Here is a 56,886-nt window from a genome sequence, read left to right as displayed (position 1 = left end):
CCCCGATTTCGTCGTGCATGGCGACGATTGGCGGGAAGGCGTGCAGCGTCAGACGCGCCAGAAAGTGATCGAAGCCCTGTCCGAGTGGGGCGGCAAGTTGGTGGAAGTGGAATACACGCAGGGCATTTCTTCCACCGGGTTGAATTCCGCGCTGCGGGAAGTAGGTACTACGCCGGACATCCGCCTGAAATCGCTTCGTCGCATGCTGCACGCCAAGCCGCTTGTGCGGCTGCTGGATATCCACAACGGCCTCTCGGGACTGATCATCGAGAATGTCCGCATCCAGACCGAAGACGGAAAGGCGCGCGAGTTCGACGGCATGTGGGGGAGCAGCCTCACCGACTCCACGGCGAAGGGCAAGCCGGATATCGAGGCGGTCGACGTATCGGCGCGCATGACGACCCTGAACGAAGTGCTGGAGGTCACGACCAAGCCAATCGTCTATGACGGCGATACGGGCGGCAAGGTGGAGCACTTCACCTTCACCGTGCGCACGCTTGAAAGGCTGGGTGTTTCCGCGGTCATCATCGAGGACAAGACCGGCCTGAAGAAGAATTCGCTGCTCGGCAATGATGTTTCGCAGACCCAGGATTCGATCGAGAACTTCTGCCTCAAGATCAAGGAGGGCAAGCGCGCACAGGCGACCGACGACTTCATGATCATTGCCAGGATCGAGAGCCTGATCCTGGGGAAGGGCATCGACGATGCGGTGGAGCGGGCAAAGGCCTATCTGGCTGCCGGTGCGGACGGCATCATGATCCACAGCCGGGAGAAGTCGCCGGAGGAGGTCCTCGAGTTCTGCAGGCGCTACCGTGCGCTCGAGAACAGGAAGACACTGGTGGTCGTGCCGACCAGCTACAACTCGATCACCGAGGACGAACTGGCCGCGGCGGGCGTGAACATCGTCATCTATGCCAACCACCTGTTGCGTGCCGCCTATCCGGCAATGGTGAAGACAGCGACATCCATCCTGACGCACCAGCGTTCCGCCGAGGCCGATGCCGACCTTCTCCCCATCAAGGATGTGCTGAAGCTCATTCCCGGAACCACCTGACATGATCGAATCCAAGGTATTGCTGGACGCACTCCAGCTTCGGGGCATCGGCCTCTACACCGGCGTCCCGGATTCGCTGCTGAGCAGCTTTTGCGCTTACGTGGATGACCACGCGGAAGAAGGCCGGCACATCATCGCGGCCAACGAAGGCAATGCGGTCGCCATCGCCTGCGGCCATCATCTGGCGACCGGCCAGACCAGCCTCGTGTACCTGCAGAATTCGGGTCTTGGCAACATGGTCAATCCGCTTGCATCGCTGGCCGACCCCGAGGTGTATCGCATCCCGATGCTGCTGGTGATCGGCTGGCGGGGCGAGCCCGGCGTCCACGACGAACCGCAGCATGTGAAGCAGGGCAGGATCACGAAGGGGCAACTCGATCTCCTCGAGATCCCGTATGTCGAACTGGAAGCATCGTCGGACGTCGAGCAGGTGCTGCAGACTGCATTCGATGCAATCTCCCGCGAGGGCTCGCCTGCCGCGATCCTGGTTCACAAGGACGCATTCGCGCCTTACAAGACCCGACGCAAGCTGGATGCGCTTTCATCGATGAAGCGCGAGGAAGCGCTTGGGCACCTGCTCGACGTGATGCGGGCGGACGACCTCGTGGTGTCGACGACGGGCAAGACCTCGCGCGAACTCTATGAGCTGCGCTCGGCGCGTTCGGAGCCGCAAGGGGACTTCCTGACCGTTGGTGGCATGGGCCATACCGCGTCCATTGCACTTGGCGTTGCCAAGGGCGCAACTGGTCGTCGTGTCGTCTGCATTGATGGCGACGGGTCGGCGTTGATGCACATGGGAGCGATGGCCATCATCGGTCAGGAGAAGCCCGCGAACCTGATCCACGTCCTGCTCAACAACGGTGCGCATGAGTCGGTTGGTGGCCAGCCGACGGTCGGTGACCGGATTGATTTTGGCGGCATCGCCAGGGCCTGCGGCTATGAGGCCTACCACCTTGCCGCGAGCCCCGAGGACATTGCCCGCGAGTGGGCTGGCATGGCCGATGTGCAGGGTCCCGTCTTGCTGGAGGTTCGCATCACGATCGGTTCGCGGAGCGACTTGGGGCGTCCCACCAGCACTCCCGAGCAGAACAAGCAGTCCTTCATGGCCAAGGCATCACGAGTCGAGGAGTAGCCCAGGTGTCATGGCACCACTTCAATCCGGTCCAGATCGAGTTCGGGGTCGGCAGTTTTGAGCGACTCGCGGAGCTTGATGCGCTGGCTGCCGGCCGGGTCCTGCTGGTCACGACCGAAGGGTTCGTGCGCCGGGGACAGGCCAGCGAGATCGTCCGTGTCCTCGGTGCAGACCGGGTGGCAGTGTATGCGGGGGTAACGCCCAATCCGGAAATCGACGACCTGGATGCTGCTGTTCGCGAGTGGCGCCAGCACACGCCGGTGACGATTCTCGCCCTGGGTGGTGGCAGCGCGATCGATGCAGCGAAGGCGCTGGCGGTTGCGCTGCCAAGCGGCATGGATGATCCGCTGGACACGCTGTTGCGTCATGGGCAGGTGTTCAGCCGTAGCGCCACGTTACCCGTCGTTGCGATTCCCACCACGTCGGGCACGGGCTCCGAAGTCACTCCGTTCGCAACGGTCTGGGATGGGCGTGAGCACCGCAAACACTCCATTGCCGGCAACGACGTCTATCCGCGGGTCGCTGTCGTCGATCCGGAACTGACCCTGTCGCTGCCGCCGCAGGAAACGCTCTACACCGCGCTGGATGCAATTTCCCATGCGCTCGAGTCCCTGTGGAATCGCAACCGGACGCCCCTCTCCGAGGCGTTTTCGACGCGCGCCCTGACCGGGGCAGTGGTCGCGCTGCCTGCGGTCCTGGCACGTCCACACGATCTCCAGGCCCGGGCGCGCATGCAGCAGGCAAGCCTCCTTGCCGGCATGGCCATCAGCCAGACCAGGACTGCCATCGCGCACTCGATTTCGTATGCGCTGACCAGTCATTTCGGCGTGCCGCACGGACTAGCCTGCAGTTTTACCTTGCCGAACATCATTGCGAAGTATCTCGACGAACACGACGAGGATCCGGTGCTTGCATCGCTGATGCGCGACATCCGCCAGATGCTCCTTGGGCTGGAGCTGGATTCACGCCTGCAGCAGTATGCGAGCCCGGCGCAGATCGAAAGCCTCAAGGGCGAAATGCTCCAGCCCGGTCGTGCCGACAACTATGTCGGCCGGATCGACACCTTGGACGACCTCATCAGGCCCCAGGGCGGATAACCGGGGGCTTTGCAGGAACACCGCTCCATGGATCATGGAGCGAATCGTTTGTAGCTCCTTTCTCGTGGCTGCAGGCCATTGTCGATTCGGAGCTGAAGCGCGTCCACGGCTGCTTCCACATCGTGGAAGGGCAAGCCGTCGAGATCCACGGCGTCGTAATTCCACCACTGCGCGTGCAGCAGGCGGCCCACCAGTTCCTCATCGAAGCGCATGCGGATGAGCTTGGCAGGCACCCCGCCGACGATGGCGTAGGGCGGCACATCCTTGGTCACGATGGAGCCGGCGGCGCATATGGCGCCGTCCCCGATCGTGACCCCGCAGCGGATGACGACATTCGCCCCGATCCAGACATCGTTGCCGATGACGACCGGCGTCTGGGCGGGCAGGCGGGATTTGGCGGCGTCGGAGAGCGGTTCGGAGTACGCGGATCCGGGAAGCTGGAAGTATTTCTCCCGCCAGGTTGCGCTGTGGGGAAGCGGTGAGGTGGTCAACCAGTCCGTCGGGTGGTCGGTTTCCCCGATGATGACGTTCGGACCGATGGACGAATATCTTCCGATGGATTTCAACCGGCGCACTACGCCCGTCCTGAAGTAGGAATAAGCGCCAAAGTAGAACCCGCAACGAATCCTCAGGGCATCAGTAACTACCACCGGGTCTTCGTACCGGATCACGACATTCTTAGAGATCACTGCATTTCTTGATATTCTCGGCATGTTGAGTTCTTCTGAGTTGATGTTTCAGTACCCTCATTCAGAAACCTGCCGCCGTAACAATGTCGTGTACGGAGGTCTTGGCATTACGAGCTTTCTGTCGTCCGACTTCTTGATGCTGCCTTCAGTCATGGAAGGACGTGGGTCGTAGAAGTGCTGGGTAGCAGGCGGAATCATAAGTGTCGCAGGTATGATGTCCCAAACTTGGGATGGGGCATTGGCCTTGTCCTCCTCCGGGGTGAGACCTGATTCAAGGAGATGCCTGATTGGCCATCATGGTAGTCGGAGGCGCCGGTTACATCGGTTCCCACATGGTAAAAATGCTGGCGCGCGACGGGCACGAGGTCGTGGTTGTGGATGACCTGAGTGGTGGGCACCGCGAAAGCGTTGGTGGAGCGCGCTTGCTGGTCGGAGATATCGGCGACTCGACATTCATCGAACATGCGATCGGCATGGAGAAGCCTGATGCGATCATGCACTTCGCCAGCTTCATCCAGGTGGGCGAATCGGTCGCCGATCCAGCCAAGTACTACCGCAACAATGTCACCGCAACGCAGGTGCTGTTGGATGGCATGCATCGCCATGGCGTGGACAAGTTCATCTTCTCTTCCACGGCGGCCATCTTCGGCGAGCCGGAGTATGTGCCGATCGACGAGGCCCATCCGAAGCTGCCGATCAATCCCTATGGACGCAGCAAGTGGATGGTCGAGCAGATGCTGGAAGATTTCGACACAGCTTACGGGCTGAAGTCGATTGCATTACGGTACTTCAATGCAGCCGGAGCGGATCCTGACGGCCTACTCGGTGAATGCCACGAGCCGGAAACCCACCTGATCCCGTTGATCCTGCAGGTCGCCTCGGGCCGTCGCTCCCACATCACTGTGTATGGCAACGACTACGACACCCCGGATGGCACCTGCATCCGTGACTACATTCATGTCGAGGATTTGTGTAGCGCGCATCTGCTTGCGCTCAGGCAGCTGCTGTCCGGCGCCGGAAGTGCGCGTTACAACCTCGGCAACGGGAATGGCTTTTCGGTGAGCGAGGTAATCGAAGCTGTGCGCCGCGTGACCGGGCACGCCATCCCTGTCCAGGTGGCCGAGCGCCGGGCGGGCGATCCGCCGGATTTGGTTGCCGACGCGTCGCATGCGCGCGACCGGCTGGGCTGGAATCCGCAATTTGCGGATCTGGATAGGATCATCCGGCACGCTTGGCAGTGGGAGCGCAAGCGGATGGGGCTGGCTTTCGCCTGACCCCGGACACCTGGCTGTCGAAAGGCTTGATACTGGCGAGATGGCATTCAGCTTCAATGCGATGCCGGGCGCAGCCCTTCTGTAGAATGGCTGGCCCCAACTACGCCCATCGTGGACTTTTCATGAAGACCAGATTGACTGCACTCCTTGCTGTTTGCCTGGTAGCCGGCTGCGGCCAGAACGCTGCACCAGAAGCTGTTTCGCAGGACGCCCAGCCGCAGGTGCAGGCGGAGCAACCATGCACGCAAACCAGCTTCTATTCGCCGTTGCCAAGCGAACTGCAGGTGCAATTCCCGTTCCACTTGCGCAGCGACCGGATCTTCACGAACAAGAAAGGCACCGTGCGTCGACGTGTAACGCTGGAAACGTTGAACGGAACAGCCCAGGAAGCCTTCGAAAGCGCGAGCCAGTCATTGGTTGCGGCCGGCTACAAGGCCAAGGGCAAGCTGAAAGGCTCGCCGGACAAGAAGCAGGCCCAGTCCTTTGCCCGCAAAGGTCAGCCGTCGATCGCGCTGGTATCCAGTGTAGACGTGGGCTCCAAGCCCGCAAATCCCGATGCAATCGGTCTGGTTTACTTCGAATGGACGCCACAGGGCGCGAAAGCCAGCGCGCCTGTCGTAGCCCAATAAGGCCGCTCGCGCTGGGCGGCGTCCAGCGGCTCGGTGCGTAGCTCTTGTTCAGGAGGCTGGCTCTGGCTGGTGCGGCTGGATAGGCCGGTTTCCCGAGGATTTCGCTGAAGAATCGTCGGATATGCCCGGATCAATTCGAGCGATCGCGCGCCCGGCCGACGCCGAGGAAGGCGTCACCATGCCGCGGCCGGACTTCGTTCTTGTGGCGGGCACGGAAATTCAATGCGTCGAGGGGCACGCCACTTGCCAAGGCGTGCAGGGTTGCATTGCCGGCTGACTCGTTCTGGTCGGGAATCAGCAGCGATCCCGACCTGCGATAGTCGTCGATGACATTCTGGAGAATTTCCGGTGCGTGGAAAATGCAGTTGGCCGGCATGTCCAGCCACTGCTGCATCCTTCCTTCCTCGATGGCGACGACCAGCTGGATTTCTCCGGGCCAGAACCGGCGGGTCTTGTCCACCGCGCGGATGGCGAGCTCGAATCGTTCGGGCGATGCCACGTGCCCCAGATGGATAAGGGCGCTGTAGCCGTACAGGTCAGGCATGCGCGGACAGGCGGATTGGCTTGGATGGCTTCGCATGTGCTGGAGCATGATTGCCTCGGTGTATTTCGCGATACCGATGCTGGACTTCGAAGATGATTCTTTCGTGGCGTCACGATGACGGTTGCATGACGACGGACACCCGGAAGTAACCGGTCTGCCAACGGTTCGTCCCAGGCGACGAGCCAAATGGTCATGAAATGGAAATCGCGGGGTAATAACTTTGCGGGCACCGGTGCACGCGCCGACCCGAACCGTGATACAGCCATGACAGACCGCGTCCTCTCCAGCTGGCAATCGCCGGCGCTGAGGCTTCCCATTCCGATGGTGCTCGGCGAGCCGCTGCATCCGGTGATCGCCCGCAGCCAGCAGGAAGCATGGGGCCGGGCATCCTGGCCCGAGCGGGACCTGCGCATCGTCGCCATTGACGATGCGTTGGTAACCCACAACGGGCTGGTTTTCCGCGGTGATGGGTCGGTCGTGGAGGCAACGGCGAAGAAGTTCTCGCGCGAGGCGATTGCCGGTGCGGCGGAACGCCACGCAAGCGATCGCGATGCCGCGCCGTTCCTGGACATGGAAGGCGTGCTCTGCATGCGCCCCGGCGGCACCTGCTACGGCCATGTGCTTGCCGAGATCATGCCCAGCGCCTGGCTGGTGCGGAAGCTGTTGCCCGGCAGGCAGGCAGCGTTGTTGATCTGGTCACCTCCAGCCCTGGTCGGCCTGTATGGGGCGATTGCCGCGGCGATCAGCGCTGAGAACATGCCGTTGGTGAACTGCACGCGCCCTGTGCGGGTGCGCCGGCTGTTGGTCATCGACGGTTTCGCCGAAACCGATGTTTACCTGTCGCCGCGGGTACGCGAGTTTGCAGACGAGATCATCGGAATGCTTGGCGTACGCGAGCTGGTTGCGACGCGACGGCTGTTCCTGCCGCGCCGGGAACAGCAGGGGCGCTGCGTGCGCAACATGGTCGAAGTCTCGGCTTGCCTGCACCGCCACGGATTCGAAACCGTCTATCCGGACGAGCTGCCATGGCCTGAACAGGTTGCACTGTTCAGGCAGGCGTCCCATGTGGTCGGCATCCAGGGGTCGGCGTTGACTACGACGATGTTCAGCCGGCCCGGCACGTCGGTGCTGTCGCTGGCGCCGACGCGCATGTTCGACACTTTCTTCTGGCGGATCGCCGGCTGCTGCGGGCTTTCCTACCAGGAACTGCGTTGCGTGGCCCATGAAGGCATGCGCTCGCGCGATACGGGGCGGCTGCTGGACCAGGACATCGAAGTCGACGTGGCGTTGCTGGAAGCCTGGCTGTGCGGCCTGGACGACGAATCGGGCATGCGTGTCGCGGGCTGAGTCACGAAACGGTAACCGCCGGGACATATGTTCGTGCAGGAGCGGCGTGTTTCGCGCCGGGATCGAGTGCGCGACTGATGTCATCTCCCATCGACAAGCAACCTTCCAGCAATCCAGTGCCGCGTCCGCTGCAGCGTCTCTGGCGCATGCGTCGCCCCGGGCAGGCACCGCGGGCGGCGCGCGAAGACCATTCGATCGGAATCATCGACGGGCTCGATGGCATCCGGCTCAAGGGCTGGTACATAGGGCGAACAGCGGATGTCGAGGACAACCGGTTCGAGTTGCTGCTCGATGGCGTGTCGCTCGGCACGCTCGATGCCACCGATCCGAGACCTGACGTGCTGGCTGCCGAAGGGCAGCTCGATTGCGGCTTCGTGCACGATATCCGCCCCTTGCTGCAGACGATGCCGTCTGGTGCAGACGGGCTCGTGGATGGCCGCCCGCATCGACTCACGATGCGAAGCGCAACGGGCAAGCTCGTGCATGAAGTGCTTGTTGCGACCAAGCCACCGATGCGTGGTCATTTCGATCGGCTCGAGGCCGACCGGCTGTCCGGGTGGGCGGTCGACGATCTGGCGCCGGGGCGCCCCGTCGAACTCGATGTCCTCCTCGATGGGCGTCATTGGCTCTCCATGCGGACCTCGGAACTGCGCAAGGACCTGTTGGCCAAGGGCATTGACGGCGATGTCGCGGGTTTCAGCCTGTCGTGGCCGGGCGGCCTGCTGCCCGCCGACACGCAGGTGGAAATCAGGAGCGTGGCCTCCGGCGAGATGCTTGGAAACGGCATCAGGACGACGGTTGCCGGTCGTGCGGCGCCGTTGCAGTCCACTTACCTGGACCAGTATCGCGAAAACCGCATCCGGCCGGTCACGGTCGTCGTGCCGATCCATGACGCCTTCGAGGCGGTGGCCGAATGCGTGGCATCGCTGGAACGGCACCTGGCGCGAGATGCCGATGTGCTGCTGTTCGACGATGCCAGCACCGACCTTCGCATCGATGCGCTGCTGAGACAGTACGAAGGAAAGACCGCATTCCGGGTGCACCGCAACCCGCGCAATCTCGGTTATACGCGCTCGGTCAATCTCGGCATCTCGCTATGCCCGGGGCGCGATGTCGTGTTGTTGAACAGCGACACCGTAGTGACCGACCGCTGGCTCGACAGCCTGCGCTACGCCGCCTATGCGCGCAGCCGCGTCGCCACCGTTACTGCGCTTTCCGACAATGCAGGCGCATTCTCCGTGCCGGAGATCGGGCAGGCCAATCCGCTGCCGCCGCACCTGGAGGTCGAGGGCTGGGCGCGCGCGGCGCGAAATGCGAGTCCGGGCCGCTTGCCGGAAGTGCCTACGGGCAATGGTTTCTGCATGTACATGCGCAGGGATGCGCTGGAGGCGATCGGCGCTTTCGACGAAGCCAAGTTCCCGCGTGGCTATGGCGAGGAGAACGATTTTTGCATGCGTGCTCTCCATGCTGGCTGGCGCAACCTTGTATGCGACAAGGCCTACGTCGCACACAAGCGTTCGCAGAGTTTCCGTGAAGAGAAACAGGCGCTGATAGCATCGGGCCGGCGACAACTCGATGCCGACTTCCCCGAGTACGGCATGCTGACGCAGCGGTTCCGTGACGCCGAGTTCGCCTACCTGCGCCACCGCGTTCGTGGTGCGCTGCTCGCCGAGGATGTGCGGGCCGCATTGCCGCGGATGCTGTACGTCATCTCGACCCAGACCGGCGGCACGCCGCAGACCAACCTCGACCTGATGCGCGCCATGGAAGGGCACTACCAGTGCTTCCTGCTGAGGTGCGATGCGCACAGCCTCCATCTGCATGCATTGCGTGACGGCCAGCTCGTGGAGCTGGAACACCGGTTGCTGTCGCAACCGATCGAGCCGGTCACGCACCGATCCGACGAATACGACGCAATCGTGCTCGACATCCTGTATCGCCATTCGATCTCGTTGCTGCACGTCCGGCACGTGGCCTGGCATGGCCTGGGACTGGCATCGGTGGCGAAGTCGATCGGCGTGCCGGTGGTGTACTCGCTGCACGACTTCTATTCGTTGTGCCCGTCTCTGAACCTGCTCGACGAGAACCTGCGCTACTGCGGTGGAACCTGCAGCCAGGGCGCAGGGACCTGCCAGATTGGCCTGTGGAAGCCCGGGCAGTTGCCGGTGCTGAAGCATGCCTTCGTCGGACGCTGGCGAGAGATGTTCGACGCCTTCATGGACGACTGTGACCAGCTGGTCACGACAGCCACGTCGGCCGCCGACGTGATTGCCGCCGCGTTCCCGAAACAGGCCGGGAAGCTGGTGGTGATCCCGCATGGTCGTGATTTCGAGGAATTGGGGGCCGGTGCGCGCTGTCCGGGACGGGGCGCGAAGGTCCGGGTGCTGGTTCCGGGCAACATCTCGCCGGCGAAGGGTGCGACCTTGCTGAAGGAGATTTCCGAACTCGAAGGCAGCGATCGTTTCGAGTTCCATTTCCTCGGCAATGTCTGGCCCGGGCTGGACGGGATCGGCATCCGCCACGGCAACTACAAGCGAGAGGATTTCGCGAAGAAGGTGGCGGCGATCGCTCCGCATTTCGGTGTCGTGCTGTCGATCTGGCCGGAGACCTGGTGCCATACGCTGACCGAGATGTGGGCCTGCGGCATCCCGGTGATAGGCGTTGACGTTGGCGCCGTGGGCGAACGGATCAAGGCCAGCGGCGCCGGCTGGCTGTTGCGCCAGGAGCCCACGCCACGCGCTGCGCTGGATTGCATGCTGGCAGCGGTCGAGGACGCTGCCGGCTTCCAGCAGCGCGTGCGCGCCGTGCATGCGTGGCAGGCCGGCGAAGCGATCAGCAACGATACGACATCGATGGCGGCCGGTTATTGCCGGGTCTATTCCCGCCTGCTCGACATCGGGCAGGCAGGGGCCGGCAAGAGGATCGGCTTGCTGGTCAAGGGCAGCGCACAACATCCGCCGACGGCACATATCCGGGTGCTGCGTCCATTCGCCGCCGCCGCCGCCGGGACCGGGCACGAGTTGCGCACGGTCGACGCCGGCTGGTTGCTGGCTGGCGGCATCGACCGGCTCGATGGCCTCGTCATCCAGCGCGATGCAGTGCCCGCAATGTCGATGGGGGCGTTGCTCGACCAGTTGGAGGCGCGGCGCATGCCCTTCATCTACGAGATCGACGACCTGCTGTGGGACCTTCCGGACGACCACGGCGACCATGACATCGACATGGCACAGCAAGGCGCGATCGTATCTGCAATCCGCGCGGCCAACCTCGTGCTCACCAGTACACCCGGCATGCGTGCAAGGCTCGAACGCTACAACCGCAACGTGCAGGTTGCGCCGAACGCGCTGGATCCGGCGCTGTGGCTCGCGCCGATCGCAGATGCGCGCAAGCGCCAGATCCTCGCGTCCCTCGGGCTCGAGGCCGATGTCCCGAGGATCCTGTACATGGGCAGTCGTTCCCATGCCACCGACCTTGCGATGATCGCGCCTGCGATCGAGACATTCCTGGCCGCGCATCCCGCGTTCGAAGTGATCCAGGTCGGCGGCGGCAGCCTGCTACCGGGTGCGCGCGAGCTCAAGGTGCCGCGCGAATACTCGACCTATCCGCGGTTCGTGGCCTGGTTCAGGACGGTGGCGGAAAGTGCTGCCTTCGCGCTGGCGCCGTTGCGGGATACGCCGTTCAACGCGGTCAAGTCGGACGTCAAGTTCCTCGATTACGGACTCGCTCGGCTGCCGGCCATCTACAGCGCGGCCGGGCCATATGGACGCACGCTGGAGAACGGTGTGCACGGCCTGCTGGTGGAGAACACCCCCGAGGCTTGGACGGCGGCCATGTCGACGCTGGCGTCCGACGACGCGCTGGCGCTGCGGATCCGGCAACAAGCCCATGAACTGGCCGCTTCCCGGACCTTGGCAGGCGCGGGCAGGGAACCGTGGTCGCAGGCGCTGGCATCGATCCTTGGTGCCGGGGCCATGCCAGGGGCCGAGATCCGGCGGTCCGCGGCGTGAACCGGACAGGTCACTGACAGCGGCCAGCGGCTAAGCTATCGGCTGTTTGGCAAGCATTCGTGCAGGTTGCGCGGGCGCGGCCATGAAGAGCCGGAGATTCTTGATGTCAGACCTGTCTGCCGCACACGGCGGGGGCGTTGCGAGTTGGAAAGTCGCACCGGTAACGGGCGCCGCGGCGCGTCAGGTGGGGCTGGTGCCCGATGCCAATCTCAGCCGCATCGGAGATGGCGCATCCGCCGAATGGAAATCGAGCGGCGAGCGCGAGTGTTTCACCCTGGCCCTTGCCGGGTCGGAAGGCGGTCTCCCCGCCGGCTGGTACTGGCTTGACGGACGATTGTTACCGTCCGAAAAGATGGCCGCGACTGCCTGCCTTTACCCGACCTACGCAGAAGGCGCGGACGGCGACGCCCAGATCCCCCTGCCGGATCCTGATGATGACAACCGCATCGGCGCACTGGTGCTGTTCAAGTACGACGTGACCGGGCTCCGCTTCTGCCCGGCGCAGGCACCTTCGCGCTTCCGGGTCGAAGACTTCAGCCTGCGCCGTGTGCCGCGCGGGGCGGCGTTGTGGCGGATGCTCGGCCCGACCGCACGCACGCCAGGCGGCCTGGCGCGGCGGATTGTCCGGTTCGTCATGAGTGCGCTGCGCGGCGGCGTTTCGCAGGCGACCGACATGCTTTACCGCGATTACCGTCGTCGCCTGTTGCCCGAAGACCTCGGCGACTACGCCAGCTGGGTCGCACGGTACGACACGCTCACCACCGAACGCATGGAGGAGTTGCGTGTGCGCGCCGAGCGGCTGGGACCGACGGCGCCGCTGCTCTCGATCCTGCTGCCGGTCTACCAGACGCCGGAACGCTGGTTGCGCAGGTGCATCGAGAGCGTCATCGCGCAGGCCTATCCGCGCTGGCAGCTGTGCATCGTCGACGATGCCTCGCCGGATGCGCGGGTGATGGAGGTGCTGGAGGAATACTCGGACGAGGATGACCGCATCGAGGTCGTGAGGCGCGAGGTCAACGGGCACATCTCGGAAGCATCCAATAGCGCCCTGGCGATCGCGCGTGGCAGCCATGTCGCGTTGCTGGACCACGACGACGAACTGCGGCCGCATGCCCTGCTCGAGATGGCGGAAGCGATCGTCGCCGGCCCGGACATCGAACTGCTTTATTCCGATGAAGACAAGATCGACGCTGACGGGCGTCGCTTCGATCCCTACTTCAAGCCGGACTTCGACCCCGACCTCCTGCGTAGCCAGAATTACGTGTGCCATTTCACGGTCATCAAGGCCGACCTGGTGCGCGCCATTGGTGGCTTCCGCAAGGGTTTCGAAGGCAGCCAGGACCACGACCTGATCCTGCGTTGCACCGAGCGCCTGGCGCCCGGGCAGGTGAAGCACGTTCCGAAAGTCCTGTACCACTGGCGTGCGATCCCCGGATCGACGGCACTCACGCGCGATGCCAAGGATTACGCGTCATCGGCAGGCGCACGCGCAGTGGGCGAGCACCTCGAACGACGCCATCCGGGCGCCCGTGCCGAAGAACTGTCGCATGGCCACTATCGCGTGCATTGGTCGCTGCCGGCACAGGCGCCGAAGGTCAGCCTGGTGGTGCCGACGCGCGACAGGGTCGGGTTGCTGCGGATGTGCGTCGAAAGCATCCTCGGGCGGACCACGTATCCCGACTTCGAGATCGTGGTGGTGGACAACCAGTCGTCAGAGCCGGAGGCGCTGGCCTATCTGTCGCAGCTCGAGCATCGCGAGCGCGTGCGCGTGCTGCGCTACGACTCACCTTTCAACTATTCGGCGATCAACAACTGGGCGGCAAGGCAGTGCGACGGCGCCGTGATCGGCCTGGTCAACAACGACATCGAAGTGATTTCACCCGGCTGGCTCGAGGAGATGGTGTCGCAGGCGATGCGGCCCGAAGTCGGCGCGGTCGGCGCGATGCTGTACTACCCGAACGAAACCATCCAGCACGCTGGCGTGGTGCTGGGCGTGCATGGCGTCGCTGCGCACCTGTACGCGGGCATGCCGCGGGGCTATCCCGGCCACGGTGGGCGCGCACGCGTGGCGCAGTCGCTCTCTGCGGTGACGGGCGCGTGCCTGCTCGTGCGACGCGCCTCCTACGAACAGGTGGGCGGGCTCGACGAATCGCTCCAGGTGGCTTTCAACGACATCGACTTCTGCCTGCGCCTGCAGGCCGCTGGCTACCGCAACATCTGGACTCCATTCGCGGAGCTTTACCACCACGAGTCGGCGTCGCGCGGTAGCGAGGACACGGACGAGAAGAAGCAGCGCTTCGCTCGCGAAGTGGACTTGATGCAGCGGCGGTGGGGCAGCGAGCTTTCGTCCGACCCCGCATACAACCCCAACCTCTCGCTGGCGAGCCTGTGCTGCGAGTTGTCGAGCCCGCCCAGGGATGCGCCAGCACCGCACTGACCGCACGTTCATCACGTGCCGCTAAAATACGCGTCTGCCGCGCTGGCGGCGCTGCGGTATCCAGTTACCTAGATGAGGCCATGATGAAGAAGATTGCGCTGTTCATTGCCATTGCTGTTGCCGTTGCTGCCTGTGGCAAGCAGGAAGCGCCGCAGACGCCGACGAGCCCGGAATCCAGCCACAAGGCGCCGGCGGCGCAGGCGCCATCGCGGCAATCGCCGGTTCCAGCGCCTGAGGACAAACGCGGCGTCGCCGCGTTGGCCGCGGCGGGGGTCAAGTTCGACTTCCCGCACCAGGTGCTCTACGACATCCTCGACGTCAGCGGCAGCGGGACGCCTCGGCATCGTGTGCTCGTGGAAATCCAGGGCGGCGAGTTCGATCAGGTGGTCGAGCAGTTCGGCGAGTCCCTGGAAGCGCTCGGCTACCAGAAGGATTCCGGGAAGGAGACGGGGGGCCGCATCGACAGTGTCTATTCCGCCGAAGGCAAACCGACCTATTACCTGCTCATGCAGCCGGCGGGCATGGGTCCCAAGCTGATGGGGAAGGATTCCACTGGCTCGATCCACATCATGTGGAACATTCCATCGCGCAACTGACAGGCGAATGCCAGCTGCCTTCTCCCCATGGAGGCAGTGAAGATGCTCAGTAGGTTCCTTGGCGTTTCAATGCGAACAGCGCAACCCCGCTTCCCGGATCAGCCGGAAGTGGGGTGAGGCATTCGAGGTCGGCCGGCGGTACCGCCATCGTATACGCGACATGGGTGACCCCTAGGGCCTGCAGCATCCCGCCGCAAACGTTCAAGGTGATCGTGTATTGATCGCCACGCCTCCTGGTGAATCGCGGCGTTTTCGCGTGGGGATCCGATCCGATTCCGATCGTGGCGTATCGATTCCACGTGGCCTCATGCATGCCTTTGGGGTCGAGGATGTGGAAGTCCTGTCGGTTCGGCAGGAATTGCGTTCCCGCCAGGACCTTCAGGCCGTGTGCCTTGAGGCCCTGCGCAAGTGTCGGGTTTCCGACGACCGCCCATCTCACGTCGGGGCCGGCCCCAAGCCGGGCTGCGGTCTTCAGGATGGGCTTTTCGGAGATGGCCGAAATGCCGCTGACTAGCGGGTTGACTGTCAAGGTGGGGAGTGCAAACAGCGCCAGGCCGACAGCCAGGAGGGATGTCCTTCCCATGAGGATGCCGGCGCCGGCCAGTGTGCTGGCAACCGCACCTGCGAGCAGGAGCCGCCATGTGAAGAATCCCGCATCAACCTGGTGCAACCCCCAGCCAAATGCGCACACTCCCGTCAGGACCACCACCACCGCCATGCGACGGACATCCCGCGGGTAGGCCGGCTCACGTCCCTCCAGCATCTTCGCGAACAGGACGATGCAGGCGAGTATGGAGCCGACGCCAAATGCAAGCACGGCACGTTTCGGGGTCACGAGCGACCAGCCCGCGATCTGCATCATCCGTTCGATTGGGCCGGGCAACTTGAACAGTATCCACAGCCCGGTGAGCAACCAGGCGCATCCAATGGCGACCAGAAGCGCGTTGTCGCGGCGGAACAACCTCCCCAAGGGGATCGCCAGGACAGCCAGGGGCAAGAGCAATACGAAGCTGCTTGTCTCGGACGCATTCGAAGAAAACGGCGGGAAATGGAATTCATCGAAGCGAAATCCCTCGAAAAATCCGTAAAAGACCTTGGTAAACGGAATGCCGCCGCTTCCTGCGACGCGCTTTCCGGGATACACCGTGTGCAGCATCGCCTGGATGGAGTCCGCGGCAGTCGCCATGAACATCCAGACATACGCTACAACGACGACCGCTGCCAGCGCGATGGCTGCCGATCGAAAGCGCAGGCCATGGAGAGCTGCTCCGGTACCGCGTCGCTGGATCGCGTACCCGGCGAGGATCGCCACTGCGAGGTAGCCAAGGGGAACGATGAAAGGGGGGTACAGGTTGAGCACGAGATTCGCTGCGCTATACACAATCAACGCGCATCCCACGGCGACCATCCGCCGTCGGGTGGAAAACAAGGCGTAGATGGCGCCCACCACGCCGAGCGCGAACGCCGTCATGATCTCCGGCAGGTTGCTTGAGAACCACCACTGGGTGAACGACGAGGTGTAGATCCAGGCTGTACCCAGCAGTGATGCCGCAAGATTTCCGCGTGTCAGAAGCAGGCAGAGCCACAGGAACGACCAGAGGAGGGCAAATGTCTTGTAAGCCCACCACCAGGACACGCCTCTATCGACGCCGAGGAACTCGAAGCCAAGGAACTTCACTTGTGGAAGATCGATCGCACCGCTCACGGGCAAGGACGCAATCAGCGGCGAGCCTTCGGCGCCCACGTTCGGATTGTTCAGGGGACTGCCGTTGCGTACCTGGTTGAGTACCCAGGGGGCTTGCACGTTCCATTCGTCCGACCTGATCCGCTTGGCCGTTCCAAGGTCGATTGTCTGATGGACGGGCTGATACGGATATATGTTCTCCCACCAACCAAGCGATGACTGGTTCAGGCCGAGTGCCACGTAGAACAATCCGGCCAGCAGGATCGCCAGGAACGACGCCAGGATCCCGCCATCGATGCGCAGGATGTCATCGTCGCTGCAGGCCTCGCAGATCCTGCGGACAATGGCCGGGCAAGGTACCCGGACATGACGGCGGAACAGGGCGGATAGGCGTTCCAGGGCCAGCCAGCCAAGAAATGCCAGGCCTGCGGCCGCCACAAGCACCCCAAGCCGGTGGAGGAGTGACGTCTTGCCGATCGCCTCGGGCAGCCTGACTTCGAAGTAGGGATCCCGGCCGGTCGACTGGAAGCCCAGTGCGCCCGTGGTTTCCGGTCGGGGTTGGAGATGGTGCGTCACCCCAACTGCGTCCCTGAGTTGAGGGCCGCTGAACTGGAGCGCCTTGCTGCCGCTTCGTACTTCGACCGACCTGACCTCCACGGCGCCATTGCCGCTGCCCGGGTCGATCCGGATCCGCTCCATGCGCACAGATGGCAGCGGTATCTCATAGTTGTGCCAGCGACCGTCGGCCTGGAGGGGGAACGGCTTGCTGGACTTCTGCGAATACCGCTCCCCTGCATCCGCGTAGAAAATCTCGCCCTTCCCGACAGGCGTGGACCGCATTTCCAGCTGCAAGGAAACCTTTGCTTCGTCCAGGCCGCTTAAAAGTGCAGCCACGAGGACCAGGAGCGCGGCAAGCATCGCCCGAGTGGTTGGCGAGAACACCTCCCTGCGCCTCGCTGTGTCGGCCTGCCGGTGGCTCTCTGGCGCTCCATTCGCGCCACTGGCGGAAACGGTCATCTTTCTTCTCGGCAGGTGGAAGCCAGTCTGGGCCTGGTTTGCATTGCGGTCACGGCAACCTGGTGTCAAAGCTATTCGGAGAGGGCGCTCGGGGATGCGGCTCTCTGGGCATTTGAATGGGGCGTCGCGGCACCGAGGCGATATCGTAGCTGAGGAAAGCAAGAAGGAACTGGAGGCCGATGATCAATGGCAAGGCAGCGAGCATGACGCTGCCTGCCGTCGTTTCATATCCGCCCCGGGCGGACTGGATCCATTTCAGGGTTCCGAATGTTGCACCGCCCGACATCATCACCACGCCCACGACCAGCTCGAAAGACGCAATTGAAAGATCGCGCAGGAAGAAGTTGTAGAAGATGCGCTTCGTGAAGTTCCGGACGTGCTTGAGCAGGAAGTCGCCGACCACGCGCGAGACCTTCAGGTTACTGATCTCTTCTCCATAGCGGGCGTCCATTGGGACATCGACGACCACTGCGCGGAGCGTGTTGAGCCGGAACAGGATGTCGGATTCGAAAAAATAGCGCTGGCTGATCTTGTTCCGGGGCAGGCGTTTCGCGACGCTGGCATGAATGGCGGTGTATCCGTTTGTCGGATCAAAGATATCCCAGTACCCCGTTGACAACTTGGCCATGAAGGAGAGCACGGCATTGCCAAAGATCCGAAGCGGCGGCATCCGGTGGATGTTCGACAGGTCGAAGAAGCGATTTCCCTTGGTGTAATCCGCCGTGCCACGAAGAATCGGTGCGATGAATGACGGGATGAGAGCAGGATCCATCTGTCCGTCCCCGTCGATCTTGACGATGAGGTCGGCACTACACGCCATGGCTTCTTCATAGCCGCGTAGTACGGCGCCGCCGACGCCCAGGTTGCGATCATTGAAATGCACGCGGACCCGCGGGTCTCGGCAGTTGTCCTGCACGTGGGAACCGGTTTGCTCGGGACAGGCATCGTCCACGACATGGACCATGGATACCAGGTCCGGCATGGCGGACAGCACTTCCAGTATGTGGCTGCGGGCCCGGTAGCAGGGCACCACAACGTGAATCGTTTGAACTTCATTTTTGCTCATTGATTGCGCAACCATATAGAGTACTTTTCGCTTTTTCGGCCACGGCGTCATCTGCGTTGCTCTGTCCGCGAGAGCAGGTCTCAGAACGCTGGCGGTGGCAAGTGGTACACGCAGTGGACAAAGTTCGAACGGGCGATGGTGAGTGCGGGGTCGCCATGTGCATAGTAAAAGAATGCGGTCCACGGTACATCGGCGGGATGAGGCGTGGCGCCGCGCCAGGGTTGGTCAACGACGCGGCGAAGACGCGAATTGCCTCCCATCGCCAAGACGCTTGAATGCATGAGAAACGGTCAAAAAGCTGGGGAGTCTCAGGACACCGTTGCGCAGGATCGATGCCCAGGAAGAACCCAGATGGTATGCGGTCAAATCAGGCTCTCGGGGGGATGCCTGCTGGCCGCTAGCGTGTCGAACCACTTCCGTCGCCACGTCGATGCATAATGACACCCCCTCGCATGTTGTTTCGCAGGCTCCAGGCATGTCGCCAAGGCATATGCAAACCTTAGATTATTCAGCCCTAGAGAAACTGGCCGTGCTCCCTCCCGTGGATCGGGTCGAGTATGTGGTTGGGAAGGTTCGGGGGATGCGGGTAATGGACCTTGGTGCGTTGGATGAAACCGCATACAAGGCGAAGTCGAATACCCGCAACTGGCTGCACAAGGAAATGGCTGCGGTTGCTGCGCAGGTGGTCGGGATCGACAATTCTTCCCTGGTGCCAGCCGAGGGGCTCAATCTTTCTGAGAACAGCAGGATCTTCCTCGGCGATATCTACGAACTCGGAGCAGTGCTGGAGGCGCACGGCAACCCGGACGTGATTGTTGCAGGGGAGTTGATCGAACACCTTCCCGATACGCTTGCATTCCTGCGCAATCTCAAGCGGGACTGTTCGGCGGGCGATCCGCTGGTTGTCATCACAACTCCCAACGCATGCAGCATGCACAACGCCATTCTCGGGGTCTTTCGTCGCGAGTCGATGCACAAGGATCATTTGCAGATCTACTCGTACAAGACGCTGCACACCATCTTCGAGAGGGCTGGATTCCGCGAATGGACCATCCGGCCGTACCGCGCGAGGTTCACGGAGATGATCCAGGAATCCACCGGCATCAAGCGTTTCGTGGTCGTGTTGTTCGAGAAGTTCGTGAACTTCATGGAACGCCGGTTTCCGCTGCTGGGTTGCGGCTGGGTCTGCGAAATCAGGCTTTGATCGCCGCCACCACGGCATCTTGAATCCGGCCCGGGGGGGCGGTTCTAGGTGATGCCCGGGGACTGCCTTGCCATGGTCACAAGGATCACGCCCCCGGATATCATCAGCAGCCCAAGCCACTGCCCGCTCGACAGCCGCTCATTGAAGAAGTACCAGCTGGCGGCCGCCATCAGCAGGTAGAACGATGAGCCCGAGAGCGCGAATGCTACTGACAGTTTTTCCTTAGACAGCACGAATAGCCAGGCGACGTAACCCAGAACCTGCAGGCTGAGCGCGATCACCACGAGTGGTGATGTTGCTGCACCGAAGAGGAAGTCGACCATTCCGGTCTGCAGGAGCGGCTTGAGCCCGTCCACTGCTCGCTTGAGCACCAGTTGGCCGCAGATGGTGCACAAGGTCGTGAAGAGTACAAGCAGATAGACGTTCATGGTTTTCCGGGTGCGTCGTTGCTGCGATAGGCAATTCGGTAGCTGGCGAGGATTGCACGCGCGATGAACGAAGGCCACAGCGACTTGAGTATTGCTTCGTCCTCGGCAAGCCGAACGCCTGTCGAAATTGCAGTCGAAGTTTCACTTTCTGGGTGAACGCGGTGCTGCATCAACGATTGGCGTATGTAAACGAATGCACCAGGGGTCCTGGCCAACTCCAGCCAGGCAGCCCAATCCAGGTCGACCTTCAATTCCGTGTCAAATCGGAAGCTGTCCGATTTCATGGTTACCGCTGGACACGGAATCGCACATCCAAACCGTAGCGCGTTGATCTTGGAAAAACGCGACGCCGTGCGTGAGCGCCCGAGAAAGCCCAACTCCAGCAGGAACTTCTTGATGAGGAGCAGCAGGGATGCGGGCCTGGGACTGCTTCCCTCGATCTCTCCATAGCCGGAGAATGCTAGGACCGCGTCCGGGTTGCGCGACAGGGCCAGTCGTACCTCGCTGCCGAAGTCCGGGTAATAAATGTCATCCTGGTGCGCCAGCGTCACCCACTCGCCATGCGCCTGGGCGAGAGCGAAGTTCCAGTCGGCGCCGATTCCTCCACCCTGCTGCAAGTTGACGTGCACATGGATTCCATGGCGTCGCGCCAGGTCCGTGATGTGGCGATTCGGTGTCGAAGTCGTAACAAGGACACGGGATTTCGTCGATTGGGCTGCCAATGAATCAAGGCATTCAGCCAAGTGGGGCGACTCGCCGTACGCGGGGACGACAAAGCAGTGATTGGCTGGATCGAACATGTCTGAGGCTGCCCAAGGGACTCGGCTATTCAACACAGCTGTTGCCGCACGCTTCAACCGCCAATGCACGGCGTGGATTGCCTAGGCGATTGCCGCTTCCAGTTCCGGCAGCACCTTGAACAAATCGCCCACCAGTCCGATGTCCGCTACTTCGAAGATCGCTGCCTCGGCATCCTTGTTGATGGCCACGATCGTGCCGGCGTCCTTGATCCCGGTCAGGTGCTGGATCGCGCCGCTGATGCCGATGGCGACGTACAGGTCGGGGGCGATGATCTTGCCGGTCTGGCCGACCTGCAGTTCGTTGGGCACATAGCCGGCGTCGACCGCGGCGCGCGAGGCGCCGACGGCGGCGCCGAGCTTGTCGGCGAACTTGTAAATGATGTCGAAGTTTTCCTTGGAGCCGACGCCGCGGCCGCCGGACACCACGCGCCGGGCGCTCTGCAGGTCGGGGCGGTCGGACTTGCCGGCGGCCAGGCCGACGTAGCGGGTGTGCGTGGGCAGGGTCGCTTCGACGCTGGCGGTTTCCACCGGCGCGTTGCCGCCGTTCGCCGCTTCCGGCCACGACGCGGTGCGCACGGTGGCAACGACGGCGTGGTCTGTCGGCGCTTCCACAGTGATGATCGCGTTGCCGGCGTAGATCGGACGCTTGAACACGTGGCTGCCCTCGACAGCCATCACGTCCGAAACCTGGGCGGTGCCCAACAGCGCAGCGACGCACGGCATCAGGTCCTTGCCGAACGTCGTGCTGGGGCCGAAGACGTGGCTGTAGCCAGCGGCCAGCTTCGCGATCTGCGGCGCCTGAACCTGGGCAATGGCGTTGGCGTTGGCGGCATTGGTCACGGCGAGCACCTTCGCCACACCGGCGATCTGCGCGGCCTCGGCGGCAACGGCGGCCGGGTCGGCGGCCAGCACCACGATGTCGATGGCTTCGGGCGACAGCGCCTGCGCGGCGGACACGCACTTGGCGGTGGCGGCGTTGAGCTTGCCGTCCAGGTGTTCGGCGACGATCAGTACCTTGACCATTACAGCAACCCCTTCTGCTTGAGTGCGGCGACCAGTTCGGCCGCGTCCTTCACCATCACGCCGCGGCTGCGCTTGGGCGGCGGGGCGTAGTGGGTGGTCTTGAGCGTGTCGCCGGAGTCCACGCCGAGGTCGGCGAACGGAATGCTTTCCAGCGGCTTGCTCTTGGCCTTCATGATGTCGGGCAGCTTGATGAAGCGCGGTTCGTTCAGGCGCAGGTCGGTGGTGACCACGGCGGGCAGGTCGACTTCCAGCGTCTCCAGGCCGGCATCGACTTCACGGGTGACCGTGGCCTTGCCATCGGCAATTTCGAGCTTGCTGGCGAACGTGGCCTGCGGTCGGCCCCACAGCGTGGCGAGCATCTGCCCGGTCTGGCTGGCGTCGTCGTCGATGGCCTGCTTGCCGAGGATCACCAGGTCGGGCTGCTCTTTCTCCACCAGCTTGAGCAGGGTGCGGGCGGCGGTCAGCGGCTGGATCGGCCCATCCACCACGACGTGGATCGCGCGGTTGGCGCCCATCGCCAGGCCGTTGCGCAGGTGCGCCTGGGCGTCGGCCGGGGCGATCGTGGCGACAACCACTTCGGTGGCGATGCCCTTGTCGCGCAGCCGCAGGGCCTCTTCCAGCGCGATCTCGTCGAAGGGATTGGCCGACAGCTTGACGCCGTCGGTGACCACGCCGGAGCCGTCCGGCTTGACCTGGATGCGGACGTTGTAGTCCACCACGCGCTTGTAGGCGACGAGGATCTTCATCTGGCGGGAATCCTTGCGATGGGGAAGTGCGCCGAGACATCCGGCGCAAGACGGCAATTTTAGCCGCTGGGGCCCCGCGGTGCGAGCCGCGCAGCGCCATGCCGCCTTCGGTGCCTCATGGCGCCCGGGTGCCATGCGTCATTGGCCGAAAGGCCGGTGCCGGCGCATTGTCGCGCCAAGCTAGAATGGGTCATTACCTCGAGGAGCGGATTCATGGTCGAGAGCACCCGGAAGGGCAAGGTGTTTGCCAGTGCCGACGAGGCGCTGCGGGGCGTCGTCGCCGACAGCCAGACGCTGGCGGTCGGTGGTTTCGGTTTGTGCGGCATTCCCGAGGCGTTGATCGCAGCGTTGCGCGATTCCGGGGTCAAGCGCCTGACGGTGATCTCCAACAACGCCGGTGTCGACGGCTTCGGCCTTGGCCAGTTGCTGGGGACGCGCCAGATCCACAAGATGATCTCGTCCTATGTGGGCGAGAACAAGGAATTCGAACGCCAGTTCCTGGCCGGCGAACTCGAACTCGAATTCAATCCACAGGGCACATTGGCCGAACGCCTGCGCGCCGGCGGGGCCGGGATTCCGGCGTTCTTCACCGCCACCGGCTACGGCACCGTCGTCGCGGAGGGCAAGGAGACGCGCGAGATCGACGGCCGGCATTACGTGCTGGAGACCGCACTGGTCGCCGACGTGTCGCTGGTCAAGGCGTGGAAGGCCGACAAGTCCGGCAACCTCCTGTTCCGCAAGACCGCGCGCAACTTCAATCCGGCCTGCGCGATGGCCGGCAAGGTCTGCATCGCCGAGGTCGAGGAAATCGTCGAGACCGGCGCCATCGATCCCGACCACGTGCACCTGCCCGGCATCTACGTCGATCGCATCGTGCACAACCCGAATCCCGAGAAACGCATCGAGCAGCGCACCGTGCGTGCCGCAGGAGCGCAGTAATGGCCTGGACCCGTGAAGAAATGGCGCAGCGCGCCGCCCGCGAACTCACCGATGGTGCCTACGTCAATCTGGGGATTGGTCTGCCGACGCTGGTGGCCAACTACATCCCCGACGGCGTGGACGTGTGGCTGCAGTCGGAGAACGGCCTGCTCGGGATCGGCCCGTTCCCGACCGAGGACGAGCTCGACGCCGACCTGATCAACGCCGGCAAGCAGACCGTCACCGCGCGCGCAGGCGCCAGCTATTTCGGCAGCCACGACTCGTTCGCGATGATCCGCGGCGGCCACATCGACCTGGCGATCCTGGGCGCGATGGAAGTCACAGACAAGGGCGACCTGGCCAACTGGATGGTGCCCGGCAAGATGGTCAAGGGCATGGGCGGCGCCATGGACCTGGTGGCCGGCGTCAAGCGGGTGGTGGTGCTGATGGAGCACACCACCAAGGCGGGCACGCCCAAGATCCTGCCTGAGTGCACCCTGCCGCTGACCGGCGTGCAGGTCGTGAGCCGGATCATCACCGACCTGGCGGTGTTCGACGTGACCGCCAGCGGCCTGGTCCTGCAGGAGCTCGCGCCGGGGATCGGGCTGGACGAGGTCCGGCAGAAGACCGGGGTCCCGTTCACGGAGGCGTGAAGCGCTGAACGAACGTCGAGCCCGGGGTGCGGGCCCGGCCGGATTTGCGATCTGGTTGTCGGCATTGAAGTATTCTTCAGGCAAACTGGGGTTCTGGACCCCGTCTCCTCGAGGAATCGTCACATGCGTATCTACCTGACCGCGGGCATTCTGCTCGGTTTATTGGCAGGCTGCTCCTCCGACCAGGCCCCGGTGGCCGACCTCGCAAAGGCCGCCGCCGGCAACGCGAAATCCGCCCCGGCGTTCGCCTTCCGCTCACCTGCGCTGAGCTTCGCATCGCTCCCCGACCGCGGCGAGCTGCTCGCATACGAGAAAGGCCGCCAGACCAAGCACAAGGGCGCGTACACCGCCTACCCGGTGGCGATCAGTGAGGCCCATGCGCTGCACGCGATGCAGAGCGGCGAAATGGTGGTCAACGCGCCCAACGGCGAGCCGATCCGCCTGACCTACGAGCGCCACGAGGAAAACCAGGACGGCAACTGGACCTGGATCGGCCGCAACGCCGACGGTGCCGAGGCCATCCTGACGTTCGGCGAGAAGGCCGTGTTCGGCGTCATCCCGCAGGGCGCCACCGAAACCCTCCGCCTGACCATGAGCGCCGGCCAGTCCTGGCTGGTGCAGACCGACCGCAGCAAGCTTGCCGGCCTCGATGGCGCTGCGCGTCGCGAAGGCGGCGACCAGTTGATTCCGCCGAAGCTGACCGGTGCCGGATCGGCAACCACGGCCTCGATGCAGGCTGAACCCGTGACGGCCGGTGCGAGTGCCGCGTCCGCGGTTGTGGACGTCCTGCTCGGTTACACCAATGGTTTTGCCTCGCAGCTTGGCGGCGTGTCGCAAGCGAACACCCGCCTGGTCAACATGGTCGCGATCACCAACCAGGCCTACGCCAACAGCGGCGTCAACATGCGCGTGCGCCTGGTCAAGACCCTGCAGGTGACCTACGCCGACAACACAGATAACGGCGATGCGCTGGAGAAGCTGACCGGTTACAAGTCCGGCACCGATGGCGGGCCGATTACCCCCGACCCGGCATTCAACGCGCTGCGCGCCGCGCGTGATGAAACGGGTGCCGACCTGGTGTCGCTGGTCCGTGCGTTCCGTACGCCAGAGAACGCCGGGTGCGGCATCGCCTGGCTGATCGGTGGCGGTCAGACCGGGATCGTGAAGGAAGACGCTCCCTTCGGCTATTCGGTGGTCAGCGATGGCACCGATCTCGACGAAGGCGACAGCAATACCTATTTCTGCCGCGAGGAAACGCTCGCGCACGAGCTTGGCCACAATATGGGGCAGGCGCACAATCAGGAAGACAGCGACAGCACCGGCGTCCATGCGTATTCGTACGGCTACCGTGAGGCCTCGTCGACTGGCTTCTACACCGTGATGGCCTATCCGCAGACGGATGGTAGCCAGTTCTCGATTCGGTACTTCGCCGATCCAAACGTCAAGTACAGCGGCCGGGTAACTGGTGTAGCCAACCAGTCAGACAACGTGCGCAGTTTGAATCAAGCAATGCCGATTGTTGCGAGCTTCCGGGATACCGTGGTTCCGCTTTCTGGCATTCAGCATAACGATGCTAATGCCGACGGCTTCTCGGATTTGCTGTTTCATAATGCGGCTACACGCCAATTCAGTTATCGCCTCATGAATGGCGTCACGGTGAAGGGGTCCAAGCTGATTGGCGGTGTAGGGTCGGGCTACAGTGTCGCAGCGACGGGCGATTTCAATGGTGACAGCAAGGTCGATGTTATATGGACCAGCGCGGCACGCGATATCTACATGTGGCTCGGCAGCGGTACGGGATTCACATCAACCAAGGTGGGTACGTACCCGGCAGGCTGGAAAATCGTAGGGGGCGGTGATGTTAATGGAGATGGTAAGTCCGACCTGCTTTTCCATAACGCAACGACGCGGCAGTTCAGCTATCGCCTAATGGACGGCATCAAGACAATAGGCAGCGCGCTGATTGGTCCTGTCGGTCCAGGCTATACGGTGGCAACAATTGGCGACTTCAATGGTGATGGCAAGGTCGATGTGATCTGGACAAGCGCCAAGCGGGATATCTACATGTGGCTAGGGAATGGATCCAGGTTCACCTCTTCACAAGTAGGTACCTATCCGGCAGGTTGGAAGCTCGTGTCAGGGCAATACGCAGATGTTAATGGTGATGGGAAAGCCGATCTGTTGTTCCATAACGCGACAACGCGACAGTTCAGCTATCGCATCATGAATGGAAAGGCAACTGTCGGTAGCGCATTGATTGCTCCGGTCGGCCCTGGCTATACAGTTGCAACGACTGGTGACTTCAATGGTGATGGCAAGGTGGATGTGGTTTGGACGAGCGCCAAGAACGACATCTACATGTGGCTGGGAAATGGGTCCGGCTTTACCTCCACGCCTGCCGGAAACTATCCCGATGGGTGGAAACTGATCAACTAAGCTTGACTGTGGTGCATTTAAGCCAATCGGCGTCACCGATAATGGTGGCGCCGATTTCGTTTTCAGATATTTTTTTGATGTCAATCCCTTCCGGACTGTACGTTGTTTGGTCCGGTTGATGGAAGCGGCTGTAGCTCAGAGATATGGCGGACGGCTGCAGCCGTCAGCGGACTGGATGGTCCGATGTGAATGTCTCTCCTAAACGCTGCCTAACGGTCCAGATTGGCTACAAGTTTTGGTAATTCGGCCCCGCACCACCCTCCGGCGTCACCCAGGTGATGATCTCGTAGGGGTCCTTGATGTCGCAGGTCTTGCAGTGGACGCAGTTGGCGGCGTTGATCTGCAGGCGCTTGCCGTGTTCGGCGGCGGCGTCCTCGACGATCTCGTAGACGGCGGCGGGGCAGAAGCGGGTGCAGGGGTTGCCGTATTCCTCGGCGCAGCGGGTCACGCAGATGTCAGTGTCGGCCACTTTCAAGTGCACCGGCTGGTCCTCGTCGTGCTCGGTGGCGGCGAAGTACACGCTGGCGAGGCGGTCGCGCGGGGGAAGGGCGCGCTGGACGTAGTCGCGCCTGGGCTCCTCCTGCTCGCCGAGCTTGTGCAGCGAGGACCAGTCCGGCTTGACCTTCAGCGTCCAGGGCGACAAGCCGCCGGTGACGGTCTCCCAGCCGGCGTTGAGCAGGCCCAGCCACAACCCCTTCTTGAAGCCGGGTTTGACGTTGCGCACCTTGCGCAGCTCGACCATCGCGTCGGATGCGCGCAGTTTGGCGTCGAAGCCTTCCGCCGACAGCGATGCGGCCAGGTGCTCGGCGGCCAGCATGCCGCTGCGGATCGCCTGGTGGGTGCCCTTGATCTTGGGCACGTTGAGCAAGCCGGCGGTGTCGCCGATCAGCAGCGCGCCGGGCATCTCCACCTTCGGCAGTGACTGCCAGCCGCCGGTGACGATGGCGCGCGCGCCAGCCGAGAGGATGTTGCCGCCTTCGAGCAGCGGCGCGACCGTCGGATGGTTCTTCCATTGCTGGAAGGCCTCCCACGGCTTGTATTCCGGGTCGCTGTAGTCGAGGCCGCTGACGTAACCCAGCGCGATGCGATCGCCGTCGAGGTGGTAGAGGAAACTGCCGCCGTAGGTCTTCGTGTCCGCCGGCCAGCCGAGCGTGTGCACGATCTTGCCGGGCGAGACGCGACCGGGCGGGACCTGCCACAGCTCCTTGATGCCGATCGAATAACCCTGCGGGTCGCTGTCGCGATCGAGGTCGAAGCGCTTGACCAGCCGCTTGGTCAGGTGGCCGCGCGCGCCCTCGGCCAGCACCGTGACCTCGGCGTGGATGTCGATGCCGGCGGTGTAGCCGGGCTTGTGCGAGCCGTCCTTTGCCACGCCCATGTCGCCGATGCGCACGCCGATTACCTTGTCGCTGTCGTCGTGCAGGGTTTCGGCAGCGGCGAAGCCGGGGTAGATCTCGACGCCCAGCGCCTCGGCCTGCGGCGCCAGCCAGGCGCACATCGCGCCGAGGCTGACGATGAAGTTGCCCTTGTTGTGCATGCCGGGCGGCACGATCGGGGATTTGTAGCCGCCGGTCTTGGTCAGGAACCAGAACTCGTCCTCCGTCGCCGGCACACAGGTCGGCGGCGGGTTGTCGCGCCAGCCCGGCAGCAGTGCGTCGAGCGGTTCGGGCTCGATCACAGCGCCCGACAGGATGTGCGCACCGATGGTGCTGGACTTCTCGATCACGCAGACCGATAGCGCCGGGTTGAGCTGCTTGAGGCGGATCGCCAGCGAGAGCCCAGCGGGACCGGCGCCCACGGTGACGACGTCGTACTCCATGACATCGCGTTCGATTTCGGGCGCATCGTTGCGCGGCTGTTCGTTGGGTTCGCTCATGTCGACGGCCTGGATTGCGTGCCGTGATTGTCGCGGGTTTGCAGCGGGGGCGGCAAATCGGCGGTGGTTGCGGCGTCACGGCGGGTCGCCGGCAGCGCTTTGCGCCCGTTCCGATCAGGGCCCGGCTTGCGGCCGAACGGGCAGTCAGTGCGGCTGTTGCTCGTGCTGCTGGCCGGTCACCAGCACCCATCCGTCGATCTGCTGCGCGATGTCGCCCAGCGCCGCATCGAACGACGCGGAGACGTCGCCAACCCCGACGCTGGCGGCCGGCTGCTTGACGATGAAAGTGCGCGCGGCCACGACCTGCTGGTCGATCCGATGCAGCAGCTTGGCGTTGACCTCGATCACGGCCGCGGGAATCACCGCGCCGGCGTAGTCGGCCTCGAACCTGCGCAGGTCCATGACCAGCTTGTAGTCGCCGTCGATGCCGCTGCCTTGGCGGGCGACGGCGCCGATCCTGCCGGAGTCCTCCAGCCCGCGCAGCACCGCGTCTTCCAGCATCTGCGTCGGCGGCTTCGACCAGCTGGCACCCTTGTAGACCTGCAGTTCCCCGGGCGTCGGGCGGACCGCGATGCGCAGGCTGTCGATCATGCGCGCCGCGGTGGCCGGGCTGATCGTCAATTGCCATTGCACGGTCGGCCAGGACGGATCGGCGCTGATGCGCGGATCCGGCGCATAGATCGTGGTCTGTCCGCGCGTGCCGCCGCCGAGCAGCGAGCAGCCGCAGAGCAGCGCGCAGGCGACGGCCATGGCGGCCAGGCGCGCTCGGCCGAGGACTCGCGGTGCCTGGCTTTCAACGGCTGCAGGATGGGCGTTCGCGGCTTTCGACAGCCGCATGGCGGGGCTTTCCGGCTTCATTTGGGTTCGAACTCCTTGGGCGCATCGCGGCCGAGCAGGAACCGCGAGGGATTGCCTTCGAGGCGGTCGCTGATGCGGCGCAGGTCGCGGATCAGCGACCGCAGCTCGCCCAGCGTCGGCCCCAGCTGCGACAGGCCATCGTTGGCGAAACTGTGGATCGCGCTGCGATTCTCGTTGAGGATGTCGTTGGCGCCGCCCGCGGCCGAATCGAGCCTGGTCAATGTGCTGTCGAGGCGGCTGACCAGGCCCGGCAGCTTCTGCACGAACTCGCGGTCGACATCGCTGATTGCGCGGTTGGTGCTGTCGAGCGTGGTGTTGAGCTGCGTGCTGGCCTGGCGCGCGTTGGCGATCAGCACCGACAGGTCCTCGCGCTGGTCGGCGATCGAGCCGGTCAGCGATTCGATGTTCTCGAGCGTGCCGGAGATGCGCGCGACATTCTCCTCGCTCAGCACCTTGTCAAGGCGCTCCACCAGACGATTGGCGGTGTCGGCGATGTTCTGCAGCGCCGAGGGTTCGGTGAGGATGATCGGGACTTCGTTGCCGGGGGTTTCGGTCAGGCGCGGGCTGTTCGGGTCGCCGCCGGTGAGCTGGATGATCGGGCTGCCGGTGAGGCTGGTCATCGACAGCTTGGCGCGGGTGTCGGTCTTGATCGGCGCGTCGGCCTGCAGCTTGAGCCGCGCGATCACCGCGCGCGGGTCGTTGGGCGCCAGCTTCAGGCTCTCGATGGTGCCGATCGCGATGCCGTTGTACTGCACGCTGCTGCCATTGGTCAGGCCGGTCACCGGCTCGCGGAAGACCACGTCGAACTCGCGCCAGCTCTTGTCGGATGAATACTTCGCCGCCCACAGGCCGAAGCCGAGCAGGAACAGCGTCACCAGGATGGTGAACGCGCCGATCAGGACGTAGTTGGCCTTGGTTTCCATCGATCAGGTTTCCTCTGCGGCGCCGGCCTTGGCATCACGGGCGGCCCGTCCGCGTGGACCATTGAAATATTCGCGGACCCACGGGTGGTCGAGGTTTTCGATTTCCGCCAGTGGGCCGACCGCCACCACCTTCCTGTCCGCCAGCACCGCCACGCGGTCGCAGATAGCGTACAGGGTGTCGAGGTCGTGGGTGATGAGGAACACGGTCAGCCCCAGCGCCTGCTGCAGCGTGCGGATCAGGTGGTCGAAGGCGTTGGCGCCGATCGGGTCGAGGCCGGCGGTGGGTTCGTCGAGGAACAGCAGCGGCGGGTCCAGTGCCAGTGCACGTGCCAGCCCGGCGCGCTTGCGCATGCCGCCCGACAGCTGCGAGGGCAGCTTGTCGATGGCGTCGGCGGGCAGGCCGGCGAGCTTGACCTTGAGCAGCGCCAGTTCGTAGCGCCAGCTGTCCGGCAGGTCGGCGTTGTGTTCCTTCAGGGGCACCTGCACGTTCTCGCCGACGGTGAGCGAAGAGAACAGGGCGCCGTCCTGGAACAGCACGCCGGTGTTGCGCTCGATGTGCAGGCGGCTTTGCCGGTCCTCGGCGCGGGCGTCGACCCCGAGCACCTCGATCCGGCCGGCATCGGGCGTGCGCAGGCCGAGGATCGAGCGCATCAGCACCGACTTTCCGGTGCCCGATCCGCCGACCACGCCGAGGATCTCGCCGGGGCGCACGTCGAGATCCAGGCCGTCGTGCACGACCTGTTCGCCGAAGCGGTTGACCAGGCCGCGCACGCGGATGATCGGCGCGGCGTTGTCCGCGTCGCCGGTCGTCGCTTGCGCGTCAGTGTCAGCTTGCATCAGCCATTTCCGTCGTGTCCGATCATGCGATTCCCGATTCCCCCGACTCACCAGCCCATGTGCATGAACCAGATCGCCGCCAGCGCGTCGATGATGATCACCAGCGAGATCGTCTGCACCACGCTTGAGGTGGTGCGTTCGCCCACCGATTGCGCCGTGCCCTGGACCTGCAGGCCTTCCAGGCAGCCGATCAGGCCGATCACCACCGCAAAGATCGGCGCCTTCGACATGCCGACCAGGAAATGCCGCAGCTCGATGGTGTCGTGCATGCGCGCGTAATAGGCCTGCGGCGGGATGTCGAGGCTGAACGCGCCCACCGACATGCCGCCGAGCAGGCCGGCGACCATGGCGATGAAGGTCAACAGCGGCAGCATCACCAGCAGCGCCAGCACGCGCGGGATCACCAGCAGGTCGATCGGGTCGAGCCCGAGCGTGCGGATCGCGTCGACCTCCTCGCGGCTGACCATCGCGCCGATCTGCGCGGTAAAGGCGCTGGCGGTGCGCCCGGCCAGCAGGATCGCGGTCAGCAGCACGCCGAATTCGCGCAGGAAAGCGATGTTGACCAGCTCCACCACCAGGATCGTGGCGCCGAAGTCGGCCAGGATCGTGGAGCCCAGGAACGCGATCACCGCGCCGACCAGGTACGACAGCAGCGCCACCAGCGGCACCGCGTCGAGGCCGACCTGTTCCATGTGGTGCACGGTGGCGGTGATGCGCAGGCGGCGCGGCTGGACGATGGTGCGGCCCAGCTTGACCAGGTTCTCGCCCAGGAAGCTCAGCAGCGCGATCACCTCCTTCCAGTTGTCCTGCACGGCGAACCCCAGCCGCGCCAGCGCCGCCTGGAAGCCGTAGTCGCGCTTGCGCTTCGGGCGCTCGTCGGCGACATCCTCGATCGCCGCGACCAGCGCGCGGTGGTCGTCGCGGAACGAGAACACGTCGTAGTCGATGCCGTGGCGGCGCGCGAAACGCAGCAGCTGCAGCACGCCCGCCGAATCCAGCCGCTCCACGGCGGTGACGTCGACCGACTTCACCTCGCCCAGGTCGGCGCGCAGCGCCTCGCCGACCGCGAGCGCGTGCTCCAGCGTCCACTGCCCGCGCAGGCGCAGGCGGCCGCTGCCTTGCGGATCGACGTCGATGGCCGGTGCGTTGCCGCGGGTGACGCTCATGCGCGGTTGCGTCCTCATGTCCAGCGGGTATCCGCCCCGCGATAGCGCGATGCGGCGAGCATACAGGCTACCAAGACTGCGCGACCCGCATGCATCGCCCGGACAGGTGCCAGCACGCCCGTGCGCATGCGATCCTGTGCCGATGTCACAGGCCTTCCCGCAGACCATCGGCTACGCCGCCCGCATCGCCTTCGTGGTGGAACTGGCCGAGCGCCTGCATGCCTACGGCACCACCGCGCAGCGGCTCGAGGGCGCGCTGGTCTCGGTGTCGCAGAAGCTGGGGCTGGACTGCGAGCCGATGGCGAACCCGACCGGGATGGTGTTGTCGTTCAGCGACCCGACGCGGCCGCCGGGCGACAGCGACACCACCCGCGTGATCCGGGTGCCGCCGGGCGACAACGACCTGGCCAAGCTGTGCGAGGCCGATCGCATCGCCGAGGAGGTCATGGCCGGGCAGGTGGGGCTGGCCGAGGGCTACGCCGCGCTGCGCGCGCTCGACCGCCCCCCGAGCCGCCGCGACAAGGTGCTGCTGGCGCTGGCTTTCGGGCTGGCCTCGGCCAGCGTGGCGGGGCTGCTGCGCCTGCCGTGGCTGGACATCGCCACCGCCGGCCTGATCGGGCTGCTGGTGGGGCTGGTCGACTGGGTTTCGGGACCGCGCCCGCGCCTGCGCGAAGCCGGCGAGGCGATCTCGGCGATGCTGGCGGCGACCGTGGCGATCATCGTGGCCAGTTTCGTCGGGCCGTTGAACCTCAACACGGTGGTGATCGCGGCGTTGATCGTGCTGGTGCCCGGCATGACCCTGACCAACGCGGTCAACGAACTGACCAGCCAGCACCTGATGTCGGGCACGGCGCGCTTCGCCGGGGCGATCAGCACCATGCTCAAGCTCACCGTCGGCACCATGATCGCGCTGACCGCGGCGCAGATCCTCGGCGTCGAACCGCAGGTGCGCGCGCTGCGGCCGCAGCCGGACTGGGTGGAGTGGGGCGCGCTATTCACCGGGGTGCTGGCGTTCGCGGTGCTGTTCCGCGCCGCACGTCGCGACTATCCCCTGGTGATGCTGGCGGCGGTGGCGGGCTATCTCATCCCGCGGCTGGTCGGGGATTCGTGGGGCAGCACCGCCGGCATCTTCCTCTCGGCGCTGGTGCTCACCGCGGCCGGCAACGGCTATGCGCGCTGGGCCAAGCGCCCCGGCGCCCTGGTCCGCGTGCCGGGCATCATCCTGATGGTGCCCGGCAGCACCAGCGTGCGCAGCCTGCTGACCCTGATCCAGCAGCAGGATTTCGCCGCCGGCCAGCAGGCCGCGATGGCGGTGCTCAATATCCTGCTGGCGCTGATCGCCGGCCTGCTGTTCGGCAACCTGCTGCTGCCGACGCGGCGGAATCTATGATTGGTGATTCGTAAAGACGGGCCTTTGTAGGAGCGGCTTCAGCCGCGAGCTTTCTCCGGACATTTATCCAGGATCAAAAGCTCGCGGCTGAAGCCGCTCCTACGGAAAAGAAAAACGCCGGCATGAGCCGGCGTTTCCATTCAAGCGGATCCGATCACTTCTTGATCAGGAAATCCTCGACCTTCTTGCCCTTCTTGGTCAGCGCCGCCATCCAGCGCGGCTGCTTGCCGCGGCCGGTCCAGGTTTCCTTGGGGTTGGCCGGGTTGCGGTACTTCGGTGCCACCTTGCCGAGCTTGCGGCCCTTCTTCGCGACCTTGCGGGTCGCCGTCGCGGTCGACTTGGTGGCGCGGCCGCCGAACAGTTCGGCGATGGTATAGCCCTCGGCCTCGGCCAGCTGGCGCAGCTTGCTGCGCACGGTGGCGACGGGCTTGCGCTTCTTGAGCGTGGTCTTGCGCGCCTTGGCCTTGCTGATCAGCGAGTCCAGTTCTTTGGGCGAGAGGCCGTTCAAGTCGATTGACATCAAATACTCCGGATTATCTGGGGGATTGAAGCCAATCCATGGCGGTTTCGCGATGATAATCGCAAAGCTTGATTATCCAAAGCCGCGGATTGCAGCGCGGAGCCTGAACGCGTGATTCGAAGCGCGGTTTCCGGCAGAAATCACACGACATTTATGGACCGGAAAGTCGCCATTCGCACGCGCGAAATCAGGAGGGAACGGCACTGCTGTCGTGGCGGCGATGTCGGGAAAGCAAGGACGCTTTTGTAGGAGCGGCTTCAGCCGCGAGCTTTTCCTGGCGCTTTTCGAGGATACAAAGCTCGCGGCTGAAGCCGCTCCCACACATGGAGATATCGGGCGAGGTTAGCGCAGGCGCGCGAACAGCGCCTCGCGATCGAGATTCTCCGCGGCATCCGCGCTGCGCGCACGATATTCGAACGTGCCGGCCGACAGGCCGCGGTCGGAGACCACCACGCGATGCGGGATGCCGATCAGCTCGATGTCGGCGAACATCTGGCCGGGGCGCAGGCCGCGGTCGTCGAGCACGGTTTCGATGCCGGCGTCGGACAGTTCGCGATACAGCGCTTCGGCCGCTGCGGCCACGGTGTCGTCGCGCTTCGGGTTGATCACGCACACCGCTACCCGCCACGGCGCCATCGCGTCGGGCCAGAGGATGCCGCTGGCATCGAAGTTCTGTTCGATCGCGGCGGCGACGATGCGCGAGATGCCGATGCCGTAGCAGCCCATCTTCAGCACCCGCGGCTTGCCCTGTTCGTCGAGCACGGTGCAGCCCATGGCTTCGGCATATTTGTCGCCGAGCTGGAACACGTGGCCGACCTCGATGCCGCGCACGATGCGCAGTTCGCCGCCGTCGGCCGCGCGGTCGCCCTCGACCACGTTGCGGATGTCGGCGACGGCGTCGGGCTCGGGCAGGTCGCGGCCCCAGTTGACGCCGGTGAGGTGGAAGCCTGCCTCGTTGGCGCCGACGACGAAGTCGGCCATCGCCGCGACCTCGCGGTCGGCGACGATGCGGATCGGCTGCTTCGGTGCCACCGGGCCGAGGAAGCCCGGCTCGCTGCCCAGGTGGGCGAGGATTTCGGCCTCGGTGGCCATGCGGTAACCGGCCAGGCCTTCGACCTTGGCCAGCTTGATCTCGTTGGCGTCGTGGTCGCCGCGCACCAGCGCGAGCACGAACTGCTCGTTGCCTTCGGCGTCGGTACCAATGACCGCGATCGACTTGGCCGTGCGCTGCAGCGCGATGCCCAGCAGCGCGGCGACGTCCTCGCAGGTTTTCTGCGTGGGCGTGTCGACCTTGCGCATCGCCTCGCCAGCGGCCGTGCGCGGGCCGGGTGGGGCGGCCTGCGCGGCCTCGATGTTGGCGGCGTAGTCGGATGCGGTGGAGAAGGCGATCGCGTCCTCGCCCGAATCGGCAAGCACGTGGAATTCCTGCGAGGCGTCACCGCCGATCGCGCCGGTGTCGGCCTGCACCGCGCGGAAGCGCAGCCCCAGGCGGGTGAAGATACGCACGTAGGCCGCGTGCATGGCCTCGTACGAGCGCCTCATGCCGTCGTCGTCGAGGTCGAACGAATAGGCGTCCTTCATCAGGAACTCGCGCGAGCGCATCACCCCGAAGCGCGGGCGGATCTCGTCGCGGAACTTGGTCTGCACCTGGTAGAAGTTCAACGGCAGCTGCTTGTAGCTCGCCAGCTCGTTGCGGGCGAAGTCCGTGATCACTTCCTCGGCGGTCGGCGCGTAGCAGTACTCGGCCTCCTTGCGGTCGCGAATCTTCAGCAGCTGGCCGCCGAACTTCTGCCAGCGTCCGGTTTCTTCCCACAGCTCCCTGGGCTGGATGGTCGGCATCAGCAGCTCGATCGCCCCTGCGCGGTCCATCTCCTCGCGCACGATCGCCTCGACCTTGCGCAGCACGCGCAGGCCCAGTGGCGACCAGGTGTACAGGCCCGCGGCGAGCTTGCGCAGCATCCCGGCCTTGAGCATCAGCTTGTGGCTGACGATCTCGGCTTCGGCCGGGGTTTCCTTGACGGTATGCAGATGGAATTGCGACAGGCGCATGGGCGTGGCGGTTGGCGAAGGGTTGGCCATTCTGCCATGCGGCAGTGCAGCAGGCTTGGGTATGCAGGCCGCGGCCTTCCGGTTTTCCCCTCCTGCAACGCGGGGGAGGAGGTGCGTTTGCGAGCCATCGCCCGGATGTGCGATACCTCAGGAGAGGCCCAGAACAACTGTCGTCATCCCCGCGGCTCCCAACAGACGCATGCCTGGTCACGCAGGGATCCAGTGACTTCAAACGCTTGAGATCCGAAAACACCGGATGACCAGGTGTTCGCCTGTGGGCCACCCCGCCTTCGCGGAATGACGATCAAAAGCAAAGTTGTCCAGGTCCTAGCGGTCGCCGTGGACTTCGATCGCCGGGTCCGGCTCGATCGGAATGCGTTCGTACTTGCGCCCCTTGGGCGCGGCGTCGGTGACGTGCAGGGCGCCGTCGTCGTCGCGCCAGCGGTACAGCACCGGACGCGAGTCCTCGAAGTTGGCGGCGGCGGCCGCTTCGGCGCGGGCCTGTTTTTCCCGTGCCAGTTCGGGCGGGTCGCGCGACAGCCACCAGGCCACCGCCACGCCGGCCACCACGCCCAGCACGAGCGCCCAGGTCAGTCGCATCAGCCGTCCCCCGCGGCCATCGTGATGGCGTTACTTCGCCGCGGTCGCGTTGCTTTCGGCGCAGTTGGCCTTGAGCAGGGCGCGCGCGAGTTCGAGCTGGTTGCTGCGCTCGGTGTCGTCGAGGACCTTGTCGGGCTTGCCGTCGCCGTCGGTGTCCTGCTGCACCGGGCTCTTGCTTTCGAGCAGGAGGATGTTCGCGCGTGACTGGGCACACTGCGGCGATTCGGCGGGCTGGGCAGCCGCTGCCTCGACCGGCCTGGCGGGGCCGCGGCCGCTTTCGGTGCGCTCGGTGTAGTTGCCCTTGGCGGGTGGGGTCTGCGAATAGTGGGTGATGCCGTTGGCATCCTTCCACTGGTAAAGCTCGCCGGCGGAGACAGCCGCGGCCGCAAGCAGCAGGGACAGGCCGAACAGGGGAACAAGCGCGTGGCGGGTCATCGGGACATCCTGCAGGAAGCGGTTCGCGCGGGGATTGCAGCATCGCGGGCGCGCCGGCGCAAGCCATGGCGTACCGAATCGTGACCGCGCCACGGCCTGCCGCCGCGTCGCCGGGGCGGATACACTCGCCCCCATGGACGACCAGCCCCTGCAACGCCCGCGCGGCCGCGGCATCTACCTGCTGCCCAACCTGTTCACCACCGGCGGCCTGTTCGGCGGTTTTTTCGCGATCATCGCGGCCTCCCAGGGCCGTTTCGAGGCCGCCTGCGTGGCAATCTTCATCGCCGCCATCCTCGACGGCCTCGACGGCCGCGTCGCCCGGCTGACCAACACCCAGAGCGAGTTCGGCGTGCAGTACGACTCGCTGGCCGACCTGATCAGCTTCGGCATGGCGCCGGCGCTGGTGATGTACCACTGGGCGCTGGTGTCGCTGAAGCTCGATGGCGGCACCCTCGGCAAGATCGGCTGGCTGGCGGCATTCCTGTACGCGGCCTGCGCGGCGCTGCGGCTGGCGCGCTTCAACAGCCAGGTCGGCAAGGTCGACAAGCGCTGGTTCATCGGCCTGGCCAGCCCGGCGGCGGCGGGCCTGATGGCCAGCTTCGTCTGGACCTTCCACGGCCTGGACTGGAGCGGCGACGAACTGCGCTATGCCGCGCTGGCCGTCACCATCGTCAGCGGCCTGCTGATGGTCAGCGGGCTGCGCTACAGCAGCTTCAAGGGCGGGCGCGGGCCGAAGTCGGACCGGGTGCCGTTCTTCGCTCTGCTGATCGCGGTGGCGGTGATCATCGCGCTGGTGATCGAGCCGGCCAAGACGCTGCTGGCCGCGTGCGTGCTGTACGCGCTGTCGGGGCCGGTGCTGTGGTTCAAGCGGCGCAGGCTGTCGAACGAGGGCGAAACGGAGTCGTTGCCGTGAGCTGGGATCCGCTGCAGCACGAAATCCTCGAGGCCCTCGGCCATACCGTGTACCGCACTGCCGGGCCGGCGCCGACGGTGTTGCCCGATGACGCCCTGCTGCATGCGCTGCTGCGCGCGGCCGGACGCGACGCGGATGCCGCCGACGCGGCGGCGCTGTGCCGCGAGTGGATGCCGACCGCGCGCCTGCGCGACCCGGCCGCAAAACGCGCGCTGTGGCCGCGGCTGCGCGCACTGCGGGCGACGACGCGCCCGCGCTGAGCGGGACGCGGGGCCATGAGCGCGATCGCCTCCGACCGGGCCGACACGGCGAAGGGCCGCCTGCGGCCGATGCGCGAGGACGACCTCGACACGGTGATGGAGATCGAGCGTCGCGCGTATCCGTTCCCGTGGACCCACGGCATCTTCCGCGACTGCCTGCGCGCCGGCTATCCGGCGTGGATCCTGCACGAAGGCGAACGCATCCTCGGCTACGGCGTGCTCAGCATCGCCGCCGACGAGGCGCACGTGCTCAACCTGTGCATCGAACCGCGCTTGCAGAGTCACGGCCTCGGCCGGCGGCTATTGCGTGCGCTGCTCAAGCTCGCGCATGGGCATGGCGCGCAGCGCGTGTTCCTCGAGGTGCGGCCGTCGAATCCGCACGCGATCGCGTTGTACGAGGATGAAGGCTTCAACGAGATTGGCCGCCGGCCGCGCTATTACCCGACGCATGTCGGGCGCGAGGATGCGATCGTGATGGCGATCGAGTTGCTGGACTAGCAACTTCGGCCGGGCCGGCTCTTGCAAAGCAAAGGCGTTTCGCGCCCTGCGGGCGCGAGCCACCTTTCTTTGCTTGTGCAAAGAAACCTGGCGCAAAGAAACACACCCCGCCTGCGCGCCCGATGCTGCGCATCGGGTCCGCGGAGCCGGCGGGAATTTCCGGAAGGGCCATCTTGGCCTTGCCGGAAACGCCGCACATCCATGTGCGGCGCCCTGCGGGTTTTGCCCGCCGGCTCCGCCGCTTCGGAGGGGCTCCGAAGGGCGAAAGGCGACAGCAAAAGCAGCAGCAAAAGCAGCAGCAAAAGCAGCAGCAAAAGCAGGGCAAGCACGCTGATTGATGAATATCTGGCAGCGCTGGCCGTGGCGCGATTCAGAATGCCGGATCACGCCAGGCGATGTCGCCGGCGATGACGGTCATCAGGCTGGTCGTCGCCGGCAACGCTTCCATCGGCACGGCATCGTCCAGGACATCCTGCGAGAGCACGGCGAGGTCGGCGACGTAGCCGGGCGCGAGCTTGCCCTTGCGGTCTTCCTCGAACTCCGCGTACGCGCTGCCGGCCGTGTAGGCGCGCAGCACCTGCTCGCGGCTCAGCGCCTGTCCGGGCGCCGCGGGGAGTTGCTGCGCCCAGAGCATGTTGAGCCACGGATTCGCAGGGCCGTCGCTGCCCAGCGCGAGGGGAATGCCAGCGTCCAGCAGCCCCGACAGCGGGCTTTGCGCCATGGCGGGGCTGGGCAAGGTGAAGTGCGAAGGGTTCTGCACCACCACCACGCCGAAGTCGCGAGCGCGGGCCAGCAGGTCCGCGCGGAGGCCGTCGCCGTGTTCGAAACGCAGGCGTCGCTGCTTCCATTCCGCTTCCGGGGCGATGGCGGCCATGGCATCCAGCACCGCCTCGGCGGTGGCGTCGCCGGCGATGTGCAGCAGCGGCTGGTCGTTGCGGGCGACGATCTCGCGCAACAGCTGCTCGATCTCGTCGCGGCTGAAGTTCAGGCGCCCGCGCAGGTCGGTCCCCGTGTAGGGCCGGCGCATGGCGGCGCCGTGTTCGATCGGGGTGCCGTCGAGGATCCACTTGGTGCCGAAAACGCGGATGTGCGCGGCACCGGCCACGTTGCGCGGCAGGTCGGCACCGTCGACGCGGTCGCCCAGGCGCGCCGGTGCCGGGATGCGGATCAGGCGCAGGCGCTGAGGTGCTCCGGACTGTTGCCATAACGCGACAAAACGTGCCGGCGGCATCATCGCCATGGCCTGCAGCGAGGTGGTGCCGTACTTCGCCATTTCCGCGGCGTAGCCCTGGAGGTCGGCGATCTCCACCTCGTCGGGCAGCGGCGGCTGCGAATGGCGCATGCGCCACTGCGCGTACTCGTACAGGCGCCCGTCGAACCCGCCGTCCGCGTCCTTGCCGTACCAGCCTCCAGGTACCGGAATTGCGGGATCGATCCGCAGAAGACGCTGCGCCGCGCCATTGACGATCGTGCCGTGGCCGGTCATCGCCTGCAGGATGACCGGCCGTGTCGGCTGCAGCGCGTCGAGGGTCGCGGCGGTGAAGCCGGGGTCGTTGAAGACCGCGGCGCCGATGGTCGCGCTGATCCAGCCGTCGCCGGCGGTGGGCTGCGCTGCCAGCGCGGCTTCGAGCTGGGCGCGGGTCGGATCGGGCAAGGGCAGTTCGAGGCGGGTCGACGTCCACCACGCGCCGAGATGCACGTGCGCATCGTTGATGCCGGGCACCACGCGGTGGCCCTTCAGGTCGATGCGTCGGGTCCTGACATTGGCGAGCCCGAGGATCGTCGCGTCGTCGCCGACCGCGACGATCCGGCCGTCGTCGATCGCGATGGCGCTCGCCGCCGGATTCGCGGCATCGCCGGTCCAGATGCGGCCGTTGTGGAGGATGGTCTCGGCCGCCGCCGCGTTGCCGGCGACCGGTAGCAGGCAGCACAGGAGCAGGCAGGGCAGGAGCAGGGCGCGCATCGCGTGGATTCCCGTGGGCTTTCCGGAAGCCACGTGATGCGATGCCGGCGCAGGCCAGTCCGCGCGGGCCAGGGCCGTTCCGGCCGGGCCGTGCCCGTCGTCAGCGCGCGCCCGTCAGCCCAGCCGGGCCCGCTGGACCGACAGGGCCTCGAGCTTCGCGGCCCAGTCGGCCAGGCGCTGGCGCTCCTGCTCGACCACGGCGGGCGGCACGCTGCCACCGAACTTCGCCAGCTTGGCCTCGCTCTTGTCCTTCTCGGCGGCGACCTTGGCGATCTCCTTGTCCAGGCGCGTGCGTTCGGCGTCCAGGTCCACCAGGCCTTCCAGCGGCACGAACAGCTGCATCTCGCCGACCACGGCGGGTGCGGCCGCCGGCGGTTCGCCGGCCAGCATCTCGATGCGCTCGAGCCTGCACAGGAAGCGCAGCTGTGCGTCGAAGCGGGCGATCCGCGCGCGTCCGGTGTCGTCGCCACCGCGCACCAGCAAGGACACTTGCTTTGCCGGCGACACGCCCAGTTCGCTGCGGATCCGGCGCACGGCGGAAATGACGTCCTTCAACCATTCGACATCCGATTCGGCCGCCGCCAGCCCGTCGGTCAGGTACTCCTTGCCGTCGAACATCGTCGGGTAGGCCTGGACCATGATGCTGCCGGACTTGCCCCGCTTCGGCGCGACGGCCTGCCACAACTCTTCGGTCACGAACGGGGCCAGCGGGTGGAGCATGCGCAGCAGCGCGTCGAGCACGTAGACCAGCGTGTGGCGCGTGCTGTTCGCCGCCTCGGCGTCGCCGCCGTTGAGCGCCGGCTTGGCGAGTTCCACGAACCAGTCGCAGAACTGGTTCCAGGCGAACTCGTACAGGCATTGCGCCAGCAGGTCGAAGCGGTAGCTGGCGAAATGCTCGCCGGCTTCGGCACTCGTGCGCGCCAGCTGCGAGAGGATCCACTTTTCCGCATCGGTCTTCGGCTGTGGCGCACCTGCGAACACTGCATCGTCGCCGATGTTCATCAGCGCGAAGCGGGTCGCGTTCCACAGCTTGTTGCAGAAGTTCTTGTAGCCCTCGGCGCGCGCCAGGTCGAACTTGATGTCGCGGCCCGGGCCGGCCAGCGCGGCCATGGTGAAGCGCAGCGCGTCAGCACCGTGGGCGTTGATGCCGTCCGGGAATTCCTTGCGCGTGGCCTTCTCGATCCTTGGCGCGTCCTGCGGCTTCATCAGCCCCGTGGTGCGCTTGGCGACCAGCGCGTCGGCGCTGATGCCGTCGATGATGTCGAGCGGATCGAGCACGTTGCCCTTCGACTTGGACATCTTCTGCCCGTGCGAATCGCGCACCAGGCCGGTCATGTAAACGTCGCGGAACGGCACGCGGCCGACCAGCCGGTCGGTCATCATGATCATGCGCGCGACCCAGAAGAAGATGATGTCGAAGCCGGTCACCAGCACGCTGGTCGGCAGCGCGATGTCGAAGCCCAGCTCGCCCATCGCGTCCTCGTCCGGCCAGCCCTGGGTGCTGAACGGGAACATCGCCGATGAGAACCAGGTTTCCAGCACGTCCGGGTCCTGGTGCAGCGGCGCATCGCCGAGACCGTGCTTCTCGCGCACCTCGGCCTCGCTGCGACCGACGTATACCTTGCCTGCTTCGTCGAACCACGCCGGGATGCGATGACCCCACCAGAGCTGGCGGCTGATGGTCCAGTCCTGGATGTTTTCGAGCCAGTGGCGGTAGGTGTTGATCCAGTTCGGCGGGACGAACTTCACCTCTCCGGACTCGACCAGTTCGAGTCCGCGCTTCGCCAGCCCGTCCATTTTCACGAACCACTGGTCGGTCAGGAACGGCTCGATCACCTGGCCGCTGCGGTCGCCGAACGGCTGCATGATCGGCTTCGATTCGACCAGTGGCTCGCCATCGGCGCCGGTGACGGCCAGGCCTTCGGCGGTGATCTCGGCGACGACGCGGGCGCGGGCTTCATAGCGGTCGAGGCCGCGCAATTCCGGCGGCACCAGGTTCACCTCGGACACGTCGCCGACATCCTCGCCGCGCGCCGCGCGGCCGGCAATGGCCGCGCTGTCCTCGTACGACAGGCCGTCGGTGCGCATGCGCGCCTGATCGTCCATCAACGCGTACAGCGGGATGCCGTGGCGCCGCGCGACCTGGTAATCGTTGAAGTCGTGCGCACCGGTGATCTTGACCGCGCCGGAGCCGAAGTCCGGGTCGGGATACTCGTCGGAGATGATCGGGATCAAACGCCGATGCGCCTTCGGGCCGACCGGGATCTCGCACAGCTTGCCGACGATCGGCGCGTAGCGCGCGTCCGACGGATGCACCGCCACCGCGCCGTCGCCGAGCATGGTTTCCGGGCGGGTGGTGGCGATGGCGATGTAGTCGCGCGTTTCGCGCAGGGTGACGTTGCCGTCGGCGTCGCGTTCGATGTACTCGTAGGTCTCGCCGCCGGCCAGTGGATACCTGAAGTGCCACATGTGGCCGGGGACTTCGCGGTTCTCGACCTCCAGGTCGGAGATCGCGGTCTTCAGCACCGGGTCCCAGTTGACCAGGCGCTGGCCGCGGTAGACCAGGCCTTGCTCGTGCAGGCGCACGAAGGCTTCGGTGACCGCGTTCGACGCCATCGGATCCATGGTGAACACGCTGCGCGACCAGTCGCCGCTGGCGCCGAGGCGGCGCATCTGCCGTTCGATGGTGTCGCCGGAGTGCTGCTTCCACTCCCAGACCTTTTCGATGAACTTGTCGCGACCGAGCGAATCGCGGGTTTCGCCGTTGCCTTCGAGCGCGAGGTTGCGGCCCACCACCATCTCGGTGGCGATGCCGGCGTGGTCGGTGCCCATCTGCCACAGCGTGCGGAACCCGCGCATGCGGTGGTAGCGCACCAACGCGTCCATCAGCGTGTGCTGGAACGCGTGGCCCATGTGCAGGGTGCCGGTGACGTTCGGCGGCGGCAGCAGGATCGTGTAGGCCGGCCCATCGCCCTGCGGCGCGAACACGCCGCTGGCTTCCCACTGCGCGTAGAGGCGCGATTCGAAGGACTTGGGGTCGTAGCCGGTGGTCAGTGCAGTCATGGGGATCCGCTTTTGGTCGTCATTCCCGCGCAGGCGGGACTCCAGTGTCTGTGCCCGTGGGCCGCCTTGCGCGCAGGTGCCCCGTTCCTGCTTGCGCGGAAACGGCGGCAACGCATGCAATCGCGCGGCACTACATATCGTATTTGTTCACGTCCATCCCGCGCGCCTTGTACTGCTTCCAGCGCTCGCGCAGCGGGCCACGCGCGGAATCGTCGGCGGGCACCACTTCCAGCACCCGCTCGAAACCGCCTTCCACCGCCGCGTCGCGCAGGTTGATCACCAGCGGGCGCAACGGTGCGTCGACTTCCGGCGGGGCGATCAGCACCGCGGCCTCGTCCTCGTCGACATCGACGCCGGCGATCTGGTGCGGGATGAAGACGTCGTCGCCCATGTCCCACAGCAGGTCGTCCAGCGCCTCGGCCTGCGCCGCGTCGCGCGCCAGCACCAGCGTCCACAGGTTGGCGTCGTGGGCCTTGCGCGCCAGCTCGCACACCAGCCGCAGCGGTTCCTCGCGGAAGCGCGGCTTGGAGATCAGGTAGAAGTCGGCGCGCATGCGGGCAGGAATCCGTGGTGGGTGGTTCGAGGATGGGGGACCGGACGGCAGGTGCCAATCACGATCCCCCTCCGCGGATCACGCCACCCGGTCCAGCAGCCACTGGCTCAGCAGCCCCACCGGGCGGCCCGTCGCCATGCCGCGCTTGCCTTCGCCGCTGGCGGTGCCGGCGACGTCCAGGTGCGCCCAGCGCTGGCCCTCGGTGAAGCGCGACAGGAAGCAGCCGGCGGTGACCGCGCCGGCCCAGCGGCCGCCGATGTTGTAGACGTCGGCGAAGCTCGAATCGAGCATGCCCTGGTATTCGTCCCACAGCGGCAGGCGCCAGGCGCGGTCGAAGACGTTCTCGCCGGCGTCGAGCAGCTCGGCGCCGAGGTCGTCGTGCTTGGTCATCAGGCCCGAGGCGAAGCGGCCCAGCGCCACCATGCAGGCGCCGGTGAGCGTGGCGACGTCGACGGTCGCCTGCGGCTCGTACCTCTGCACGTAGGTCAGCGCGTCGCACAGGATCAGGCGGCCTTCGGCGTCGGTGTTGCCGACCTCGATGGTCTTGCCCGACATCGAGGTGATCACGTCGGACGGGCGATAGGCGTTGCCGTCGATGGCGTTCTCCACCGCCGGCACCACCACGACCAGGTTGATCGGCAGCTTCATCTTCACCGCCGCGACGAAGGTGCCGATGACGGTGGCGCCGCCGCACATGTCGTACTTCATCTCCTCGATGCCGCCCTGGGTCTTGAGGTTGACGCCGCCGGTGTCGAAGGTGATGCCCTTGCCGACCAGGGCGAACGGCTTGGCGTCGCCGCCGCCATTCCATTTCAGCACCACGAGGTGCGGACGGTTGGCCGAGCCGCGCGCGACGGCGAGCAGCGAGCCCATGCCCAGCGATTCCATCTGCTTTTCGTCGAGGATCTCGGATTCGGCGCCGTTGGCGGCGGCGAACGTGCGCGCCTGGTCGGCGATGTAGGCCGGGTTGCAGATGTTGGGCGGCAGGTTGCCCAGGTTGCGCGCGAACTCGACGCCTTCGGCGATCGCGACGCCCTGCGCCAGCGCGGTGGCGTCGTCGCCGGCGATGGCCAGCGACTTCAGCCCGCTGTCGTCGTGCTTGGCCTTGTTCTTGTCGCCGAGGGTGGCGGTGTAGCGGTAGCAGGCATGCGCGGCGGCGATCACCGCCTGGCGGATGTTCCAGGCGGTGTCGCGGCCGGGGACCTCGAGTTCGGACAGCGTGAACAGCGCACCGGCGCCGGCGCCGCCCTTGAGCGCGCGCGCGGCGTCGCCCACGGCCTTGAGGTACTGCGGGACCGCGAACTTGGCCTTCTCGCCCAAGCCGATCACCAGCACGCGCGCGGCGGTGATGCCGGGCAGGTCGTGCAGCAGCGCGGTGCGGCCGGTCTTGCCGGACACGTCACCGCGTTCGACGAGGGCCTTCAGGCGGCCGCCGCTGGCGGCGTCGAGGGCGTCCCCGGCCGGGGACAGCGACTTGTCGGCGAAGACGCCGACGATGACGCAATCGGTGGCGGCGGAGGCGGGGGCGGACTGGTTCAGGGCGAATTCGAGGGTCATGGGGTCTTTTATGTCTCTGCAATGCGAATGGCCGCGTCGGCGGCCGCGGGCGGCGGGACTCCGGCGGACGCCGGGGCGCGCTCATCGCCGGCATGGACCTGGCCGGCATGAACGCTTCCTCACAGAATCCGTGAAGTGTTCCTTACAATTGACCGTTCACCCTGCAGCGGGACGCTGCCGGTGCTGCGGCCGACGTGACGCGGTTGGACCCCCAATTCTAAGGCAACCCCGCCTGATGCCGAAAAAGCTCGACTCCTACCTGTTCCGCGAGTTCGCGCAGGCCACCTTCGCCACCCTGGTGGTACTGATGATCGTCAGCCTCGGCGGCGTGTTCGCCGACGTGCTGGGCGACGTCGCACGCGGCCGGGTGCCGGCCGGGATGATGCTGGCCCAGCTGGGCCTGCAGATCCTCAATTACCTGCCGCTGATCCTGCCGCTGGGGCTGATGCTGGGCCTGCTGCTGGCGGTCGGGCGCCTGTACCGCGACTCGGAAATGCCGGTGCTGACCGCGATCGGCGTCGGCCCGCGGCGCCTGCTGCGGCCGGTGCTGATGCTGGCGCTGCCGGTGGTGGGGCTGATCGCGCTGTGCTCGCTGTGGCTGGGGCCGTGGGCGCTGGACTACTCGCAGAAGATGATCGAAACCGGCAACCGCAGCCTGCTGGTCGCCGGACTGGAGCCGGGGCGCTTCATCGAACTGCCCGGCGGCGGTGGCGTGGTCTATGTCGGCTCGATGTCCAACGACGGCACCGCGCTGACCCGCGTGTTCGTCTACCGCCAGAAGGGCGACCGCCTCGACGTCACGACCGCGCGCAGCGGCAAGCTCAACGTCGAGGGCGAGGAGCGCTTCCTCACCCTGGACCAGGGCTTCGAGGTCGAGGGGCCGCTGGGCGCGGGGCGCGACTATCGCCTGATGCGCTACGCCAGCAACGATCTGCGGCTGCCGGACGCCGGCGAAAAATCCGACGAAAACGACCCCGAGCGCCTGCCCACCAGCGCGCTGCTCGGCGATCCGCGCCCCGAGGCCGCCGCGCAGCTGCACTTCCGGCTGGGGCCGCCGCTGCTGGCGCTGGCGTTCGCGCTGCTGGCCGTTCCGTTGGGCCGCAGTTCGCCGCGGCAGACGCGCTACGGACGGGTGATGCTCGGCTTCCTCGCCTACATGGTCGGCATGAACCTGATGTACATGGGCACCGACTGGCTGGCCAAGGGCAAGCTGCCGCTCGCGGTCGGGCTGTGGTGGCTGCTGCTGCCATTGCTGGCATTCGCCATCTGGGCCTACCTGCGCGACGGACGGATGCGCAAGGCGCGGTTGCCGCGGCTGGCGGCGAGGGCACAGCGATGACGCCGTTCCCGAAGATCCATGACCTGTACGTCAGTCGCATGGTGGTGACCACCGTCCTGCTGACCTGGACGGTGCTGGTGGGCCTGGACGTGGTCAACGCCATGGTCAGCGAGTTCGGCGATATCGGGAAGGGCAACTACGGCTTCCTCCAGGCGCTGACCCATATCGCCTACACGGTGCCGCGCCGCGCCTACACGATGTTCCCCACCGTCGCGGTGATCGGCGCGCTGATGGCGCTGGGGCAGCTGGCCGCGAGTTCCGAACTGACCGCACTGCGCGCCGTGGGGCTGTCGCGGCGCCGGCTCAGCCTGTCGGTGGCCGCGCCGCTGCTGGTGCTGACTGCATTGATGGTGGTCAACGGCGAAAGCCTGGCGCCGTGGGCGCAGCGCAGCGCCGACAGCCTCAAGGCGGCCGCCAAGTCGAAGGACATGACCATCGCCCAGTACTCCGGGCTCTGGGCGCGCGAGGGCGACACCTTCCTCAACGCCCAGAACGGGCAGGAACACGCCGACGGCAAGGACACCTGGCTGCAGCTCGACGACGTGCGCCTGTTCGAGTTCGCCAAGGACGGGCGGCTGGAATCGATCGCCCGGGTGGCCACCGCCGAGCACCGCAAGAGCGGCTGGCTGCTGCGCGGCGTCAACCGCACCTATTTCGAGGGCAACGCCGTCACCCAGACCGAGGTGATGGAGGAGCGCTGGACCTCGCAGCTCGACGCCGCGGCGCTGGCCGCCAGCGCCAGCAACATCTGGCGCCCGCGCTACATGTCCGCGCACGACCTGCGCAGCGGCATCACCTATCGCAAGCGCAACAGCCTCGATGCCAGCGAGTTCGAGGAGTACTACTGGGGCCGCTGGTTCTATCCGCTCAACGTGCTGGCGCTGTGCCTGGCGGCGATCCCGTTCGCGTTCGGCACCCTGCGCAGCGGCGGCGCCGGCAAGCGGCTGTTCATCGGCATCGTGTTCGCGCTCGGTTTCTGGCTGCTGCAGATGCAGTTCGTGAAGCTGGCCGGCGTGTACCGCTTCGACTACCGCATCGCCTACCTGATGCCGCCGCTGGTGATGCTGGGCGTCTCGGCCTGGCTGTTCCGGCGACGGAGTGGATGAACGCCCGGCCACGGATGAAGGCAAGGCGACCGCGATACACGCGATCCGATCCCTTCTCCCGCTTGCGGGAGAAGGTGCCCAAGGCGGATGAGGGCGCGAGCGCAGCGAGCTGCTGTTGCGCTCGCTCTCGCCGCCGAAAGGCCAGAGGCAAGGGCGGCTCGTTTACTTGCCCCCATCCGATTCGCGCGCGTTGCCTACCGCCCGGCTTTCGGCCTGCGCACGACCCGCGTCCCGCTGACGCGGTCATGCCAGGCCAGCCGGTCGCGATCGAACCACGCCCACCAGAAACCCAGCCCGGCCGCCAGCAACGACACCGTGCCAACGAAGTAGCGCACGCATAGCGCCCGCCAGGATGGCGCACCGCCATCGGTGCCGATCACCCACAGCCGCCACGGCCGCATTCCCAGCGTCTGCCCGCCGCGCCGCCAGCTGACCACCGCGTACAGCCCGCTGAGCAGCCAGCACACCAGCCACAGCAGCCACTGCAGTCCGCTGAGCGGCGCAATGTTGTCGTGCGGATCGTGGTGGCCGGCAATCGTGTAGCCGAGGGTGAAGCACAGCGACGCCAGCATCCACAGCGCCAGCGACGGCCAGAAGTCGTAGAACAGCGCCAGCAGGCGCCAGCCGACCAGCGGGCGCGGCGGGGCGGGAGTGGGGGCTTCGGGCGTGGTGTCGGACATTCGCGAAAGGATACCGGGCACCCGGGAATGCAGGTGCGGCGGAAGCCGCGAGATTTTGCTCCCTCCCTTGCGAAGGCAGGGGAGGGTTGGGGAGGGGTGCCTTCAGTCGCACCGTAAACCGTGGGCACCCCCCTCCCAACCTCCCCCTGCCTGAGCAGGGGGAGGGGCAACAGAAAAGCTCGCGGCTTCCGCCGCCCCTGCAAGACCGCGCCTTGCACAAAGGCCCGCATGCCGGCGTCCGCGTTAGGCTTCGACACCAGTCTCGGCCTCCAGTCCCCATGCCCACGCCCGCCGACCGCCGCGCACTCACCGCAAGCCTGCCGCCGCTGCAGGAGGCCGATGCGCGGGCGATCGAGGCCTTCATCGACGCGATCTGGGCCGAAAACGGACTAGCGCGACAGTCGCTGGACAGCTACCGCCGCGATCTCGAAGGCTTCGCCCGCTGGCGCAACGGCGCGGGAGGCGGGCTGGCCGGCGCGGACCGCGCGGCACTGTTCGAGTACCTCGCCTGGCGCACCCGGCATGGCTGGTCGCCACGCAGCAACGCGCGCCTGCTGTCGACGCTGCGGGCCTTCTTCGGCCACCGCGTGCGGCAGGGCCAGCGCCAGGACGATCCGACCGCGCTGCTCGAGCCGCCTAAGCTGCCGCGCTCGCTGCCCAAGGCGCTGGCCGAAAGCCAGATCGACGCCATGCTCGCCACGCCGGACATCGCCACGCCACTGGGCCTGCGCGACCGCGCGATGCTGGAGCTGATGTACGCCGCCGGCCTGCGCGTGAGCGAGCTGGTCGGGCTGCCGGCCACCGCGGTGAACCTGCGCCAGGGCGTACTGCGCGTCACCGGCAAGGGCAGCAAGGAGCGGCTGGTGCCGCTGGGCGAGGAATCCCAGCACTGGCTCGAACGCTATCTGGCCGAATCCCGTCCGCAGCTGGCCGGCAAGCGCAGCCTGCTGCCGCTGTTCCTCGGTGCCCGCGGGCAGGCGCCGAGCCGGCAGCAGTTCTGGACCCTGGTCAAGCGCTACGCCGCCGCCGCCGGCATCGACCCGGACAAGGTCAGCCCGCACGGCCTGCGCCACAGCTTCGCCACCCATCTGCTCAACCACGGCGCCGACCTGCGCGCGCTGCAGATGCTGCTCGGTCACAGCTCGCTGTCGACCACCCAGATCTACACCCTGGTCGCACGCGAACACCTCAAGCAGCTGCACGCGAAACACCATCCACGCGGCTGAACCGGATGCCCGATGCCTGAACGCAGCGCCCGGCACCGGGCCGTCGCGGTGGGGCGCATGCGACAATGCCGGCATTCGCGTCCTGTCCCCCGGAACCCCCATGAAACCGTATCTCCTCGCCGTGCTCGGCGCCTTCAGCCTGACCGCGTGCGCGCAGACCGACAGCCCCCAGGCCGCCGCCGAAAAGGCGCCAGCCTTGGCCACCGCGCAGGCCGCCGTCGCCGGCGCCCCGGAGGTCGAGCCCGGCTCGGCCGATGCCCGCGCCCTCGATGCGATCCGCAAGCTCAACAAGCAGATCCGGGTCGACCGCGTCGGCGCGTCCCCGATCCCCGGTTTCCGCGAGGCGATCGTGGGCGGGCAGACCCTGTACGTCAGCGACGACGGCCGCTACATGCTGCAGGGCAGCCTGTACGACCTCGACGCCCGCCGCGACCTGAGCGAGGCCAGCCTGGCCAAGCTGCGCCGCGAGCTGCTCAAGACGATCCCGGTCAAGGACCGGATCGTGTTCGCGCCGGCCAACCCGAAGTACACGGTGTCGGTGTTCACCGACGTCGAGTGCGGGTTCTGCCGCAAGCTGCATTCGCAGATCGCCGACTACAACCGCGAAGGCATCGAGGTGCAGTACCTCGCCTTCCCGCGGATGGGGCTGGGCAGCCCGGACTTCCAGAAGATGGTCAACGTCTGGTGTGCGGCGGATCGCAAGCAGGCCCTGACCGACGCCAAGAACGGTCGCCCGGTGCCGCTGCGCAACTGCAAGAACCCGGTGACGATGGAATACGACGTCGGCCAGCGCGTGGGCCTGGCCGGCACGCCGCTGATCGTGGCCGCCGACGGCACCGCGATGCCCGGCTACATGCCGCCCAAGGAGCTGCGCGCCGCGCTCGACAAGCTGGCGGCGGAAGCGAAGGGCGGCGCGGGCACTGCGGGCAGCAGGTAACGGGCGCGGTAACCGCCGGCCGGTGGCCGGCAGGCCACTTCCCGATTTCCTGATCCTGCATTCTCCGAATTCCCCGAATTCCCCGAATTCCCAGATCCTGGTTCCCGGCAGCCGCTACAATGACGCCCCCCGCAGCTCCCGACCGCCTCCGGACATGATCGTCCTCGAGGGCCAGCCGGCCCTGTCGCCGTTCCGCCGCGAACGCCTCGAAACCCGCCTCCAGGCGCTGTCGCCGGGCGTCCGCGTGGCCGGCGCATGGCACGTCTACTGGATCGAACCGGACGCCGCCGGGCAGGTGGTCGACAGCGCCGTCCTGCACCGCATCCTGCAGGCCGGCGACGCGGTCTCGCCGCGCCAGGACGATGCCGTCTCGCGCTACGTGGCCCCGCGCCTGGGCACGATCTCGCCCTGGGCCAGCAAGGCCACCGAACTGCTGCGCGGCGCCGGGCTGCCGGTGAAGCGGGTCGAACGCGGCCTGCGCCTCGATATCGCCGGCTGGCCGCAGGACGTGGAAGCCCGCGTCGCGCTGGCAAACCTGCTGCACGACCCGATGACGCAATCGCTGCTCGCCTCGCACGACGACGCTGCCGCGCTGTTCCGCGTGCCCGCGCGCGGCGAGCTCGAACGCATCGCGCTCGCCGACCTCGAAGCGGCCAACGCGCGCCTCGGCCTGGCGCTGGCCGACGACGAGATCGACTACCTGCGCCAGCGCTTCGGCGAACTCGGGCGCGACCCCAGCGACGTCGAGCTGATGATGTTCGCGCAGGCCAACTCCGAGCACTGCCGGCACAAGATCTTCAACGCCTCGTGGACCATCGACGGGCAGGACATGCGGCTCGATGGCGGCCCGCACGATGCCGGCACGCCGGCGTCGCTGTTCCGGATGATCAAGCACACCCACGCGCGCACGCCGCAGTACACGCTGTCGGCGTACAGCGACAACGCCGCGGTGGTGGAGGGCTATCCGGCGCGGCGCTTCCGGCCCGACCCGCAGACCCACGCGTATCGCGCCGAACCGCTGCGCGACAGCGCGTTCTGCATCAAGGTCGAGACCCACAACCACCCGACCGCGATCGCACCGTTCCCGGGCGCGTCCACCGGCGCCGGCGGCGAGATCCGCGACGAAGGCGCCACCGGCCGCGGCGGCAAGCCCAAGGCCGGGCTGTGCGGTTTCTCGGTCTCGCACCTGCGCATTCCCACGCTGCCGCAGCCGTGGGAACACCCGCGCGCGCTGAATCCGCGGATGGCACCGGCGCTGGAAATCATGCTCGACGGCCCGCTCGGCGCGGCCGCGTTCAACAACGAATTCGGCCGGCCGAACCTGCTGGGCTACTTCCGCTCGTTCGAGCTGGAACAACCCGCCCACGGCGACGATGCCGCGCTGACACGCGCCTACGACAAGCCGATCATGCTCGCCGGCGGGCTGGGCGCGATCGACCGGACCATGGTCGAGAAGACATTGCTGTCGCCCGGCGACGCGGTGATCGTGCTGGGCGGCCCAGCGATGCTGATCGGCCTGGGCGGCGGCGCGGCCAGTTCGGTGGCGTCGGGCGAGAGCGCCGAAGACCTCGACTTCGCCTCCGTGCAGCGCGATAACCCGGAAATGGAGCGCCGCTGCCAGGAAGTGATCGACCGCTGCGTCGCGCTCGGCGACGGCAACCCGATCCTGTGGTGCCACGACGTCGGCGCCGGTGGTCTGTCGAACGCGATCCCGGAGCTGCTGCACGACTCCGGCGTGGGCGGCGTGATCGATCTCGACAAGGTGCCCAGCGACGACCCCTCGCTGTCGCCGCTGCAGCTGTGGTGCAACGAGTCGCAGGAGCGTTACGTGCTCGGCGTGGCGCAGTCGCAGCTCGCGGAATTCGCGGCGCTGTGCGAACGCGAGCGCTGCCCGTTTGCCGTGGTCGGCACGGCGACGGCGGAAGAGCGCCTGGTCGTGGGCCATGGCGTTTCCCTTCTCCCTCCCGGAGAAGGAACAGCGCTCCACCCCATCGATCTCCCCATGGACGTGCTCTTCGGCAAGGCCCCGAAGATGCACCGCGACGCCCGTCGCCCGCGCCACTCACGCTGGACCTCGCTGTCGACCGACACGCTCGACCTGCACAAGGCCGGCCTGCGCGTGCTCGCGCATCCGACCGTGGCGTCGAAGAGTTTCCTGGTCACCATCGGCGACCGCAGCGTCGGCGGGCTCACCGCGCGCGACCAGATGGTCGGTCCGTGGCAACTGCCGGTCGCCGACTGCGCGATCACGCTGTCCGATTTCGAAGGCCACGCTGGCGAAGTGATGGCGATCGGCGAGCGCGCGCCGGTCGCGCTGATCGACTCCGCCGCCGCCGCGCGCATGGCCGTGGGCGAAGCGATCACCAACCTGTGCGCCGCGCCGGTCGCGTCGCTCGACCGGATCAAGCTGTCCGCCAACTGGATGGCCGCCGCCGGCCATCCGGGTGAGGACGCCCGCCTGTTCGATGCGGTCGAGGCGGTGGGCATGGCGCTATGCCCGGACATCGACCTGAGCATCCCGGTGGGCAAGGATTCGCTGTCGATGCAGGCGCAGTGGCAGGCCGACGGCATCGCGCACAAGTCGGTGTCGCCGGTGTCGCTGGTGGTCACCGCGTTCGCGCCGGTGCCCGACGTGCGTGGCCAGCTCACGCCGCTGCTGTCGCGCGAAGCCGAGACCGAGATCTGGCTGATCGGCCTGGGCGCCGGCCGCCAGCGCCTCGGCGGCTCGATCCTGTCGCAGTGCTTCGACGCCTTCGGCGGCGCGGCGCCCGACCTCGACGATCCGCAGCGCCTGCGCAGCCTGTTCGAACTTGTCCGCGACGCGCGCGAAGCCGGCTTGCTGCTGGCCTACCACGACCGCTCCGACGGCGGCGCCTTCGCCGCGCTGTGCGAGATGGCGTTCTGCTCGCACCTCGGGCTCGACATCTCGCTGGAAGGCTGGGGCGGCGACCGTGCCGACGACGTCTGCCGCACGCTGTTCAACGAAGAACTGGGCGCGATCGTGCAGATCCGCGGCGCCGACCGCGCCGAGTTCGCCGACCTGGTCGCGCGCCACGGCCTGATCGAATGCGCCCAGCGCATCGCCCGGCCCAGCACCGCGCCGTCGATCCGCGTCATCGACGACGGCAAGACCCTGGTGGAGTGGCATTGGGAGACGTTGTTCGACGCCTGGTGGTCGACCAGCCATGCGATGCAGCGGCTGCGCGACGATCCCGAATGCGCCGACGAGGAGCGCGCCGCCGTGCGCCGCTTCGACGCGCCGGGTCTGCAGCCGAAGCTCACGTTCGACCCGGCCGAGGACGTCGCCGCCCCGTACATTAACGCCGGCGCCGCGCCGCGCGTGGCGATCCTGCGCGAGCAGGGCGTCAACGGCCAGGTCGAGATGGCGTCGGCATTCGTGCGCAGCGGCTTCGAGGCCGTGGACGTGCACATGAGCGACCTGATCGCCGGCCGCGTGGATCTCGCGACGTTCGCCGGGCTGGTGGCCTGCGGCGGCTTCAGCTACGGCGACGTGCTCGGCGCCGGCCGCGGCTGGGCGACCTCGATCCTGGAGCGCCCGGCGCTGCGCGACATGTTCGAAGCCTTCTTCGCCCGCGGCGACACGTTCTCGCTGGGCGTGTGCAACGGTTGCCAGATGATGTCGCAGCTCAAGGCCATCATCCCCGGCGCCGCGCACTGGCCGCAGTTCCTGCGCAACCGCAGCGAGCAGTTCGAGGCCCGCTTCGGGATGCTGGAAGTGGTCGAATCGCCGTCGCTGTTCTTCCGCGGCATGGCCGGCTCGCGGATCCCGGTCGCCATCGCGCACGGCGAAGGCCGCGCCGAGTTCGCCAACCCCGCCGACCAGGCCGCCGCCCGCACCGCGCTGCGTTACGTACAGGGCGACGGCAGCCCGGCAACCGCGTATCCCGCGAACCCGAACGGCTCGGCTGACGCCATCGCCGGCCTGTCCAGCGAGGACGGCCGCGCGACCATCCTGATGCCGCACCCCGAGCGCACCCCGCGCGCTGCCAACCTCAGCTGGGCGCCGCGCGACTGGCCGGCGGATTCGCCGTGGCTGCGCATGTTTCGAAACGTGCGCAAGAGCGTCGGCTGACCTCACACGACATCGACGCAGCAGGCCATTGGAGCCCGCCATCGAAGGATGGCGGGCTTTTTCGTGTGCCGCGAAAGGTCAATAACAGTGTCTGTAAACGGCACAAAATGACATATTTTGGCGCTTCATTTAACTTTATAAGTAATTGAATTTAAAGAAATTAGTTCAAAATACGCCCAAAATTGTTAAACCGTGACACGGTCCGGCATGCGTTCAATCGTGACTTGACGCACAGAAATGCAGCAATGACTATCGGGTCGTACCGGGGGGTTGGGGAGCGTTCAGCCAGACCACCGCAGGTCGCCGTTCCGCGGGAAGCAGGCGTGCTTCCCGGCGCGGGACATACAACCGGAGCCGCAAGCCATCTTCAATCAGGCCGCTTGGCGATGAGCCACGCGGTCGCCACAAGCGTCGCCATCAAAAACCTGTAGGGGAAGAATCAATGAACCGCATTTACCGCAAGATCTGGAGTGTCGAGCGTGGTGTTGTCGTTGCGTCCGAATTGGCGAAGGCGAAGGGCAAGGGCAAGGGCGCGCGATTGCTCCAGGCGGTGATCCTTGCCGGTGCGGTGGTCTCGGCACCGGCCATGGCCAAGCAGGTTTGCGACCAGGGGAGCAATCAAGGAAATGCGGCAGGGACCGCGACCGGGCCCGCTTCGCTGGCCTGCGGCGACGCTGCCGTGGCCAACGGCGCGGCAGCGACCGCGATCGGCCATGCCGCCCAGGCGGTCGGCGTCAGCACCACCGCGATCGGCAACAACGCACGCGCGCTGCAGGCCAACGCCACTTCGCTCGGTTCCAACGCCATTGCCAACACCGCCGCCAGCACCGCGGTGGGTTCGAATGCGCAAGCCTACGGCCTGCATGGCACTGCGCTGGGCTACAGCGCGCAGGCGCAGGGCCAGGATTCGGTGGCGATCGGTTTCACCGCGTATGCCAACGGCACGAACGCGATCGCGGCCGGCGCCGGGGCGCGCGCCACCGGCGATCTTTCCTCCGCCTACGGGCAGGGCAGCAGCGCCAGTGCCGACGGCTCGACCGCGCTCGGTGCGGGGAGCGTGGCCTCCGGCGAAGACAGCACCGCGCTGGGTGCGGGCGCTATGGCCACTGAAATCGGCGCAACGGCGACCGGTGCGGATGCATCGGCCTCGGGCGCGTACAGCACCGCAACCGGTACCGAATCGGTCGCCTCGGACACCCAGGCGACGGCGAACGGCTTCCGCAGCGAAGCCTCGGGCACCGGCGCCACCGCGATGGGCAGCTA

The 56,886-nt window shown here is 66.1% G+C and carries 46 protein-coding genes and 1 pseudogene (1 of these 47 only partly in view); 24 read left to right on the top strand and 23 right to left on the bottom strand.

Going from position 1 to position 56,886, the window contains the following annotated elements; all coding sequences use genetic code 11:
- The 3 genes in view from aepX to ACTJIL_RS12550 are tightly spaced (at most 5 nt apart) and all read left to right on the top strand, a layout consistent with a single transcriptional unit that may run on beyond the window.
- Positions 1-1,054: the 3' portion of a phosphoenolpyruvate mutase gene (gene aepX, locus ACTJIL_RS12560; protein ID WP_440755962.1), read on the top strand. 251 nt of this gene lie to the left of the window's left edge; the window shows 1,054 of its 1,305 coding nt (coding positions 252-1,305); its start codon lies beyond the left edge, outside the window; its stop codon occupies positions 1,052-1,054.
- Position 1,055: 1 nt separating this feature from the next.
- A complete protein-coding gene (gene aepY, locus ACTJIL_RS12555; protein ID WP_440755961.1) occupies positions 1,056-2,186 on the top strand; it encodes a phosphonopyruvate decarboxylase in 1,131 nt (376 codons plus the stop codon).
- 5 nt (positions 2,187-2,191) lie between these two features.
- Positions 2,192-3,283: a phosphonoacetaldehyde reductase gene (locus ACTJIL_RS12550; RefSeq protein ID WP_440755960.1), complete on the top strand. Its 1,092-nt coding sequence runs from the start codon at positions 2,192-2,194 to the stop codon at positions 3,281-3,283.
- Between the two features lie 32 nt (positions 3,284-3,315).
- On the opposite strand, the gene ACTJIL_RS12545 is transcribed toward ACTJIL_RS12550, so the two are convergent.
- The gene (locus ACTJIL_RS12545; protein ID WP_440755959.1) at positions 3,316-3,858 is read right to left on the bottom strand and encodes a CatB-related O-acetyltransferase; all 543 of its coding nucleotides are present in this window, start codon (positions 3,856-3,858) and stop codon (positions 3,316-3,318) included.
- Between the two features lie 410 nt (positions 3,859-4,268).
- Here ACTJIL_RS12545 and galE point away from each other — a divergent pair, with 410 nt between their 5' ends.
- Positions 4,269-5,246, top strand: a complete 978-nt coding sequence (galE, locus tag ACTJIL_RS12540) for a UDP-glucose 4-epimerase GalE (RefSeq protein WP_440756615.1) — start codon at positions 4,269-4,271, stop codon at positions 5,244-5,246.
- A gap of 122 nt (positions 5,247-5,368) precedes the next feature.
- Positions 5,369-5,875 carry a hypothetical protein gene (locus tag ACTJIL_RS12535; protein ID WP_440755958.1) on the top strand — a complete coding sequence of 169 codons (507 nt, stop codon included), beginning with the start codon at positions 5,369-5,371 and terminating at the stop codon, positions 5,873-5,875.
- A 130-nt stretch (positions 5,876-6,005) separates the two neighbouring features.
- Here the strand turns inward: ACTJIL_RS12535 and ACTJIL_RS12530 are convergent, their stop codons facing one another.
- The gene (locus ACTJIL_RS12530; protein WP_440755957.1) at positions 6,006-6,419 is read right to left on the bottom strand and encodes a hypothetical protein; all 414 of its coding nucleotides are present in this window, start codon (positions 6,417-6,419) and stop codon (positions 6,006-6,008) included.
- A gap of 192 nt (positions 6,420-6,611) precedes the next feature.
- Here ACTJIL_RS12530 and ACTJIL_RS12525 point away from each other — a divergent pair, with 192 nt between their 5' ends.
- Entirely contained in the window at positions 6,612-7,766 is a 1,155-nt protein-coding gene (locus ACTJIL_RS12525) for a glycosyltransferase family 61 protein (protein WP_440755956.1), read from the top strand.
- 80 nt (positions 7,767-7,846) lie between these two features.
- Here the strand turns inward: ACTJIL_RS12525 and ACTJIL_RS12520 are convergent, their stop codons facing one another.
- Positions 7,847-8,389 carry a hypothetical protein gene (locus ACTJIL_RS12520; RefSeq protein WP_440755955.1) on the bottom strand — a complete coding sequence of 181 codons (543 nt, stop codon included), beginning with the start codon at positions 8,387-8,389 and terminating at the stop codon, positions 7,847-7,849.
- Positions 8,390-8,398: 9 nt separating this feature from the next.
- Here ACTJIL_RS12520 and ACTJIL_RS12515 point away from each other — a divergent pair, with 9 nt between their 5' ends.
- From ACTJIL_RS12515 to ACTJIL_RS12505, 3 genes are all read left to right on the top strand, one after another.
- The gene (locus ACTJIL_RS12515; protein WP_440755954.1) at positions 8,399-11,773 is read left to right on the top strand and encodes a glycosyltransferase family 2 protein; all 3,375 of its coding nucleotides are present in this window, start codon (positions 8,399-8,401) and stop codon (positions 11,771-11,773) included.
- A gap of 352 nt (positions 11,774-12,125) precedes the next feature.
- On the top strand, positions 12,126-14,210 hold the full coding sequence (locus ACTJIL_RS12510) for a glycosyltransferase family 2 protein (protein WP_440755953.1): 2,085 nt from the start codon (positions 12,126-12,128) through the stop codon (positions 14,208-14,210).
- Between the two features lie 83 nt (positions 14,211-14,293).
- A complete protein-coding gene (locus ACTJIL_RS12505) occupies positions 14,294-14,806 on the top strand; it encodes a hypothetical protein (protein WP_440755952.1) in 513 nt (170 codons plus the stop codon).
- A gap of 46 nt (positions 14,807-14,852) precedes the next feature.
- Here ACTJIL_RS12505 and ACTJIL_RS12500 read toward each other — a convergent pair whose 3' ends face one another.
- Both ACTJIL_RS12500 and ACTJIL_RS12495 read right to left on the bottom strand, forming a co-directional pair.
- Positions 14,853-17,408: a DUF7657 domain-containing protein gene (locus ACTJIL_RS12500; protein ID WP_440755951.1), complete on the bottom strand. Its 2,556-nt coding sequence runs from the start codon at positions 17,406-17,408 to the stop codon at positions 14,853-14,855.
- A gap of 148 nt (positions 17,409-17,556) precedes the next feature.
- Positions 17,557-18,624, bottom strand: a complete 1,068-nt coding sequence (locus ACTJIL_RS12495) for a glycosyltransferase family 2 protein (RefSeq protein ID WP_440755950.1) — start codon at positions 18,622-18,624, stop codon at positions 17,557-17,559.
- A gap of 379 nt (positions 18,625-19,003) precedes the next feature.
- Here ACTJIL_RS12495 and ACTJIL_RS12490 point away from each other — a divergent pair, with 379 nt between their 5' ends.
- Positions 19,004-19,777, top strand: coding sequence for a methyltransferase domain-containing protein (locus ACTJIL_RS12490; RefSeq protein WP_440755949.1), 774 nt, complete (start codon positions 19,004-19,006; stop codon positions 19,775-19,777).
- 44 nt (positions 19,778-19,821) lie between these two features.
- Here the strand turns inward: ACTJIL_RS12490 and ACTJIL_RS12485 are convergent, their stop codons facing one another.
- From ACTJIL_RS12485 to ACTJIL_RS12470, 4 genes are all read right to left on the bottom strand, one after another.
- Entirely contained in the window at positions 19,822-20,205 is a 384-nt protein-coding gene (locus tag ACTJIL_RS12485; protein ID WP_440755948.1) for an EamA family transporter, read from the bottom strand.
- On the bottom strand, positions 20,202-21,005 hold the full coding sequence (locus ACTJIL_RS12480; RefSeq protein WP_440755947.1) for a glycosyltransferase family A protein: 804 nt from the start codon (positions 21,003-21,005) through the stop codon (positions 20,202-20,204). The genes ACTJIL_RS12485 and ACTJIL_RS12480 overlap by 4 nt, the downstream gene beginning before the upstream one ends.
- Before the next feature lie 81 nt (positions 21,006-21,086).
- Positions 21,087-22,028 (bottom strand): electron transfer flavoprotein subunit alpha/FixB family protein, encoded by a 942-nt coding sequence (locus ACTJIL_RS12475; RefSeq protein ID WP_440755946.1) that lies wholly within the window; start codon positions 22,026-22,028, stop codon positions 21,087-21,089.
- Positions 22,028-22,774, bottom strand: a complete 747-nt coding sequence (locus ACTJIL_RS12470) for an electron transfer flavoprotein subunit beta/FixA family protein (protein ID WP_440755945.1) — start codon at positions 22,772-22,774, stop codon at positions 22,028-22,030. The genes ACTJIL_RS12475 and ACTJIL_RS12470 overlap by 1 nt, the downstream gene beginning before the upstream one ends.
- Before the next feature lie 213 nt (positions 22,775-22,987).
- Between ACTJIL_RS12470 and ACTJIL_RS12465 the strand changes: the two genes are divergently transcribed.
- From ACTJIL_RS12465 to ACTJIL_RS12455, 3 genes are all read left to right on the top strand, one after another.
- A complete protein-coding gene (locus ACTJIL_RS12465; RefSeq protein WP_440755944.1) occupies positions 22,988-23,713 on the top strand; it encodes a CoA transferase subunit A in 726 nt (241 codons plus the stop codon).
- Positions 23,713-24,345 carry a CoA transferase subunit B gene (locus tag ACTJIL_RS12460; protein ID WP_440755943.1) on the top strand — a complete coding sequence of 211 codons (633 nt, stop codon included), beginning with the start codon at positions 23,713-23,715 and terminating at the stop codon, positions 24,343-24,345. Before ACTJIL_RS12465 ends, ACTJIL_RS12460 begins: the two co-directional genes overlap by 1 nt.
- A 123-nt stretch (positions 24,346-24,468) precedes the next feature.
- The gene (locus ACTJIL_RS12455) at positions 24,469-26,781 is read left to right on the top strand and encodes an FG-GAP-like repeat-containing protein (protein ID WP_440755942.1); all 2,313 of its coding nucleotides are present in this window, start codon (positions 24,469-24,471) and stop codon (positions 26,779-26,781) included.
- Positions 26,782-27,007: 226 nt separating this feature from the next.
- On the opposite strand, the gene ACTJIL_RS12450 is transcribed toward ACTJIL_RS12455, so the two are convergent.
- The 5 genes from ACTJIL_RS12450 to ACTJIL_RS12430 all read right to left on the bottom strand — a co-directional run bounded on the left by ACTJIL_RS12450 (position 27,008) and on the right by ACTJIL_RS12430 (position 32,441).
- On the bottom strand, positions 27,008-28,657 hold the full coding sequence (locus ACTJIL_RS12450; protein ID WP_440755941.1) for an electron transfer flavoprotein-ubiquinone oxidoreductase: 1,650 nt from the start codon (positions 28,655-28,657) through the stop codon (positions 27,008-27,010).
- Between the two features lie 144 nt (positions 28,658-28,801).
- Positions 28,802-29,416 carry an ABC-type transport auxiliary lipoprotein family protein gene (locus ACTJIL_RS12445; protein ID WP_440756614.1) on the bottom strand — a complete coding sequence of 205 codons (615 nt, stop codon included), beginning with the start codon at positions 29,414-29,416 and terminating at the stop codon, positions 28,802-28,804.
- 95 nt (positions 29,417-29,511) lie between these two features.
- Entirely contained in the window at positions 29,512-30,438 is a 927-nt protein-coding gene (locus ACTJIL_RS12440; protein ID WP_440755940.1) for an MlaD family protein, read from the bottom strand.
- A gap of 3 nt (positions 30,439-30,441) precedes the next feature.
- Positions 30,442-31,275, bottom strand: coding sequence for an ABC transporter ATP-binding protein (locus ACTJIL_RS12435; RefSeq protein WP_440755939.1), 834 nt, complete (start codon positions 31,273-31,275; stop codon positions 30,442-30,444).
- Between the two features lie 47 nt (positions 31,276-31,322).
- Positions 31,323-32,441 carry an ABC transporter permease gene (locus ACTJIL_RS12430; protein ID WP_440755938.1) on the bottom strand — a complete coding sequence of 373 codons (1,119 nt, stop codon included), beginning with the start codon at positions 32,439-32,441 and terminating at the stop codon, positions 31,323-31,325.
- 142 nt (positions 32,442-32,583) lie between these two features.
- On the opposite strand from ACTJIL_RS12430, the gene ACTJIL_RS12425 reads away from it, so the two are divergent.
- The gene (locus tag ACTJIL_RS12425) at positions 32,584-33,831 is read left to right on the top strand and encodes a threonine/serine ThrE exporter family protein (RefSeq protein WP_440755937.1); all 1,248 of its coding nucleotides are present in this window, start codon (positions 32,584-32,586) and stop codon (positions 33,829-33,831) included.
- Between the two features lie 157 nt (positions 33,832-33,988).
- On the opposite strand, the pseudogene ACTJIL_RS12420 reads toward ACTJIL_RS12425, so the two are convergent.
- The 4 genes and pseudogenes from ACTJIL_RS12420 to ACTJIL_RS12405 form a co-directional block, all read right to left on the bottom strand.
- Positions 33,989-34,351, bottom strand: a pseudogene (locus ACTJIL_RS12420) (H-NS histone family protein); the annotation flags it as partial.
- Positions 34,352-34,693: 342 nt separating this feature from the next.
- A complete protein-coding gene (locus tag ACTJIL_RS12415) occupies positions 34,694-36,400 on the bottom strand; it encodes a proline--tRNA ligase (RefSeq protein ID WP_440755936.1) in 1,707 nt (568 codons plus the stop codon).
- Between the two features lie 327 nt (positions 36,401-36,727).
- Entirely contained in the window at positions 36,728-37,000 is a 273-nt protein-coding gene (locus tag ACTJIL_RS12410) for a DUF4124 domain-containing protein (protein ID WP_440755935.1), read from the bottom strand.
- A 30-nt stretch (positions 37,001-37,030) separates the two neighbouring features.
- Positions 37,031-37,435, bottom strand: a complete 405-nt coding sequence (locus tag ACTJIL_RS12405) for a DUF4124 domain-containing protein (RefSeq protein WP_440755934.1) — start codon at positions 37,433-37,435, stop codon at positions 37,031-37,033.
- A 133-nt stretch (positions 37,436-37,568) separates the two neighbouring features.
- Here ACTJIL_RS12405 and pssA point away from each other — a divergent pair, with 133 nt between their 5' ends.
- From pssA to ACTJIL_RS12385, 4 genes are all read left to right on the top strand, one after another.
- Positions 37,569-38,348, top strand: a complete 780-nt coding sequence (gene pssA / locus ACTJIL_RS12400) for a CDP-diacylglycerol--serine O-phosphatidyltransferase (protein ID WP_440755933.1) — start codon at positions 37,569-37,571, stop codon at positions 38,346-38,348.
- Positions 38,345-38,608 carry a hypothetical protein gene (locus tag ACTJIL_RS12395; protein WP_440755932.1) on the top strand — a complete coding sequence of 88 codons (264 nt, stop codon included), beginning with the start codon at positions 38,345-38,347 and terminating at the stop codon, positions 38,606-38,608. Before pssA ends, ACTJIL_RS12395 begins: the two co-directional genes overlap by 4 nt.
- Before the next feature lie 15 nt (positions 38,609-38,623).
- Positions 38,624-39,106, top strand: coding sequence for a ribosomal protein S18-alanine N-acetyltransferase (gene rimI / locus ACTJIL_RS12390; RefSeq protein WP_440755931.1), 483 nt, complete (start codon positions 38,624-38,626; stop codon positions 39,104-39,106).
- Positions 39,107-39,228: 122 nt separating this feature from the next.
- Entirely contained in the window at positions 39,229-39,444 is a 216-nt protein-coding gene (locus tag ACTJIL_RS12385; RefSeq protein WP_440756652.1) for a hypothetical protein, read from the top strand.
- A gap of 32 nt (positions 39,445-39,476) precedes the next feature.
- On the opposite strand, the gene ACTJIL_RS12380 is transcribed toward ACTJIL_RS12385, so the two are convergent.
- From ACTJIL_RS12380 to ACTJIL_RS12365, 4 genes are all read right to left on the bottom strand, one after another.
- Positions 39,477-41,069: an amidohydrolase gene (locus ACTJIL_RS12380; RefSeq protein ID WP_440755930.1), complete on the bottom strand. Its 1,593-nt coding sequence runs from the start codon at positions 41,067-41,069 to the stop codon at positions 39,477-39,479.
- A 114-nt stretch (positions 41,070-41,183) separates the two neighbouring features.
- Positions 41,184-44,132 carry a valine--tRNA ligase gene (locus tag ACTJIL_RS12375; protein WP_440755929.1) on the bottom strand — a complete coding sequence of 983 codons (2,949 nt, stop codon included), beginning with the start codon at positions 44,130-44,132 and terminating at the stop codon, positions 41,184-41,186.
- A gap of 130 nt (positions 44,133-44,262) precedes the next feature.
- Complete coding sequence (locus ACTJIL_RS12370) at positions 44,263-44,685, bottom strand: DNA polymerase III subunit chi (RefSeq protein ID WP_440755928.1); 423 nt, start codon at positions 44,683-44,685, stop codon at positions 44,263-44,265.
- A gap of 78 nt (positions 44,686-44,763) precedes the next feature.
- Entirely contained in the window at positions 44,764-46,242 is a 1,479-nt protein-coding gene (locus ACTJIL_RS12365; RefSeq protein WP_440755927.1) for a leucyl aminopeptidase, read from the bottom strand.
- A 235-nt stretch (positions 46,243-46,477) separates the two neighbouring features.
- Between ACTJIL_RS12365 and lptF the strand changes: the two genes are divergently transcribed.
- Both lptF and lptG read left to right on the top strand, forming a co-directional pair.
- On the top strand, positions 46,478-47,581 hold the full coding sequence (gene lptF, locus ACTJIL_RS12360; RefSeq protein WP_440755926.1) for an LPS export ABC transporter permease LptF: 1,104 nt from the start codon (positions 46,478-46,480) through the stop codon (positions 47,579-47,581).
- Entirely contained in the window at positions 47,578-48,687 is a 1,110-nt protein-coding gene (lptG, locus tag ACTJIL_RS12355; protein ID WP_440755925.1) for an LPS export ABC transporter permease LptG, read from the top strand. The genes lptF and lptG overlap by 4 nt, the downstream gene beginning before the upstream one ends.
- A 194-nt stretch (positions 48,688-48,881) precedes the next feature.
- Here the strand turns inward: lptG and ACTJIL_RS12350 are convergent, their stop codons facing one another.
- Positions 48,882-49,367, bottom strand: a complete 486-nt coding sequence (locus tag ACTJIL_RS12350; protein WP_440755924.1) for an RDD family protein — start codon at positions 49,365-49,367, stop codon at positions 48,882-48,884.
- Between the two features lie 278 nt (positions 49,368-49,645).
- Here ACTJIL_RS12350 and xerD point away from each other — a divergent pair, with 278 nt between their 5' ends.
- The 4 genes from xerD to ACTJIL_RS12330 all read left to right on the top strand — a co-directional run.
- Positions 49,646-50,593 carry a site-specific tyrosine recombinase XerD gene (gene xerD, locus ACTJIL_RS12345; protein ID WP_440755923.1) on the top strand — a complete coding sequence of 316 codons (948 nt, stop codon included), beginning with the start codon at positions 49,646-49,648 and terminating at the stop codon, positions 50,591-50,593.
- A gap of 100 nt (positions 50,594-50,693) precedes the next feature.
- A complete protein-coding gene (locus tag ACTJIL_RS12340; RefSeq protein ID WP_440755922.1) occupies positions 50,694-51,530 on the top strand; it encodes a DsbC family protein in 837 nt (278 codons plus the stop codon).
- A gap of 154 nt (positions 51,531-51,684) precedes the next feature.
- A complete protein-coding gene (gene purL / locus ACTJIL_RS12335) occupies positions 51,685-55,623 on the top strand; it encodes a phosphoribosylformylglycinamidine synthase (RefSeq protein ID WP_440755921.1) in 3,939 nt (1,312 codons plus the stop codon).
- A 442-nt stretch (positions 55,624-56,065) separates the two neighbouring features.
- Positions 56,066-56,886, top strand: an 821-nt coding sequence (locus ACTJIL_RS12330) for an ESPR-type extended signal peptide-containing protein (protein ID WP_440755920.1), incomplete at its 3' end; no start/stop codon positions are given.

Origin of the sequence: Luteimonas sp. 22616, assembly GCF_052044325.1 — a bacterium.
Classification (GTDB): Bacteria; Pseudomonadota; Gammaproteobacteria; order Xanthomonadales; family Xanthomonadaceae; genus Luteimonas.
This window is presented reverse-complemented; position numbering and strand designations above follow the sequence as displayed.

What these genes read in the sequence shown, in the direction of transcription:
- ACTJIL_RS12525 (WP_440755956.1), top strand. Translation starts at nt 6,612, where the DNA reads ATGAAATGGAAATCGCGGGGTAATAACTTTGCGGGCACCGGTGCACGC.
- ACTJIL_RS12460 (WP_440755943.1), top strand. Translation starts at nt 23,713, where the DNA reads ATGGCCTGGACCCGTGAAGAAATGGCGCAGCGCGCCGCCCGCGAACTC.
- ACTJIL_RS12500 (WP_440755951.1), bottom strand. Translation starts at nt 17,408, where the DNA reads ATGCTTGCCGCGCTCCTGGTCCTCGTGGCTGCACTTTTAAGCGGCCTG.
- ACTJIL_RS12430 (WP_440755938.1), bottom strand. Translation starts at nt 32,441, where the DNA reads ATGAGCGTCACCCGCGGCAACGCACCGGCCATCGACGTCGATCCGCAA.
- ACTJIL_RS12405 (WP_440755934.1), bottom strand. Translation starts at nt 37,435, where the DNA reads ATGACCCGCCACGCGCTTGTTCCCCTGTTCGGCCTGTCCCTGCTGCTT.
- ACTJIL_RS12475 (WP_440755946.1), bottom strand. Translation starts at nt 22,028, where the DNA reads ATGGTCAAGGTACTGATCGTCGCCGAACACCTGGACGGCAAGCTCAAC.
- pssA (WP_440755933.1), top strand. Translation starts at nt 37,569, where the DNA reads ATGGACGACCAGCCCCTGCAACGCCCGCGCGGCCGCGGCATCTACCTG.
- aepY (WP_440755961.1), top strand. Translation starts at nt 1,056, where the DNA reads ATGATCGAATCCAAGGTATTGCTGGACGCACTCCAGCTTCGGGGCATC.
- ACTJIL_RS12510 (WP_440755953.1), top strand. Translation starts at nt 12,126, where the DNA reads ATGGCCGCGACTGCCTGCCTTTACCCGACCTACGCAGAAGGCGCGGAC.
- ACTJIL_RS12385 (WP_440756652.1), top strand. Translation starts at nt 39,229, where the DNA reads ATGCTGCGCATCGGGTCCGCGGAGCCGGCGGGAATTTCCGGAAGGGCC.
- ACTJIL_RS12375 (WP_440755929.1), bottom strand. Translation starts at nt 44,132, where the DNA reads ATGACTGCACTGACCACCGGCTACGACCCCAAGTCCTTCGAATCGCGC.
- ACTJIL_RS12485 (WP_440755948.1), bottom strand. Translation starts at nt 20,205, where the DNA reads ATGAACGTCTATCTGCTTGTACTCTTCACGACCTTGTGCACCATCTGC.
- ACTJIL_RS12480 (WP_440755947.1), bottom strand. Translation starts at nt 21,005, where the DNA reads ATGTTCGATCCAGCCAATCACTGCTTTGTCGTCCCCGCGTACGGCGAG.
- ACTJIL_RS12410 (WP_440755935.1), bottom strand. Translation starts at nt 37,000, where the DNA reads ATGCGACTGACCTGGGCGCTCGTGCTGGGCGTGGTGGCCGGCGTGGCG.
- ACTJIL_RS12530 (WP_440755957.1), bottom strand. Translation starts at nt 6,419, where the DNA reads ATGCCTGACCTGTACGGCTACAGCGCCCTTATCCATCTGGGGCACGTG.
- ACTJIL_RS12535 (WP_440755958.1), top strand. Translation starts at nt 5,369, where the DNA reads ATGAAGACCAGATTGACTGCACTCCTTGCTGTTTGCCTGGTAGCCGGC.
- lptF (WP_440755926.1), top strand. Translation starts at nt 46,478, where the DNA reads ATGCCGAAAAAGCTCGACTCCTACCTGTTCCGCGAGTTCGCGCAGGCC.
- ACTJIL_RS12515 (WP_440755954.1), top strand. Translation starts at nt 8,399, where the DNA reads ATGCGGACCTCGGAACTGCGCAAGGACCTGTTGGCCAAGGGCATTGAC.
- xerD (WP_440755923.1), top strand. Translation starts at nt 49,646, where the DNA reads ATGCCCACGCCCGCCGACCGCCGCGCACTCACCGCAAGCCTGCCGCCG.
- lptG (WP_440755925.1), top strand. Translation starts at nt 47,578, where the DNA reads ATGACGCCGTTCCCGAAGATCCATGACCTGTACGTCAGTCGCATGGTG.
- ACTJIL_RS12435 (WP_440755939.1), bottom strand. Translation starts at nt 31,275, where the DNA reads ATGCAAGCTGACACTGACGCGCAAGCGACGACCGGCGACGCGGACAAC.
- ACTJIL_RS12520 (WP_440755955.1), bottom strand. Translation starts at nt 8,389, where the DNA reads ATGACGCCCATCGAGGAGGACATCGAGTTCGACGGGGCGCCCCGGCGC.
- rimI (WP_440755931.1), top strand. Translation starts at nt 38,624, where the DNA reads ATGAGCGCGATCGCCTCCGACCGGGCCGACACGGCGAAGGGCCGCCTG.
- ACTJIL_RS12415 (WP_440755936.1), bottom strand. Translation starts at nt 36,400, where the DNA reads ATGCGCCTGTCGCAATTCCATCTGCATACCGTCAAGGAAACCCCGGCC.
- ACTJIL_RS12490 (WP_440755949.1), top strand. Translation starts at nt 19,004, where the DNA reads ATGCATAATGACACCCCCTCGCATGTTGTTTCGCAGGCTCCAGGCATG.
- ACTJIL_RS12470 (WP_440755945.1), bottom strand. Translation starts at nt 22,774, where the DNA reads ATGAAGATCCTCGTCGCCTACAAGCGCGTGGTGGACTACAACGTCCGC.
- ACTJIL_RS12340 (WP_440755922.1), top strand. Translation starts at nt 50,694, where the DNA reads ATGAAACCGTATCTCCTCGCCGTGCTCGGCGCCTTCAGCCTGACCGCG.
- purL (WP_440755921.1), top strand. Translation starts at nt 51,685, where the DNA reads ATGATCGTCCTCGAGGGCCAGCCGGCCCTGTCGCCGTTCCGCCGCGAA.
- ACTJIL_RS12370 (WP_440755928.1), bottom strand. Translation starts at nt 44,685, where the DNA reads ATGCGCGCCGACTTCTACCTGATCTCCAAGCCGCGCTTCCGCGAGGAA.
- ACTJIL_RS12450 (WP_440755941.1), bottom strand. Translation starts at nt 28,657, where the DNA reads ATGAGCGAACCCAACGAACAGCCGCGCAACGATGCGCCCGAAATCGAA.
- ACTJIL_RS12440 (WP_440755940.1), bottom strand. Translation starts at nt 30,438, where the DNA reads ATGGAAACCAAGGCCAACTACGTCCTGATCGGCGCGTTCACCATCCTG.
- ACTJIL_RS12455 (WP_440755942.1), top strand. Translation starts at nt 24,469, where the DNA reads ATGCGTATCTACCTGACCGCGGGCATTCTGCTCGGTTTATTGGCAGGC.
- ACTJIL_RS12495 (WP_440755950.1), bottom strand. Translation starts at nt 18,624, where the DNA reads ATGACGCCGTGGCCGAAAAAGCGAAAAGTACTCTATATGGTTGCGCAA.
- ACTJIL_RS12425 (WP_440755937.1), top strand. Translation starts at nt 32,584, where the DNA reads ATGTCACAGGCCTTCCCGCAGACCATCGGCTACGCCGCCCGCATCGCC.
- ACTJIL_RS12465 (WP_440755944.1), top strand. Translation starts at nt 22,988, where the DNA reads ATGGTCGAGAGCACCCGGAAGGGCAAGGTGTTTGCCAGTGCCGACGAG.
- ACTJIL_RS12350 (WP_440755924.1), bottom strand. Translation starts at nt 49,367, where the DNA reads ATGTCCGACACCACGCCCGAAGCCCCCACTCCCGCCCCGCCGCGCCCG.
- ACTJIL_RS12365 (WP_440755927.1), bottom strand. Translation starts at nt 46,242, where the DNA reads ATGACCCTCGAATTCGCCCTGAACCAGTCCGCCCCCGCCTCCGCCGCC.
- ACTJIL_RS12505 (WP_440755952.1), top strand. Translation starts at nt 14,294, where the DNA reads ATGAAGAAGATTGCGCTGTTCATTGCCATTGCTGTTGCCGTTGCTGCC.
- galE (WP_440756615.1), top strand. Translation starts at nt 4,269, where the DNA reads ATGGTAGTCGGAGGCGCCGGTTACATCGGTTCCCACATGGTAAAAATG.
- ACTJIL_RS12380 (WP_440755930.1), bottom strand. Translation starts at nt 41,069, where the DNA reads ATGCGCGCCCTGCTCCTGCCCTGCCTGCTCCTGTGCTGCCTGCTACCG.